We start from the raw sequence: 56,045 nt of genomic DNA on the forward strand, positions 1-56,045 counted from the left end.
AGCCGAAGCTGAATCGAGGTTATTTGGCATTTGACAAGTGCACGCTGTTGAGTTCTCAAGGATCGGATGCTCCCACGACCCAGTCATCACAACCAGGCCCGAAGGGCAACTTCTCTATCTTACTGATCTCGTTCCTGTTGTCAAATCGCGTTTCGGCGACTCGCTCAGCGGAATGAGGCAGTTCCTTCATCCAGAACACTCAGAAGAGTTGATGTGGATTCGGGGGGGGGTGGTTCTCCGCTTGAGGGGGGTGAGGCTCTCGGCCTTTCCGCTTCCCTGTGGGGCGAACAGGTAATAACTTACGTGGATTCCGGGGGTCGGGCAAATCCGGCCCGTCCGCCGGGCGTGTCGTCCCGATTTTCCGCGGAACGGCGGTCACCAGGCCGTCCACGCCGCCCAGAGCCGCGCATAGGGTCCCGGCGTCTCGACGAGGTCGGCGTGCGTTCCCGACTGCACGATCCGCCCGTCCTCCATCACCAGGATGCGGTCGGCCGTCACCGCCTGGGTGAGCCGGTGCGCGATCACGATCCCCGTGCGCGCACCGATCGCCCGGGCCGCCGCATCGTCGAGGATCTCGGCGTCGGCCGACCCCGCCTCCGCCGTCGCCTCATCGAGGATCACGACCGAGGCATCCGACAGCGCCACCCGCACCAGCGCCAGGTGCTGCGCCTGCCCCGGGGTGAGCGGATGCCCCGACTCCCCCACCGGAGTGTCGAGCCCCTCGGGCAGGCGGTGGATCCAGTGCGCGTCCAGTGCGTCGATGACCGCGAGCATCCGCTCCTCGTCGGCATCCGCGAACAGCCCCAGGTCGTCGCGTACCGTGCCCGCGAACACATGGGGCTCCTGGCTCAGCATGATCACGGCATCCTGCAGGTCGCGCGGGTGCCACTCCCCGATCGCGCGGCCATCGTGGCGGACGTCTCCCCCGCTCACGGGGAGCGCACCCGCGAGCACGCGGGCGAGCGTCGTCTTGCCCGCACCGCTCGCCCCGACCACCGCGATCCTCTCGCCCGCCGACGCGCGCAGTGAGACACCGGCGAGGTCGTCACGATCGGGACGATGTCCGAAGCGCAGCCCCTCGACGTCGATCGCGCCGCGACGGGCGGGTCTCTCCTGCGTACGCGGCGCGGGAGAGGGGAGGCCGATCACTCCGAACAGGCGTGCGAGGCTGGCGCCGGCATCCTGCAGGTCGTCGATCCGGTAGAGCAGGCTGCTCATCGGTCCGAAGAGCCCGAGGAAGTAGAGCGCGGCGGCGGTCGCGGCGCCCAGCTCGACCAGACCGCCCGCGACGAGGAAGTACCCCGTCACCAGGACGGCCGCGAGCCCCAGGAACTCGGCCCCGTTGAGGAAGACGTTGAAGTCGTTGCGCACCCGCGTCGCGCGCACCTCGAGCCCGATCGCCTGCTCGCTGGCCTCGGCGATCCCGGCCAGGTGCCTCTCCTCGGTGCGCAGCGCGACGACGGTGTCGACCCCGCGCACCGCCTCGATCGTGCGCTGCCCCCGCTCGGCCACCACCGCGCGGTGCGCGCGATAGATCGGAGCGGACCGGCGCAGGAACCAGCGCAGTGCGAAGAACTGCACCGGGGCGGCGCACAGGGCCGCCAGTGCGAAGCGCGCGTCGAGCGCCCCCATGCCGATCAGGCTCAGCACGATCCCGAAGACTGCGGTCAGGAAGGCGGGCAACGCCTCTTCGACGACCTCGCCCACCGCACGCACGTCGCCCGAGAGCCGCGCGACCAGGTCGCCGGTCCCCGCCGCCTCGATCCGCGACGTCGGTTGGGCGAGAGCCGTGCGGAACGCCGACTCGCGCACCTCCCGGATCGTGCCCTGCCCCAGCCGGGCCAGCAGCACGCGCCCCACCCACGTGAGCACGGCCGCCGACACCACGGATGCCGCGAGCACCAGTCCGAAGGGCAGCAGCCCACTGCCGCCCGCCACGATGTCGTCGACCATGAGCCCGATCACCCACGGGGCGACGAGCGCCGCCCCGACGCCCGCGAACAGGGTCACGAGCGCGAGGAGCACGAGACCCCGTCGATGCCCGAGCGCCGTGAGGAGTCCGCGCGCGGTGTCGCGGCGGCTCGCGACCGGCAGCTTCTCGTCGCTCATGCGTCGTCCCTCTGATCGGGGTCGTCCCGCGGATTGCGGTCGTCCCGCGGATCGGGATCCTCCCGCGGGTCGGGGTGGTCCCTCTGATCTGGGTCGTCCCTCAGATCGTGCACGTGCGCGCACGCCGCGAGCAGCGAGGCGCGGTCGGTGAGCAGCAGGATCGTGCGCCCGTCACGGGCGAGACCCTCGGCGACCTGCGCCTCGGTGATCGGATCGATCGCGGTGGTCGGCTCGTGCAGCACGAGCAGGGGCTGCGGTTGGTGCAGGGCCCGGGCGAGCAGAAGGCGCTGACGCTGACCGCCCGAGAGCCGCAGGCCGCGCTCGCCCACGCGCTCGTCGAGACCGTCGGGCAGCCGGCGCAGCACCTCGTCGAACGCGGATGCCTCGAGGTGCGCGGCGTCGATCGGATCGGCGATGTTCTCGGCCGCCGTGCCGCTGAACACCGCGGCGTCGTGCGGCGGGGCGAACACCCGGGACCGGAGACCCTCGGCATCGAGGCGGGCGGCATCCGTTCCGGTCAGCAGCAGCTCGCCGACCTCGGGCTCGCGCTGTCCGCCGAACAGACGCGCGAGATCGGCGATCCGCGCGGGGTCTGCGCGAATCCCCGTGAGCTCGCCCGCGCGGATCTCGATCGGCCGCCCGTCGACATCGAGGCGCGCGACCACTCCGCCCGCGGGCACTCCACCTGCGGCCGCGGCGACGGCATCCGTCACCGGCATCCGCTCGACGGCATCCGCTCCCGCTTCGGCGGCATCCGCTCCCGCTTCGGCGGCATCCATTTCCGCTTCGGCGGTGAACTCGGCGATGCGCGTCGCCGACCCGTGCTTGCTCGCGATCTGCGCCGGCAGATAGCCGAGCGCCTGCAGAGGTCCGCGGATCGTCTGCGCGAGCCCCATCGCCGTGACGAATCCGCCGACCGTGATCGCGCCCTCCAGCGCGAGCCGACCGCCGAGCATCGCGATGCCGGTGAAGGCGAGACCGCTCACCAGCAGGTTCAGCGCCGTGAGCCCGGCCGTCGCCTTCTCGGCGCGATAGGCGGCTTCGGCCGCGACCGCGCTCTCGGCGACGTAGCGCTCGGCCGCTCGGGGAGCCCCGCCCAGGGCGCCGAGCACGCGCAGGCCGGTCGCGAAGTCGGTGCTCACCGCGTCGAGCCGAGCGGCCTGCTTCTGCGCCGCGTATCCGCGACGGCGCAGGCCCCCGCTCACGGCGTGCACGACGAACGCCTGCACGAGCGTGCCGATCACGACGGCGATCGCGAGCGGCCAGGCGATGACGAGCAGCGTGATGCACGCGACGAGCACCGCCGTCGCCGCGGCCGCCTGCTCGGCGATCACCCAGAAGAACCCGGCCGTCTGCCCGGCATCCGACGAGGAGATCGTCAGCACCTCGCCGGCCGGACGCCGCACGCGACGGCGCAGCGCGAGCCCGAGCACCCCCTGCCGCAGCGCGTGCTCGCCGCGCGCGTAGACGACGGTGGCGGAGCGATCACCCACCTGCCACGCGCAGATCAGTACCGCGAACACGGCGACGAGGAACACCAGCGCCCACCCGAGCGCGACCGGGTCGTGCGGAGCGATGGCCCGGTCGATCACGACGCCCACCGCGACGGGCACCATGACCTCGGCGAGTTGATGCCCGCAGAAACCCGCGATCGACAGCGCCGCGCGCAGCCGACGCCCGCGCCCCCACACCCCCTCGCGGAACGCCCCTCCCACGGTCGTCGGAGCAGGATTCGGCTCGAGGTTCGGCGCAGGGCGGGGCATCGGGACTCCAGGAATCGGGGGCCCTCTTCACGCTAGCGAGGGCGGGTGTCGCCCAGCGGACAAGTGCTGTCGACCACCGGACCGGTTCGCGGGGCCCGGGATTCCCGCCCCGGTCACGGCGTCGATCCGGGCGTGCGTCGCCGCGCGGAGTACTGCCACACTGGTGCGCGGAGAGGGAGTCCCATGAGCGCGCACGACCACGAACCAGAACCGGCACGACCCGCGAAGGCGCGTCGTCCGTGGCGGCGGACGAAGATCGCCGTCGCCTGCGTCGTCGGGGTGGCCGCGGTCGTGGCGATCGTCGGCTCGCTCACCCCGTGGCCGTCGGCCATGATCATCCGCGCCGTGTTCACCAAGGGCGGTGACGAGACAGCGGCGGAGATGGAGAAGCACGTGCCCGACGTCGAGCTCACCGAGCAGCTCGACGTCGCCTACGGGGACCGGGGTGCCGACACGACCCTGGACGTCTTCTCCCCGGCATCCGCCACCGGCCCGTTGCCCACGGTCGTCTGGATCCACGGCGGCGCCTGGATCTCGGGCGCGAAGGAGAACGTCGATCCGTACCTGCGCATCCTCGCCGCCGAGGGCTACACGACGATCGGCGTGAACTACACGATCGGCCCCGAGGGCGTGTACCCGCTCGCGGTGAACCAGCTCAACGAGGCGCTCGCCTACATCGACGAGCATGCCGCCGAGCTGGGCGTCGATCCCACGCGGATCGTGCTCGCCGGGGACTCCGCCGGTGCCCAGCTCGCCAGCCAGATGGCCACGCTCATCACGAGCCCCGACTACGCCGAGATCATGGACATCACGCCGTCGATCGAGGCCTCGCACCTGGTCGCGACCGTGCTCAACTGCGGCGTCTACGATCTGTCGGCGCTCGCGCAGCTCGACGGGATCGCCGGCTGGGGCTTCAAGTCGGCGATGTGGGCGTACTCCGGCACCAAGACCTGGGCCGAGGACTCGACGGGCGCGACGATGTCGACCGTGGACTGGGTGACCGCGGACTTCCCCGCGACCTACATCTCGGGCGGCAACGGTGACGGCCTCACCTGGCTGCAGTCGATCCCGATGGCGAAACGCCTCGACGAGGTGGGGGTCGAGGTCACGACGCTCTTCTGGCCGGCGCCGCACGAACCGGCGCTCCCCCACGAGTACCAGTTCCACCTCGACCTGCCGGATGCCCGGACCGCCCTGCAGAAGACCATCGACTTCCTGGACGCGCACACGAGTCGCTGAGGCGCGCTGTCAGGCCATGGTGTCGAGGATGCCGACGAGGTCTTCGAAGGTCGTGAGCGGGTTGAGGATCGCGAAGCGCGTGTTCGGGCGGCCCTTGTGCGAGCTCGGCACGACGAAGGCGCGCTGCGAGTCGAGCAGGGCGGCCGACCAGCGGTCGTAGTCGGCGCGTTCCCACCCGTCACGCTCGAACACGACGACCGAGAGCTGCGGATCGCGCACGAGCCGGAGCCCGGGGCGTGCCGCTATCTCGTCGGCGATGCGGCGGGTGAGCGTCATCGTCGCCCCGACCGCGTCGCGGTAGGACGTGACGCCGTACGTCGCGAGCGAGAACCAGAGCGGCAGACCGCGGGGGCGCCGGGTGAGTTGGATCGAGTAGTCGGACGGGCTGAAGTCGTCGCCGTCGGTGAGCGCATCGAGGTACTCGGCGTGCTGGGTGTGCGCGCGGCGTCCCGCCTCCGGATCGCGGTAGATCAGGGCGCAGCAGTCGAACGGCGCGAACAGCCACTTGTGCGGATCGACGATCACCGAGTCCGCGCGCTCCACCCCGGCGAAGATGTGCCGCGCCTCGGGCGACAGCATCGCGGTGAGTCCGTACGCGCCGTCGATGTGCAGCCAGAACTCGAACTCGTCCTTCAGAGCAGCGATGCCGGCGATGTCGTCGACGATGCCGAAGTTCGTCGATCCCCCGGTCGCGACGACCGCGCAGATCTCGTCACCGTGTTCGGCGAGGGCGTCGCGCACGGCATCCGCGCGGAGAACGCCGTCGTCGCCCGCCGGCACGAGCAGCACGTCGGCATCCATCACCCGCGCGGCCGATTTGTTCGAGGAGTGCGCCTCGACGCTGCAGACGATCTTCCACCGCGACGGGAGTTGCTTGCCCGCCTCGAGGAGCCGTGCCTTGGCGGCCTCGCGCGCGGCGACCAGCGCCGACAGGTTGCCGATCGTACCGCCCTGCACGAAGACCCCGCCCGCGGTGTCGGGAAGCCCGAACTCCTTCGCCAGGAACGAGAGCACCTCGTTCTCGGCGTGCACGGCGCCCGCTCCCTCGAGCCAGCTGCCGCCGTAGAGACCGGATGCCGACACCACCAGGTCGAACGCGATCGCCGCCATGGTCGGCGCGGTGGGGATGAACGACAGGTACAGCGGATGACTCGTGGTCAGGCACGCCGGCGCGAGGATGTGCTCGAACACGCTGAGCGCCCGGTTGGCCCCCAGTCCCGCGTCGGTGATCGTCGCCCCGACGAGCCGGTTGAGCTCGGCCTCGCTCTGCGGCTTGTCGAGCGGCACGTCGGCCGCCAGCATCCGCCGTCGGGAGTAGTCGAGCACCGCGTCGACGATGGCCGTCGACTCGGCCGAGGCGGCGTGCATGCGCACAGCATCCATGGGGCGTTCCTTACTTCGCGGAGGAGGGAGCGGACGCCGGGGCGTCGAGCGGGTTCGGGGTGAGCGTGTTCAAGGTGAGGGGATTCGGGGTGAGGGGATTCGGTGCATCGTCGCGCGGATCGAGCACGACGGCGAGCGTGCGCCGGGCGAGGGCGGCGCGATCGTGCGGCGCCCACTTCACCAACGAGTGCGCGTTCATGCCGTCGATCATCGCGAGCAGCAGCCAGGCCGCGGTCTCGGTGCGGGTCGCCGAGATCTCGCCCGAGGCGACGGCACGGGCGAGATGCGCCTCGAGGGCGCTCTGCCAGAGGTCCATCTCGGAGCGCACGCGCGCGGCGAGCGCTTCGTTGCGCGCCCCCAGCGCCCACGCCTGCACCCACACGAGGGTCACGTCGTCGCGACGGCCGTCGAGCAGCGTCTCGGTCATGTGCAGCAGGTTGTCGCGCACGGTCGCGCCGGGGTCGAACGACGCCATCACCTCGTCGCGCTCGGCCGCCACGATCTCGCCGAAGACATCGGCGAGGAAGGCGTCCATGCCCGGGCGGTAGTGCGCGACGAGAGCCGGGGTGACACCCACGCGGGCGGCGACGGCACGGAGGGTGAGAGCCTCCAGCCCGCTCTCGCGGGCGAGCCCGACGGCCCCCTCGAGGATCGAGCGGTCGCGCTCTTCGGGAGGGAGGCGCCGGGGGCCGGAGACTCTTGACGTCGTGTTCATCACCGGTTACCGTAGCACCTGTTGATCGCATGTTCAATAACCACTCCACCGCGAGGAGACACCGATGGCCTGGCGCATGCCCGCAGAGACCGCACGCCACGATCGCACCTGGATGGCCTTCCCCGTCGAGGGCCAGACGCTCGGCGAGAGCGCGGCCGAACGCGACGAGGGGTACGCGACGTGGACGGCGGTGGCGCACGCGGTCGCCGAGTTCGAGCCGGTCACGATGCTGGTCGATCCGCGCGAGCTCGCGCGAGCGAGGCGGATGCTGGGAGCGGGTGTCGAGATCGTGGAGGCACCGGTCGACGAGTTCTGGATGCGCGACTCCGGACCGACCTTCGTGATCGACGACGAACGCCCCGAGGCGCTCGGCGCGGTCGACTGGATCTTCAACGGCTGGGGCGACCCGGAGTGGGCCGACTGGGCGGCGGCCGCGCAGCACGCCCGCATCATCGCACGCGGCGTCGACGCCGAGCTCGTGAGCTCGACCCTCGTGAACGAGGGCGGCGGGATCCACGTCGACGGCCAGGGCACCGTGCTGCTCACCGAGACCGTGCAGCTCGACCCGCGCCGCAATCCCTACGCCGACCGGCAGCGCGTCGAGGCCGAGATGCTGCGCACGATCGGGGCGACCAAGGCGGTCTGGCTGCCGCGCGGCCTCACTCGCGACTACGACGACTTCGGCACCAACGGGCATGTCGACATCGTGGCGACGATCGTCTCGCCCGGGCGCCTGCTGCTGCACGCGCAGAACGATCCCGCGCACCCCGACCACGCGGTGACGCGCAAGCTGCGGGCGCACCTCGCCGAGCAGACGGATGCCGCCGGCCGCAGCTTCGAGGTGATCGATCTCCCCGCGCCCTCCACGCTGCGCGACGACGAGGGCTTCGTGGACTGGAGCTATGTCAACCATCTCGTGACGAACGACGGCGTGGTCGCCTGCGGGTTCGGAGACGAACGGGCAGATGCCGTGGCGCGCGAGATCCTCGGCGAGGCGTATCCCGGCCGACGCGTCGTGACCGTCGATGCACGACCGCTGTTCGACCGCGGGGGCGGCATCCACTGCATCACCCAGCAGCAGCCGGCGCTCGGGCAGTCCTCACCCACGGGCGCACTCGCATGATCGATGTCGTCGAGGCGTCGATCGCCGACCTGCGGCGCGCCCTCGACGAGGGAGCGGCGACGGCGGTCGACCTCGTCGACGCCTATCTCGCCCGCATCGACGCCTATGACGGCCCGCGCACGCCCACCGCATTGAACGCGGTCGTCGTGCGCAACCCGGAGGCCCGTGCCGAGGCGGCGGCATCTGACGAGCGTCGGGCGCGCGGCGAGACCCTCGGCCCGCTCGACGGCATCCCCTACACGGCCAAGGACAGCTACCTCGTGCGCGGGCTCACCGCCGCCGCCGGCAGTCCGGCCTTCGCGCGGCTCGTCGCCCAGCGCGACGCGTTCACCATCGAGCGGCTGCGGGCCGGCGGGGCCATCTGCCTCGGACTCACCAACATGCCGCCGATGGCGAACGGCGGCATGCAGCGCGGGGTCTACGGACGCGCCGAGAGTCCGTACAGCGCGCAATGGCTCACCGCGCCCTTCGCCTCCGGATCGTCGAACGGCTCGGGCACCGCGACCGCCGCGAGCTTCGCCGCGTTCGGCCTGGCCGAGGAGACCTGGTCGAGCGGTCGAGGTCCGGCGACGAACAACGCCCTCTGCGCGTACACGCCCTCGCGCGGCGTGATCTCGGTGCGCGGCAACTGGCCCCTCGTGCCCACGATGGACGTCGTCGTGCCGCACGCTCGCACGATGGCCGATCTACTCGAGGTGCTCGACATCATCGTCGCCGACGACGCCGAGACGCGCGGAGACTTCTGGCGCACGCAGCCGTGGGTGGCGATCCCGGCCGCCTCCGCGGTGCGTCCCGCCTCCTATGCGGCGCTCGCCGCGACCGGCACGCCCACCGCGACCGGCACGCCCGCCGCGACCGGCACGCCCCCTTCCGTCCGCGCGAGCACCCTCGCCGGCATCCGGATCGGCATCCCGCGCATGTACATCGACGCCGATCCCGAGGCGGGCACCGCCGCGCACCCCGGGGTCGGCGGGCCGACCGGTCGGCGCATCGACACCCGCCCCTCGATCCTCACTCGCTGGGCGGCAGCGCGCCGCGACCTCGAGGCGGCGGGGGCGACCGTGGTCGAGGTCGACTTCCCCGTGGTGTCGAACTACGAGGGCGACCGCCCCGGCGCCCCGACGATCGCGACGCGCGGGCTCGTCTCACCCGCCTACCTGCACCGCGAGATCGTCGATCTCTCGGCGTGGGCGTGGGAGGACTTCCTGCGGGCCAACGGCGACCCCGCCCTCGACTCACTGACCGGCGTCGACGGATCCACGATCTTCCCGCACCCGGACGGCGCGCTGCCCGACCGCTACACCGGCTTCGACGACGACATTGCCGAGTACCCCGACTGGGTGCGGGCGCATCCCGGCACCGGCCCCGACGACATGCCCGAGCTGCCCGAGGGTCTCCGCGGGCTCGAGGAGACCCGGCGCCGCGATCTCGAGCAGTGGATGGACGGCCTCGGCCTCGACGCCGTCGTCTTCCCCGCCGTCGCCGACCTCGGCGCCGCCGACATGGACGTCGATCCGGCATCCGCCGACCTCGGCTGGCGCAACGGCACCTGGATCGCGAACGGCAACCTCGCCATCCGCCACCTCGGCATCCCGACCGTCACGGTGCCGATGGGGCTCCTCGACGACATCGGCATGCCGATCGGACTCACCTTCACCGGCCGCGCCTACGACGACGCGCGCCTGCTGCGGCTCGCGGCGGCGTTCGAGGCATCCGGAGCACCCGGCGAGCGCCGCACGCCCCCGCCGCGCACGCCCGCACTCTGAACGGCGGACCACCGCAGGAGATAAGCGGGCCCCTCACTCCCAGGTGTGCACCGGCGCCCCGGCCCGGGCGAGCTCGAGGTAGTCGCGGAGCATGCCGTGCAGCGCCTCCGCCCGGGTCTGCCCCGCGCGCTCCCGCGCCGCGACGCTGCCCCGCTGCCAGGTCGCCCCGTTGCGCCCGGTCACGCAGCGCTGCTCGATGATGCCGAGGTACCGATCACGTGCCGCCGGGTCGACACCGTACGCGTCGAGCCCCTCGGCGGCCATCGGCAGCAGTCGCCGCAGCACGAGCTCGCGCGCGCCGACCCAGCCCACCTCGGGCCAGTAGAGTCGCGCCTCGATCCCGTCGCGCGCGCCCGCCCGCAGGTTCTCGGCCGCGGCATCGAAGCTCATCTGCGTCCACAGCGGACGATCGGCCTCGGCGAGCGTGCGCACGAGACCGTAGTAGAAGGCCGTGTCGGCGAGCACGTCCACGACCGTGGGCCCCGCCGGCAGCACGCGGTTCTCGACGCGCAGGTGGGCGGTGCCGTCGACCGTGTCGTAGATGGGTCGGTTCCAGCGGTACACCGTGCCGTTGTGCATGCGCAGCTCTGCGAGGGAGGGCGCGCGGCCGGCGGCGAGTTCCGCGAAGGGGTCCTCGTCGGTGACCGCCGGCAGCAGCGCCGGGAAGTACCGTGAGTTCTCCTCGAAGAGGTCGAAGATCGAGGTGACCCAGCGCTCCCCGAACCACACGCGCGGACGCACGCCCTGATTCTTCAGCTCCTGCGAGCGGGTGTCGGTGGCCTGCTCGAACATCGGGATGCGGGTCTCGTGCCACAGCGCGCGTCCCGCGAAGAACGGGGAGTTGGCGGCGAGCGCGACCTGCACCCCGGCCATGGCCTGCGCCGCGTTCCAGTACGGCGCGAAGGAGTCCGGCTCGACCTGCAGGTGCAACTGCACCGAGGTGCAGGCGGCCTCGGGAAGGATCGTGTCGGTCACGATGTCGAGGCTCTCGCGGGGGCCGCCCGGCAGCGGTACGCCCTCCAGCTTCAGCTCGATGTCCTCCCCGCGCGCGGCGAGCACCTGCTGGCCGAGCAGGCTGTAGCGCGGATCCTCCGAGATCCAGCGCTCGGTGAAGTGGTGCTCGTCGAGGGTGGGCAGCATCCCGATCATCGCGATCGCATTGCCGGTCGCCACCTGCACCCGGGCATCCGCCTCGTCGATGGCGTTGCGCAGCGACGTCTCCAGATCGCGCGTGCGCCCTCCGCCGATCGGGCGCGGCGCGACGTTGACCTCGATGTTGAACCGACCGAGTTCGGTCTGGAACGCGGGGCTGGCGATCGCTTCCAGCGCCGCCTCGTTGGCCATGGCCGGATCCCCCGCGGGATCGACGAGGTTGAGCTCGATCTCGAGGCCGAGCTGAGGCAACGCTCCGTCGAAGCGTCCATCGGCGAGCATCTCGGCGAGCGCGTCGAGGCACTGCTCGGTCTTGGCGCGGAACTTCGTACGGTCCTGGCGCGTGAAACTGCGCGCGTCGATGCGGTCACCCATCCCTCGACGGTAGCGGCCGTACGCGAATCACCCCGACCCCTTGACATTTCATCATTGTGACGAACGGCACATCCGTTATATGTTTACCCCATGAGCGTCGAGAGCCCGAATCCCGAGAGCAGCCCCGCCACGCAGGCCACCACCACCGCCGAGAACACGCGTGCGCTCGAGGGCGGGATCGTGACCGACCTCGAAGGCAAGATGACCTACGGCTCGTACCTCGGGCTCGACCAGCTGCTCACGGCGCAGCGCCCGGTGAGCACCCCCGAGCACCACGACGAGATGCTGTTCATCATCCAGCACCAGACCACCGAGCTGTGGCTCAAGCAGCTGCTGCACGAGCTCTCGTCGGCGCGGGAACTGCTCGCCCGCGACGACCTGCGCGAGGCCCTCAAGCGCATTGCCCGCGTCAAGCGCATCCAGGACGTCATGACCCAGCAGTGGGCGGTGCTCGCGACCCTCACCCCCACCGAGTATGCGCAGTTCCGCGGCGCGTTGGGCAACTCCTCGGGCTTCCAGTCGGTGCAGTACCGTGCGGTCGAGTTCGCCCTCGGCAACAAGAACGAGAAGATGCTCGGCGTCTTCCGCGATCACCCCGCCAACCTCGCACTGCTCACCGCCGAGTGGGAGAAACCCACCCTCTACGACGAGTTCCTGCGCTTCGCCGCCCGCCGTGGGCTGCCGATCCCCGCCGAGATCCTCGACCGCGATGTGCGGGAGCCCTACCGGATGACGCCCGAGCTCGTGCCCGCGATCCGCGAGATCTACCAGGACCCGAGCCGGTACTGGGACCTCTACGAGGCGTGCGAAGACCTCGTCGACCTCGAGGACAACTTCCAGTTCTGGCGCTTCCGCCACCTCAAGACCGTGGCCCGCACGATCGGCATGAAGGTCGGCACCGGCGGCTCCAGCGGCGTCGGATTCCTGCAGCGCGCGCTCGATCTGACCTTCTTCCCCGAGCTCTACGCCGTGCGCACCGAGATCGGCAGCTGATGAGAGCGGCGACCTTCTTCGACGGCGAGGAATGGCGCGAGGGCGTGATCGACGTGCTCGACGGACGGATGCTCGTGCGCGATGCGACCCCGGCCGACCACCTCCCCCGCCTCGACGGCGTCGTGACGGGCGGGTTCACCGACCACCACGTGCACCTGCAGCTCGTCGACACGACGGGCCTCGCCGCCTCGACGCTCGGCCGCGTCATCGACCTCGGGGCGAACGTGACCGAGATCGCACGGCTCGGCGAGACGCTCGCCCCCGTGCGTCTCGACTACGCCGGCGCCTTCCTCACGGCCCCGGGCGGCTACCCCTCCGACCGCGCGTGGGCCCCGGCGGGCTCGGTGCGCGAGATCAACGACGCGGTGCAGGCCGCCGAGGCGGTGGACGAGATGGCGGATGCCGGTGCCCGGTGCCTCAAGGTCGCCAGCAACACGACCGCGGGCCCGGTATTCGGCGACGAGCTCATCCGCACGATCGTCGACCTGGCCGCCACCCACGGCCTCACGGTCACCGCTCACGCGGAGGGACCGGGCGAGGCGCAGCGCCTCGCGCGACTCGGCGTCGCGCGCCTCGCGCATGCTCCCTTCACCGAGGTGCTCGACGACGACGAGATCGCCGCGCAGGCGGCATCCGTCGCGTGGATCTCGACGCTCGCCGTGCACGACGCCGCGACCCGCGCGGTCGCGGTCGGGAACGTGCGACGCTTCCATGCCGCCGGGGGCACGGTGCTCTACGGCACCGACATGGGCAACGGCCCGACACCCGTCGGTCTGAACCCGGGCGAGATCGCGGCGCTCCGCGACGCCGGTCTCGACGACGCCGCCCTGCTGCGGGCGCTGGCACCGCTCGACCCGCGCGACCCCGGCGCGCGACCGCTCGTCATCCCCGGAGCGCCCGGCACCTCCCCCGACCCGCTCCGCGCCCGCCCCCTCCTCCCCGAAGACCTGAAGGTGTGACATGACCGACCTCCACGACTCCGCCGTTCTCGACTCCGCCCTTCTCGAGCACGCCCGCGCCCTCGACGCCGCCGATCCGCTCGCCGCGCACCTCGATGCCTTCGCCGAGGCGCCGGGCGTCGACGCCTACCTCGACGGGAACTCGCTCGGCCGCCCGCTGCGCGACATCCCCGAGCGGCTCGCGGCCTTCGTGCGCGAGGACTGGGGCACGCGCCTCATCCGGTCGTGGGACGAGCAGTGGATGGCACTGCCGATGGAACTCGGCGACCGCATCGGCCGCGTCGCGCTGGGTGCGGCATCCGGTCAGACCGTCGTCGCCGACTCGACCAGCGTGCTCATCTACAAGCTGATGCGCGCCGCGGCCGCCGCCGACCCGACCCGCACCGAGCTCGTGATCGAGGCGGGCAACTTCCCCACCGACCGATTCCTCGCCGAGGGCGTCGCCGCCGAGACCGGCATGACGCTGCGCTGGATCGAGCCCGACCCCGTGCTCGGCGTGAGCGTCGCCGACGTCGTCGCCGTCGTGTCGGAGCGCACCGCGCTCGTCTCGCTCAGCCACGTCGACTACCGCTCCGGCGCGCTGGCCGACATGCCCGCGATCACGGATGCCGTGCACGCCTCGGGCGCGCTCATGATGTGGGACCTCTGCCACTCGGCGGGCGTCGTTCCGATGCACCTCGACGCGTGGGGCGTCGACATGGCGGTCGGCTGCACCTACAAGTACCTGAACGGCGGCCCGGGATCCCCGGCCTTCGCCTATCTCAACCGTGCACACCAGGGCACGCTGCGCCAGCCGATCCAGGGCTGGTGGAGCGCCGCCGACATCTTCGCCATGGGGCCGGAGTACGTGCCCGCCGGCGACATCCGGCAGCTGCTCAGCGGCACGCCGCCGGTCACCTCGATGCTGGCGATGCAGGGGATGCTCGACCTGATCGAGGAGTCCGGCATCGATGCGGTGCGCGCGAAGTCCCGCTCGCTGACCGACCTCGCGGTGCGCGCGTTCGACGAGCAGCTCGCGCCGCTCGGCGTGCGGCTGCTCAGCCCGCGCGACGCCGACCTGCGCGGCGGGCACGTCACGATCGGGCACCCCGACTTCCGGGAGGTCACGCAGAAGCTCTGGGCCGAAGGCGTCATCCCCGACTTCCGGTTCCCCGACGGCATCCGCCTGGGCCTGTCCCCGCTGAGCACCTCGCACGTCGAGACCGTGACCGGCGTGCTGGCGGTGCGCGACGCGCTGCGCGCATGACGGTGACGGCGGAGGGCGCGGGGGCGGCGGCATCCGTCGTCGACGACATCGACGCGCGCCCCGGCAGCACGGCGTCGCTGCTGCGCACGGTCGTGGGCCTGTTCCTGCGCCCGCTCGGCTGGATCTCGACGGCCGATCTCGTCTCGCTCGCCGGTGATCTCGGGATCGAAGCCGCGCAGGCCCGCACCGGCATCGCGCGCCTCAAGCAAAAGGGCCTGCTGCTGGCCGAGCGGCGCGACGCCGTCGGGTACCGCCTGAACCCGGCCGCTCTGGCGATGCTGCAGCGCGGCGATCGGCGCATCTTCGCGATGCGGCAGATGACGGATGCCGATCCCTGGTGCCTCGTGTCGTTCTCGATCCCCGAGACCGAGCGGGCGGTGCGGCATCAGCTGCGCCGGCGCCTGCACTGGATCGGCGCGGGGGTCGTGTCCTCCGCCCTGTGGATCTGCCCCGGGCACCTGCAGGACGAGGTGCGGCAGATCGTCGACGAGGTCGGGGCGCGGGCGTGGGTCACACTCTTCCCCGCCGGGATGCCGGTGACCGATCGCACGCCGGCCGAATCGGCGGCGTCCTGGTGGGATCTCGACGCGCTCGCCGACGAGCACCGCCGGTTCCAGGAGTCGCTCACGACGCTGCCCGCCGAGCCGTTCGCCGCGTACGTCCACCTGCTCGATCGCTGGCGCACGCTCCCCTACCTCGACCCGGGTCTTCCCCCGTCGATGCTGCCCGCCGACTGGCCGGGCACCCGCAGCTTCGCCGAGTTCGCCTGGCTGTCGGACACGCTCGAGGGCCCGGCCATGGCGCACGTGCGCGCGGTCACCGGGGGCTGACGGAGGGTCTCGCACGAGACGGGCTCAGCGCCCCGGCGACTCCGGCGGCGGGGCCGTCGTCCCGCGCACGACCAGTCGGGTCGGCAGGGTCACGTGGAGCTCGTCGAGCTGCTCGCCGGCGAGCAGCGAGAACACCATCTCGGCCGCGACCGAGCCGAGTCGGCGCATCGGCTGCTGGATCGTCGTCAGCGGCTGTGCGCGTCGTGACGCCTCGGGCACGTCGTCGAAGCCGATCACGGAGAGGTCCTCGGGCACACGGATGCCCATCTCGCGGGCGACGTCGATCACGGCGATCGCCGAGAGGTCGTTCGCGGCGAACACGGCCGTCGGGCGATCCGGGCCGGCGAGCAGCACGCGCGCCGAATCCCGGGTGGTCTGCCACTCGTAGAGACCGGGACGGATGAGGTCGGGGTCGACGGGCAGGCCGGCATCGCGAAGCGCGCGTCGATAGCCGGCGTCGCGCAGGCCCGCGGAGCGCAGGTCGGGGCGCCCGCCGAGGAAGCTGATGCGACGGTGACCGAGCTCGAGCAGATGACGCGTCGCGGTCAGTGCGCCGCCGAAGCTGTCGGACTCGACCGTCGGCAGATCGGCGCGGCCGGTATGCGGGTCGACGGCGACCACCGGGATCTCCGTGGCGGCGTTCACGATCGTCGGCGTCACCATGATCGCGGCGTCGATGAGGGTGCCGGAGAGGCGGCTCAGCGATCGGCGCTCCCACCCCTCCCCCGCGCCCTGATGCGACCCGCTGTAGGCGAGCAGGTCGAACGCCGTGTCGTGCACCGCGGCGCCGACGCCCTTGAGGATCTCGGCGCTGAAGGGCTCGAAGTCGGCGAGCAGCACCCCGATCACGCCGGTGCGCCGCGCGCGCATGCTGCTGGCCACGAGGCTCGATTCGTAGCCGAGCTCGCGCACCGCGTCGAGCACACGACGCACCGTGGCGTCGGCGATGCCGTACCGGCCGTTCACGGCCTTCGACACGGTCGAGACCGAGACTCCCGCCGCCTTCGCGACGTCGTGGATCGTGGTCCGCCCGCTCATGAGCGCCCATCGTATCCGCACACGTCGGGCTTTCGGAAACTGTTTTCGAAAACGTTTGACGCCCGTCATCTCCGGCAAGAGACTGCTCTGCGACGCGGTCTCACCCTGCTGCCGCGAGCGTCCGCATCGGTGCGGATGCACACACTCTCGATGAGGAGAACGATCACATGAACAGCAGAAGGCACTCCCTCGCCGCCGCGGCGGCACTGACCGCCGTCGGCGCGCTCGTCCTGAGCGGATGCACCGGCGGCACCCCCGACGGCGGCGACGGCGACGGCTCGTCGATGACCCTGTGGCACAACTCGACCACCGGCCCCGGCGTCGAGTTCTGGGAGAAGACGGTCGCCGACTTCGAGGAGGCCAACCCCGGCGTCTCGATCACCGTCCAGTCGATCCAGAACGAAGATCTCGACGGCAAGCTCCAGACCGCGCTCAACTCCGGCGATGCGCCCGACATCTTCCTGCAGCGCGGAGGCGGCAAGATGGCCGCGATGGTCAAGGCCGGTCAGCTCAAGGACCTCACCGGTTCGCTGTCGGATGCCGTGACCGACGAGATCCCGGCCGCCGCGTTCTCGGCCAGCAGTCTCGACGACAAGATCTACGCGATGCCCGTCGCCGTGCTGCCCGGCGGGCTGTTCTACAGCCAGGACCTCTTCGACGAGGCCGGCATCACCGAGAACCCCACGACGCTGTCCGAGCTCGAGGACGCGACGGCCGCGCTGCGCACCGCCGGCATCGAACCCATCGCGCTCGGCGCGAAGGACGCCTGGCCCGCCGCGCACTGGTACTACTGGATGGCTCTGCGCGAGTGCAGCGCCGACACGCTGGCGAAGGCCGCCGACGAGATGAACTTCGACGACGACTGCTGGGTGCGCGCGGGCGAGGATCTCGAGGCCTTCGCCGCGACCGAGCCGTTCAACTCCGGATTCCTCACGACCACGGCCCAGCAGGGTGCGGGCAGCTCGGCCGGACTCATCGCGAACCACCAGGCCGGCATGGAGCTGATGGGTGCCTGGAACCCCGGTGTCATCGGCTCGCTCACGCCCGACCAGCAGCCGCTCGCCGATCTCGCCTGGTTCCCGTTCCCCGAGATCGAGGGCGGCGAGGGCGAACCCGGTTCGATGATGGGCGGCGTCGACGGGTACTCGTGCTCGGTCGATGCTCCGGACGCCTGCGTCGATTTCCTGAACTACCTCGGGTCGGCCGAGGTGCAGACCGCCTACTACACCGCGTTCAACGCCCCGCCGGTGAACACGGTGGCGCAGGAGGCCGTGACCGAGCCGTACCTGCAGTCGATCCTCGAGGCCTACAACGCCGCGCCGTACGCGTCGCAGTGGCTCGACACCGTCTACGGCCAGAACGTCGGCAACGCCCTCAACGTCGCCGTCGTCGACATGCTCGCGGGTCAGGGATCACCGGAAGACATCGTCAAGGCTGTCCAGGATGCCGCTGCGAAGGCGTGAGGCGGCCGCCCGGCTGGAAGTGATCCTTCTGGCCGGGCCCGCCCTGGTCGTCTTCCTCGCCTTCGTCATCTTCCCCGTGCTGATGGCCGCGTACTACGGCTTCTTCAGCTGGCAGGGGTACGGGGCTCCCACCGACTTCGTGGGTCTGAAGAACTATCTGACGATCCTGCAGGACCCGCTGTTCCACGACGCCCTCGCGCACAACGGCTTCATCCTGGTGATGTCGCTCGTGCTGCAGGGCCCGGCCGCCATCCTGCTCGCGCTGCTGCTCAACCGGCGCATGCGCGGGCAGTCGCTGATCCGGGTGCTCATCTTCATCCCCTACGTGATCTCCGAGGTCGTCGTCGGCACCGGGTGGAGCCTGATGCTCCAGACCAGCGGCGCCTTCAACGCCCTGCTCGAGAACGCGGGTCTGGGGTGGCTGGCGGCGGACTGGCTGTCGAATCCCGACATCGCGATCTGGACGCTGATGGTCATCATCACCTGGAAGTACGTCGGGTTCGCCGTGATCCTGTTCCTCGCGGGCCTCCAGGGGATTCCCGAGGAGCTGCACGAGGCGGCCGCGATCGACGGGGCCTCGTACTGGCAGATCCAGTGGCGCATCACGCTGCCGCTGCTCGCCCCGACGCTGCGCATCTGGGCCTTCCTGTCGATCATCGGCTCGCTGCAGCTGTTCGATCTCGTCTACATCATCTGGGGGCAGTACATCGCCTCGACCGCCGGCACCTCGACCATGGCCACGTACATGGTCGGCGAGGGCCGCAATGCCGGCAACTTCGGCTACGGCAACGCCGTCGCCGTCGTGCTGTTCCTGATCTCGCTCGTGGTCGCCCTCATCTATCAGCGCGCCGTGCTCAGGCGCGACACCGAGGGCGCCCTCACCGGGCCCGCCTCCGCGAAGAGGAAGAGGAAGAACCGATGACCGCCACCTCGCTGCTCGTGACGCAGCGTCCCGGGCGCACCGGGCGCTCCGCCCGTCCCCGCCTGCCCTGGGCGCACCCGACCGTGTACTTCGTGGCGCTGATCGTCGTCGGGCTCATGCTCGCCCCGATCGCGTACATCGTCATCGGCGGCTTCCGTACGAACGCGCAGATCACGACCGACCCCTCCGGTCTCCCGCAGCCGTGGGTGTTCTCGAACTACCTCGACGTCATCACCGGAGGGATCTTCTGGCGCCAGGTGCTGAACTCGACGATCGTCGCGGTCGCCACCACCGCCGGGGTGGTCGCGCTGGGACTCATGGCCGCCTACGTGCTGGCCCGCTACCGGTTCGCCGGTCGCGGCGTGCTCTACGCCTTCTTCGCGGCGGGGCTCATGTTCCCGCTGACGGTCGCGATCACGCCGTTGTACATCGTGGTGCGCAACCTCGGCCTGATGAACTCCCTCGGGGGCGTGATCCTCCCGCAGATCGCCTTCGCCCTGCCCACCACGATCATCATCCTCGTGCCGTTCCTCCGGGCGATCCCCGACGAGATCCAGGAGGCCGCCTTCATCGACGGCTGCAGCCGCATCGGCTTCTTCTGGCGAATGGTGCTGCCGCTGTCTCTGCCGGGGGTCATCACCACCGGCATCCTGGCGTTCATCGGCAGTTGGAACGGCTACCTGCTGCCGCTGTTCATCCTCAACGACGCCTCGGCGTTCACCCTCCCGCTCGGCGTGCAGTCGTTCTCGTCGCAGTATTCGGTCGACACGGCCAAAGTGCTCGCGTTCACGTCGCTGTCGATGATCCCCGCGCTCATCTTCTTCAGCCTGTTCGAGCGGCGCATCGTGGGCGGGCTGACCGGTGCCGTCAAGGGCTGAACGCGCCATCGGCGCCCCATCGCACTCCGTACGGAAAGAGATCATCGTGTCACACGACACCACCGCGCACTCGACGCCCACCGCGTCGACGCAGACCCCGCGCCCGCCCCTCTCGCCGCGCGTCGCCGCGCTCCTCGCCGAGATGACCCTCGACGAGAAGCAGGCACAGCTGGTCGGGTTCTGGGTCGACCAGGGAGACGAGGTCGTCGCCCCGATGGCCGGCGAGAAGAAGACCTCGACGCGCTACGAAGAGGCCACCGCTCACGGCATCGGCCACCTCACGCGCGTCTACGGGACCCGCCCCGTCGACCCCGGCGAGCGCGCCGCATGGCTGTGGTCGGAGCAGGCCCGCCTGCAGCGCGAGACCCGCCTCGGCATTCCCGCGCTCGTGCACGAGGAGTGCCTGACCGGCCTCGCGGCATGGCAGGCGGCGACGTATCCGACGCCGCTCGCCTGGGGAGCGTCGTTCGACCCGGCGCTCGTGGAGCGGGTGGGCGCGGCGATCGGCTCGTCGATGCGCACGCTCGGCATCCACCAGGGGCTGGCCCCGGTGCTCGACGTCGTGCGCGATCCGCGGTGGGGACGCGTCGACGAGTGCATCGCCGAGGACCCCCTGGTCGTCGGCGTGATCGGCACCGCCTACGTGCGCGGCATGCAGTCGCAGGGCGTGCACGCGACGCTCAAGCACTTCGTGGGGTACTCGGCGTCGCGCGCCGGGCGCAACCACGCTCCGGTGCACGCCGGTGGGCGCGAGATCGAGGATGTGCTGCTGCCGCCGTTCGAGATGGCCGTGCGCGAGGGCGGAGTGCGCAGCGTCATGAACTCGTACACCGACATCGACGGCATCCCGGTGGCGGCCGACGCGCACTACCTCGACGACATCCTGCGCGAGCGGTGGGGTTTCGACGGTGTGGTGGTGTCGGACTACTTCGCCGTCGACTTCCTGCGCTCGATGCACCGCATCGCCGCCGACTCGTCCGAGGCCGCGGCTCTGGCCCTCACCGCCGGCATCGACGTCGAGCTCCCCTCGCCCGACGCGTACACCACGCTCGCGGCGCAGGTGCGCCAGGGCACGCTCGCCGAAGAGCTGCTCGATCGAGCGGTCGGTCGTGTGCTCGCGCAGAAGGAGAAGCTCGGGCTGCTGGACGCCGACTTCACCGCCGCTCCGCCGACGGCCGTCGATCTCGACTCCCCCGCGCACCGCGCTCTCGCCCGCGAGCTCGCGGAGGAGTCGATCGTGCTGCTGAGCAACGACGGCATCCTGCCCCTGGTCGCGGACCCCACCAGGCGCATCGCCGTGATCGGCCCCAATGCCGACAGCACCGAGGCGCTGATGGGCTGCTACTCCTTCGTCAACCACGTGCTCGCCCACCACCCCTCGACGCCCGCCGGCATCGCCCTGCCGACGGTGCTCGAGGCCTTACGCGCCGAGCTGCCGGACGCGACCGTGACGCACGCGGTCGGCTGCGCCGCCGAAGGCGACGACCGCAGCGGGATCGCGGATGCCGTCGCCACCGCGCGAGCCGCGGATCTCGCCGTGGTCGTCGTGGGCGACCGCGCGGGGCTGTTCGGCCGCGGAACGGTCGGCGAGGGCAACGACGTCGACACCCTCGATCTGCCGGGCGTGCAGCGGGAACTCGTCGAGGCGATCGTCGAGACCGGCACGCCCGTGGTGCTCGTCGCCATGACGGGTCGCCCCTACGCCCTGGACTGGGCGCTGCCGCCGCGTGCGACGCCGGGCGGAGCATCCGCGGGTCTCGGCGCCGTGAACTCCCCCGCGGCGGCCCGCGTCTCGGAGGAGGCTCCGGCCGCGCGCCAGCCGGCTGCGGTGCTGCAGACGTTCTTCCCCGGTGAGGAGGGCGCCCCCGCTCTCGCACGCCTGCTCACGGGACGCGTCGACCCGTCGGGGCGTCTGCCCGTCTCGCTGCCGCGTTCCGCCGGCGCGCAGCCGTACTCGTACCTGCACCCCGTGCTCGGCGGACGCACCGACATCACGAGCGTCGACCCCACACCCGTTCGCCCCTTCGGGTTCGGACTCGGCTACACGTCGTTCACGCGCACGGCGATCGAGGCCGATGCGACGGTCGTCGCCGGAGCCTCGTTCCGCGTCGCGGTCGAGGTGAACAACGTCGGAGGGCGTGACGGCGTCGACGTCGTGCAGCTCTACGCGCACGACGAGGTCGCGAGCGTCGTGCGCCCCGTGGCTCAGCTGATCGGATTCGAGCGGATCGGGCTGGCCGCCGGTGAGAGCAGGCGCGTCACGTTCGACGTGCCCACCGAGCGCCTCGCCTTCACCGGGCGCGACGGCGTGCGCCGGGTCGAGCCCGGGCGGATCCGTCTCTGGGTCGGCGAGGCGTGCGACCACGAGGAGGCCGTGACGACCATCGAGATCGTCACGGCCCCCTGAGCGGGGGTGCCCTTCGACAGGCTCAGGGACCCAGCTCGGACAGTGAATCGCTGAGCCTGTCGAAGCGTCCCCGCACGAGACTCCCTCAGGCGTCGAGGCCGGCGAGGAAGGCGCGCACGTGCTCGCCCAGCTTCACGATGCGCAGATCGCGGGCGAGCTCGCGGTCGAAGCCCTCGTAGGCGAGCGGGGGCAGCCGGCGCACGTTCTCGGAGCATCCGAAGTTCGCGCACACCAGGGTGCCGATCGTGTCGCCCTTGCGACCGGCCGGCCCGGCCTTGCGCGCGGTGAACAGCTGCACGTCGTTGCGGAGCGTGACGTCCTCGCACCACGAGCACTGGGCGCGGGCGATCACGCGCTGCTCGGCCTGCTGCAGCAGGGCGCCGGTGAACTCGCCGTCCACCTCGGTGATCACGTAGGCGCGACGCGGCGCCTTGGGGTCGACCCAGCCGAGATAGTCGATCCGGTCGAAATCGATGTCGGCGAAACCGGCGGGCAGGTTCAGGTCGGAGACCTCTTTGCGGGAGGCGTTGCGGAAGGAGGCGCGGATGGCGCGCTCGTCGATGGGACGCATGGGAGTGGGTGCTTTCGTCTGATGCTCGCCACGGGAGGACGAGTCGAGAGGTGGAGGTGGAGGGAACGATGAAGCACCGGAGACGGCATCCGCCTCCGGCTGATCGTCAGCCTCTGCCCGCGGCGCTGTGCGCGCCTGCGGCTCCTGCCTGCGCCACCCGGGCGCTCCTCGAGAACATCACCCGGCGAGCCTACACCCGCCCCGGCGGCGTGGGCCGGGAACGCGGGGGAACGCGACGAAGGCCCGCCCCGTCGTGACGGGGCGGGCCTTCGAACGTGCGCGGGTCAGGCCGTGAGCGTGGGGATCTCGTAGCGGCGCGGGGTGCCGAAGCGGTGCGCCGAGACCGACACGGCCTGCTCCCGCAGGTACGGGAGCATCTCGATGCGACCGGCGGTGAGGACCGGCTGGCCGTAGACCGCGACGGCCGGGGAGCCGCCGGTACGGGCCGCGGTGTCGGCCGTGCTGCCGCCGACGAGACGGATGCGTCCGCCGGTCTGCGCGAGGCGAGCGGCGCGGGCGGTCCAGGCGGTGCCGTTCTCGACCGCGATCGTGACGCCGGCGGCGCGCAACCACGACGACACGGATGCCGGGAGGTCGGCCGCCGCGCTCACCGTGAGCGCTGCTCCCGTGCGGAGTCCGGCCGCGAGGGCGCGGATCACGTGCACGGTCGTCGCGTCCTCGATGCGCACCGTGACGGGCACGGCGTCGTAGCGCAGGGCGTTCTGCTCGGTCTCGAGGCCGGTCGCGTCGACCACGGCGCCGAACTCCGCGGCCCATGCGGCCACGTCGGTCGACAGCGCGCCGGCGAGCCAGGCCGCATCCTCGCCCGAGAGGTCACCGGCGGCGACGAGCGCGGCCTTCGACAGGGCATCGGTGGGGGCATCCGCGGCGATCGGGGCGTCGACCCAGTCGGACAGGCCGATGAGGTAGCTCGGGCCACCCGCCTTGGTGCCGGCGCCGACGGCGGCCTTCTTCCAGCCGCCGAAGGGCTGACGCTGCACGATGGCGCCGGTGGTGCCGCGGTTGACGTAGAGGTTTCCGGCCTGCACGGTCGCGAGCCACTGGGCGACCTCGTCCTCGTCGAGCGAGTGCAGACCCGAGGTGAGGCCGTAGTCGATCGCGTTGACGAGGGCGGTGGCCTCCTCGAGCGTCTTCGCCGTCATGATGCCGAGCACCGGTCCGAAGTACTCCGTGAGGTGGAACGGGCTGCCGGCCGCGACACCCGAACGGATGCCGGGGCGCCAGTACTGCCCCTCGTCGTCGAGCTTCTGGGGCTTCATCACCCAGTTCTCCCCGGGCTCGAGCGTGGTGAGGGCGTGGAGCAGCTTGCCCTCGGCGGGTGCGATGAGCGGTCCGATGCGGCTGGAGCCGTCGCTGGGGGCGCCGACCTTGTAGGAGCCGACGGCGTCGACGAGCTGGCGGCGGAACCGCTCGCTCTCGGCGACCGTGCCCACGAGGATCACGAGCGAGGCGGCCGAGCACTTCTGGCCCGCGTGACCGAACGCCGAGTAGGCGACGTCCTTCGCGGCGAGGTCGAGGTCGGCGCTGGGGGTGACGATGATCGCGTTCTTGCCGCTGGTCTCGGCGAGCAGGGGCAGGTCGGGGCGGAAGCTGCGGAACAGCTCGGCCGTCTCGTATCCGCCGGTGAGGATGACGCGCTCGACGGCGGGGTGGCTGATCAGCTGCGTGCCGAGTTCGCGCTCCTCGAGCTGCACGTACTGCAGCACCTCGCGGGGCACTCCGGCCTCCCACAGCGCCTCGACCATGACCGCGCCGGATCGGGCGGCCTGGGCGGCGGGCTTGATCACGACCGGGGAGCCGGCCGCGAGGGCGGCGAGCGTCGATCCGGCGGGGATCGCGACGGGGAAGTTCCACGGCGGGGTGACCACGGTCAGCCCGACGGGACGGTGCTCCGCGCCCGCGATGTTCTCGGCGCGCTTCGCGCTCTCGGCGTAGTAGTGCGCGAAGTCGATGGCCTCCGACACCTCGGGGTCGCCCTGCTCGAGCACCTTGCCGGCCTCCGAGCCCATGACCTCGAGCAGATCGGCGCGACGGGCTTCGAGCACATCGCCCGCACGGTGCAGGATCTCGGCACGACCGGCGGCGCCGAGCGCACGCCAGGCTTCGCCTGCGGCGACGGCCTCGGCGATCACGGTGTCGAGGGCTGCGGCATCCGACAGCGTGTGCGTGCGCACGGTCCTGTCGCCGAGCGTCGAGGACTCCATGCGCGAGCGGATGCCGTCGCCCCACGCGCGGTTCGCGGCGAGGCTGGGATCGGTGTCGGGGGTGTTCTCGAAGCCGTCGCGCGGGGCGGCGGGCGCTGCCTGCGTGCGGTCCTGCACGCGGTTCGAGCCGGGGACCTCGGTCGGCATCGACGCGATCGAGGCGAGGAAGCGGTCGCGCTCACGGGCGAAGAGCGCGGGCTGCTCGTCGAGGTCGAACACGGCCGACATGAAGTTGTCGGTCGACGCGCCCTCTTCCAGGCGGCGGATCAGGTACGCGATCGCGACGTCGAACTCGGCCGGGTGCACGACCGGCGTGTAGAGCAGCAGCGAGCCGACGGTGCGGCGCACGACGGTGGCCTGCGCGGATGCCATGCCGAGAAGCATCTCGAACTCGATCCCGTCGGTGGCGCCGCGCCGGTTCGCGAGCAGCCAGGCGAGGGCGATGTCGAAGAGGTTGTGACCGGCGATGCCGATGCGCACGTTGCCGATGCGGTCGGGGTGCAGGGCGTAGTCAAGCACGGCCTTGTACGAGGCATCCGATGCCTCCTTGCTGTGCCAGGTGGCGAGCGGCCAGTCGTGCGACTCGGCGTCGACGCGCTCCATGGGCAGGTTCGCGCCCTTGACGACGCGCACCTTGATCGGCGCACCGCCGGAGGCCGTGCGGGCCGCCGACCACTCCTGCAGGCGGATCATCGCACCGAGGGCGTCGGGCAGGTAGGCCTGCAGCACGATGCCGGCCTCGAGCGAGCGGAACTCCTCGCGCTCGAGGATCGTCGTGAAGACCGCGATCGTGAGGTCGAGGTCCTTGAACTCCTCCATGTCGAGGTTGATGAACTTGCCGCGCTTCACGGCGATGCGGTACAGCGGGGCGAGGGCGTCGACGGCGTGCGCGACCGCGTCGTCGAAGGCCCAGGGGCTGTGCGGGGCGACGGTGGAGGAGACCTTGATCGAGACGTAGTCGACGTCGCTGCGCTCGAGCAGGCGACGGGTGCCGTCGAGGCGGCGCGCGGCCTCCTCCTCGCCGAGGATCGCCTCGCCGAGCAGGTTGACGTTGAGGTGCACGCCGTCGGTCGACTTGATGCGCGTGATGGCCTTGCCGAGCTTCGCGTCGGTGGCGTCGACGATGAGGTGGCGCACCATGCCGCGCAGCACCCGGCGGCTGATCGGCACGACGATGCCGGGGAACGCGGGGGCGAGTGCACCGCCGAGCTTGATGAGCCCGCGCAGCGCGCCGGGCAGGAACGCCGGGGTGAGCGGCACGAGGTCGCGGAGGTTGGCGGCCGCGACCCTGAGGTCTTCGGGGCGCACGACGCCGTCGACGAAGCCGACCGTGAAGTCGAGGCCGTTCGGGTCGCTCAGCACACCGGCGAGGCGCTTGGCGGCGGTGTCGGCCGGCACCTCGCGGCTCTCGACGAGCCAGCGCTGGACGAGTGCGACCGCGTCGTCGGCGAGGGCGGCGAGCTCTGCGCTGCCGGTCGGGGCGGTCTCGGCCGGGGCCGTCTTGGCCGGGGCCGTCTCGGGAGTGGTCTGCGTCATCGGGGGTCCTCTTCGTCTGAGCTCGTACGCCGAGCACGCGCGCGGGTGGGTGCGACTCTCAGTGTGGGGCGCGGCATCCGTTATGAAAAGCGAACGTTTACGATGGGTACTGTTCGATGTCTTCGATTCTTTCGGGAGGTCTCCGTGTTCGAGCTGCGCCGCCTGCGCCTGCTGCACGAGTTGCACCTGCGCGGCACGATCGCCGATGTCGCCGCCGCCCTGTCGTTCAGCCCCTCGACGGTCTCGCAGCAGCTCGCGCAGCTCGAGCGCGAGGCCGGGGTCGCTCTGCTCGAACCCGACGGCCGGCGGGTGCGCCTCACCGCGCGTGGCCGCCTGCTCGCCGCGCACGCCGCGCGCGCGCTCGAACTCGACGAGGCCGCCCGCGCCGAACTGTCGGAGGAGGCGCCGGCGCAGGTGCGCATCGCCGTCATGCCCACGGCCGCGGAGGCTCTCGTGCCTCCGGCGCTCTCGCTGCTGGCCGAACGGATGCCGGGGCTCCGCCTCGAGATGGTGGAGCTGCCGCCCGAGATCGCGCTCTTCGAGTTGCAGGCCCGGGCGTTCGACCTGGTCGTCGCCGAGCAGTACCCCGGCCACACGCGGGAGATCGCCGAGGGAATCGACCGCACCTTGCTCGGCGTCGATCCGATCCGACTGGCCGTGCCCCGCGGGGATGCCGCGCACGGGCTGGAGGACCTGCGCGATCGGGCGTGGGTGCTCGAGCCTCAGGGCGCCGCGGTGCGGCGATGGGCCGTGCAGCAGTGCCGGGCCGCGGGGTTCGAGCCCGACGTGCGCTTCGAGGCCACGGATCTCGTGTCGCACGCCCGGCTCGTCGCCGCCGGCCATGCCGTCGCGATGCTGCCCGATCTCGTGTGGACCGGAGGGCGGACAACCGTGAGCCTGCGGGAGCTGCCCGGGTCGCCCGTGCGCGAGATCTTCGCCGCCACCCGCGCGTCGTCGCGCGACGATGCGGCGATCACGGCGGTGCGCGACGCGCTGGCCGATGCGCTGGCCGCCCACGAACCGCGCTGACGGCGGGGGCTGACGGCGGGGGCTGCGCCCGGTTGCTGGGCCCGGTTGCTGGGCCCGGTTGCTGGGCGGGCGCGGCGGGGGCGGGCGTTGGCGGGCGCTGGGCTGGCGGGCACTGGGCTGGCGGGCACTCGGCTGGCGGGCACTCGGCTGGCGGGCGGGCTTGGCTCCCACGACGCGAGCGAGCAGCGAGATGGAGCGCCGTGCTCGACGCCGGGCCCGTGCACTTTTCGAGGCGACCCGTGCCGTTCACGCTCCGGTTCCTGAGCGAGCGCAGCGAGATGAAGGGCCTCGTCCCATCACCCGGTTCCTGAGCGAGCGTAGCGAGACGAAGGGCCGCACCTCATCACTCGGTTCCTGAGCGAGCGCAGCGAGACGAAGGGCCGCGGCTCATCACCCGGTTCCTGAGCGAGCGCAGCGAGACGAAGGGCCGCGGCCCTGTCGCTGCTGGGTCCCTGAGCTTGCCGAAGGGCCCCGCCCCGCCCCTGTCGCTGCTGGGTCCCTGAGCTTGTCGAAGGGCCCCACCCATGTGCACTCGTTCTACACCGCTGCCGTGTTGTTCCGAGTTCTCCACCGATCACATCGATACTTGCGTTGGCCTGGGGTTTTCGTTTCGGAATGTCGGTGGTCCCTGGTGGACTGAGACGCATGAACAGCACCACCGAACTCCTGGATCGGGTCGCCGCCGACCTGGCCGCGGTGCTGCGCGCGGACGCGCTGGCGGGGTTGTCGGATGCGGAGAAGATGCAGGTGCTCCGCGCCGCGGGTGAGGTCGCCCGTCTCGTCGACGCCGTCGTGGTGGAGACGGTCGGATCGGTCGATCAACGCCCGGCGGGATCGGGAGAATTGGCGTTCTGTGGCCTGTTCGGATGCCGGACGATGAACGAGCTCGTCCAACGCGTGCTCCGCACCGACGCGGCGGGGGCGGCACGGGTCGTGAAAGCCGGGACGATCGTCCGGCGAGAGCTCGACTTCTCCTCCGGAGCGATGCTTCCCGCCCGATGGCCCGCCCTGCGGGAAGCGCTGCTGGACGGGGCCGTCGGGGTCGCGGGGCTGCTCGCCGCGACCGGCCCCGTGGAGCAGGCGGGGCCGCGGATCGGTGCGGCGGACCGGTTGCATGCGGATGCCGAATTGGCGGAGTACGCCCGGGGACTCGTTGCCGTCGAGGGCGACGGGGCCTCGGACGGCGACCGTGGTGCCGATGCCGAGCGTCGGGTCGAAGCGGGCCCGCCGGCCACCCCGGAAGACTTGAAGTTGTTGTCGCGGGTGATTGTGACCTACCTCGATCCCGACGGCGCGGAACCCGCCGAAGAGCGGGCAATGCGCGCCCGGGGGATCGTGCTCGGGCGGGTGAAGGACGGGGTGATCCCGATCCGCGGGTCCCTGCTGCCGGAGACGGCGGGGCAGTTGCAGCGCATCTGGGACGCGTACCTGAACCCGAAAGTCGACGGACCACCTGTCCCGGCGGCCCCGATGCCTGATGAAGGGATGGCGGGTGGAGTGAGGTTCGTTCCGACCGTTGACGACGCGCCGCCACGTGAAACGAACGACTTCCTCGATGGCGATGTGCTCCCGTCGGGTGATCGCGGTGGGATGGTCGACGGCCGGTCCCGGGCACAGAAGCAGCACGATGCCCTCGCCGCCGTACTCGGGATCGCCGCCCGCCACAGCGACATGCCCTCCCTCGGTGGTGCCGCCCCGACCCTGGTCGTGTCGGTGACCGCGGAGGACTACGCGTCCGGGCGGGGATGGGCGCATGTCGACGGCATCGACACGCCGGTCTCGCTGATCACCGCCCGGCACACCGCGTGCGGTAGCAGCATCCAACGCGTCACCTCCGACCCCGCCGGGCGCATCATCGGCATCGATTCGACCGACCGGGTGTTCACCGTCCACCAACGCCGGGCGATCACGCTCCGTGATCGCGAGTGCCTCATCCCCGGCTGCCACGTCCCCGCCGCCTGGTGCGAGATCCACCACGTCACAGAACACTCCCGCGGCGGACCCACCCACACCGACAACGGCGTCGCCCTCTGCTGGCACCACCACCGCACCCTCGACACCTCCGGCTGGACCATCCGCATGCACAACGGCACACCCCACGTCCGCGGACCCGCCTGGTGGGACCCCCACCAACGCTGGAGAACACCCCGACCCGCACCCCGACCGGCACCACGGACCGCACCGCGGACTGCAACTACCACTGCCACTGCAACGGCCACCGCCACCGCGGCGAGACAGCGAACTCGAACACCGATGCGCGCATGAACGAGCGCGCGACCTGTCACGCGCCCGACCGGTTGTCAATCCCGTGGTCGCTTCGCGCGGGCGGTGCGAGGGTGGCCACTCCAACGATCCCCACAAGGAGAGGAAGACGCCATGAGCGCGGGAGACGACATCAAGAACAACGCCGAGAAGCTGGCCGGAAAGGCCAAGGAGGGCGCGGGCAAGCTCACCGACAACGAGCGCCTCGAAGCCGAAGGTCGCGCAGACCAGACGAAGGCCTCTGCCAAGCAGGCGGGCGAGAACGTCAAGGACGCCGCGCAGAAGGCCGGCGAGAACGTCAAGGACGCGTTCGACCGCTGAGACCGACGAACCCCGCTCCTCGGAGCGGGGTTCCGGCCCTCCGGCGCGACGTCCGGACACAGAGGAGGCCCGCCACTCGGGCGGGCCTCCTCTTTCTGGTCTAGCTGCGGCGACTGCCGGTGATCGATCGGATGAGCCATGCGATCACGGCGATAGCGAGGAGCACGAGGCCCACCCACAGGAGGAACTGCAGAGACTGCACGAGTCCTCCGGTGATCGCGAGAATCACGGCGATGACGATGACGATGATGAGGAGGATGTTCATCGTTCTTCCCTTCTGTTCGAGGCGGGCGCCCCGAATTGCTGTAACCCTCACGCTAGGGGTCGACGCCCGCCGGGGCAGAGGGGGTTGACGCGGACACCTCCGGAATGCCAAGGGAATCCGAAATGCCAAGGGAATCCGAAATGCCCAGGGAAGCAGAGGAGAGGACGACATCATGCCCGGACGACGCAACAGTTCACTGAAGGATCCGGAGCTCTACGAAGAGCTCCGCGACGACGGCGCCTCGAAGGAGAAGGCCGCCCGCATCTCGAACGCGGCCGCCCGTGACGGCCGCAAAGCCGTCGGCAGACGCGGCGGCGAGAGCGGCGATTACGAGGACTGGACGGTGCCGGAGCTGCGCGCCCGAGCGAAGGAGCTCGGAATCACCGGCTACAGCGGCAAGCGCAAGGCCGAGCTCATCTCGATGCTGCGGAACCACTAGGCGGACTCGGTGACGCGCTTCGGCATCGAGGAGGAGTTCCTGCTGGTCGACCGGAGCACGCTCGTGCCGCTAGCCATGGCCGACGGCACCCGGGAACGGCTCGCACCCGAGGGCGGCGGACGGATCCTGCCCGAGTTCCTCACCTCCCAGTTCGAGTGCGTCACCGATCCCCTCTCGTCGATGACGGATGCTGCGGCGCAACTGCGGAACCTGCGCGCTGCACTCGCAGCGCACGCCGCCCCGCTGGACGCCGTGATCGCCGCATCCGGCACGCCGTTCAACACCACGGGACGCGCGACGATCTCCGCGTCGCCGCACTACGACCGCGTCTCGGCGCAGCTCGGCGCGATCGCGCGCGGCCACGAGGTGAACGGGCTGCACGTGCACGTCGAGGTCGCGGATGCCGAGGAGCGCGTGCGGGCGCTCAACCGTCTGCGCGGCTGGTTGCCGGTGCTGCTCGCCCTCACCGGCAACAGCCCCTTCGCCGAGGGGGCGGCGACCGGTTTCGCGAGCTGGCGCAGCATCCTGATCCGTCGCCTGCCCGCGACGTGGACGCCGCCCTGGTTCCACGACCTCACCGACTACGAGGGTCAGGTGGATCGGCTGATCGCGCTCTCCGCGATCCCCGAACGGTCGTCACTGTCGTGGGCGGCACGGCTCTCGGACCGCTTCCCCACGGTCGAGTCGCGCGTGTGCGACGCGCAGCTCTCGATCGACGACACGCTCTTCGCGGCGGCCCTCACCCGCGCGATCGTGGTGGCCGACGACGGCCCGGCGTCGGCGGCCCCGGTCGAGCAGATCGACGCCGGGCTCTGGGTGGCCGCGCGGCACGGCATGGCGGCGACGATCACCGATCCCACGACGGGCGAGACGACGGATGCCTGGGCCGCGACGCACCGGCTGCTCGAGGTCGTCCGGCACGCGCTCGAGCAGCTCGGCGACGCGGAGTTCGTCACCGCCCACATCGACCGCCTCCGGAGGGAGGGAACGGGCGCCGAGCGCCAGCTCCGCGCCCACGCGCACGACGGCCTGCGCGGCCTCCGACGGCTGCACCTCGCGGGGAGCGACACCGGAGAGTTCACCGGAGACTTCGCCGCGGAGCCCGCCACGGAGCCCGCCGCAGGATCCACCGAGGACTCCGCCACAAGATCCGCCGAAGAGGAGTGAGTTCCCGGCATCCGCCCTCCACGTCCGTGGCCGGGAGTAGCCTTCGCCTGTGGCATCCTTCTCCGGCGTCCAGCGCCTGGTCATCTCGATCGCGGTCCTCGCGTCGTTCGTGACGTTCCTCGACGGCACCGTCGTGAACGTCGCGCTGCCCGCGATCAGCCGCGAGCTGGGCGGCGGCATCACGACCCAGCAGTGGGTGGTCGATGCGTACCTCATCACGTTGAGCGCGCTGATCCTGCTGGCGGGGTCGGTCTCCGACGCGTACGGCCGCGTGCTGGTGATGCGCGTGGGGCTCATCGCCTTCGGAATCGCCTCGATCGCGGTCGCCGCGGCCCCTGACCCGCTGGTGCTCATCATCGCCCGCGCGGCGCAGGGCGCGGCGGGCGCGCTGCTGGTTCCGAGTTCTCTCGCCCTGATCACCGCGACCATGCGCTCCGATGTGCAGGCGCGCGCGATCGGGGTGTGGACGGCGTTCACGACAGCCGCTCAGCTGGTCGGCCCGCTCATGGGCGGACTCTTCGTCGACTACCTGTCGTGGCGCTTCGTGTTCCTCATCAACGTGCTGCCGATCGCCCTGAACCTGATCCTGCTGTCGCGGCTGAAGCTGGCCGAGAAGCCGAGCGGTCGCCGCGTCGACTGGGTCAGCGGGGCGCTGTGCGCGATCGGCCTCGGCGCCGTGGTGTTCGCGCTCATCGAGCAGCCCAACTACGGCTGGGGCTCCCCCGCCATCTGGATGCCGGGCATCGCGGGGGCCGCCCTGTTCGCGTGGTTCCTGCTGCGGCAGCGGGGCTCGGCCTCACCGCTCATGCCGCCGTGGCTCTTCCGCGTGCGCGACTTCGGCTGGGGCAACCTCGCCACCTTTTTCGTCTACGCCGCGCTCTCGCTCAACGGATTCGTCGTGGGCGTCTACCTGCAGCAGGGCGCGGGGCTCAGCGCCACCGCCGCCGGTCTCGCGAGCCTTCCCATGACGATCCTGATGATCCTCGTCAGTTCGCGGGCGGGCGCCTGGGCCGGGCGATTCGGTCCGCGTATCTTCATGACGGTCGGCCCCGCGATCATGGCCGTCGGCGCCCTCATGCTGCTGCTCGTCGCCGAGGACTTCGACTACTGGTGGCAGGTGCTGCCGGCCATGATCGTGACGGGTCTCGGCCTCGCACTCACGGTCGCCCCGCTGACCGCCGCGATCCTCGGCGCGATCGATCAGGAGCACTCCGGTATCGCCTCGGCCGTCAACAACGCCGTCTCGCGCGTCGCCGGCCTCCTCGTCGTCGCGATGCTGTCGACGATCGTCGGCGGCATGCTCGACCTCGACGGGTTCCACAGCGCAGCCTGGGTCACCGCCGCGCTGCTCGTGCTCGGCGCGATCGTGTCGTGGATCGGCATCCGTCGCAATCCCGCCGAGGTCGAAGACGCCGTGACCCCGACATCCGCCCCGTCCCCGGCAGCACCCGCGGCCTGAATCAGGCCCTGCCTGCGTGACTCAGGCTGCCCCCGCCTGCGCAGGATCTCGGAGATCTGCACCCATTTCGCACGAACGCGGCCGATTCCCTGCGGGATTGCGTGAATCTCCGAGACGACGCCACGGCCTCTCCCGCACGTCGGGATCGACAGGTCGGCCCGGAGAACCGGGGCGGCGACCCGTCGATCCCGCGAGCGGGGCGACGCTCAGGCGCGGCGACGGCGGCGCAGTGCAGCTGCGCCCGCCATCGCGGCACCGGCGGCGAGCAACCCGCCGGCCAGGAAGAGGGCGGCGGCCGGCACGTCCCCGCCGGTCGTCGCCAGATCGTCCTGGGCGCCTGCATCGGATGCCCCGCCCGACCCCGTTCCGAAGCCGGAGCCCGAGCCGTTTCCGGGGGTGCCCGGATCCACAGGGTCGACCGGATCCACCGGATCCACCGGGTCCACCGGGTCCACCGGATCCACCGGATCGACCGGGTCCACGGCGTCCGCGACCGCGACCGGCGCGCTCTCGACGGCCGCCGCGTCCAGTGCGGTCACCACCCAGGTCTCGCCCGCCGCGCGAGCCGCGGCATCCGCATCGCCGGCACCCGCACCACCGGCATCCGCACCGGCATCCGCACCACCGGCACCCGTGGGCAGCGGATACGCGAACTCCGCCGCACCCCCGGCCCACACGGTGTCGACCAGCGTCCCCGGAGCGGCCACGATCTCCTCGGCCGTCCCCGTGCCGCGATAGATCGCGTACTGCCGGGCCTCCGCCGCATCACCGGCCGCCCAGACGAGGGCGCCATCGTCGACCGCCACATCCGCGGGCGACGCGACCGCGCCGTCGGACAGCCACGGCTTCGCGGGCACGATCGTCGGGTGCGCGAACGCCTCGCCCTTCAACAGCTCGATCGCGGTGTTCTTCGCCTGGTTCCGGGGCTGCTGGTCGGCGGGCAGCGCGGCGATGTCACTCGGCTTCATGTCGTTGTAGCTGAACAGCACGCTGCCGTCGATGCCCTCGAGCTTCTGGTTGAAGCGGATCTGGTTCGGAACCTCTTCGGGGTTCATCCACGCGGCCTCCCAGCCGCCGTTGTTGACGTGCTTGTACAGCGCGTGCCCGACGTAGATCTGGGTGCGGCTCTCGGCCGCGGCATCGCTCCACCACTGCGCGAGCTCCCCGTAAGGGGCTGCCGCCTGGTCGAAGCTCCAGTAGATCTGCGGGGTGAGGTAGTCGATGAGCTCGTCCTGCACCCAGCCGCGGGTGTCGGCGAAGACGGCGTTGCTGTAGGTCTGCGACGACCCGACCGGGGTGTTCGACCCGGCAGGGTCGAGGGCCTTGTGCTCCCAGATGCCGAAGGGGCTGATGCCCAGCTGCACGGCGGTGCCGGCATCCGCGTTGTGCGCGTCGATCGCGCCCGCCACCTGCGTGACGAGACCGGTGATGTTGTCGCGACGCCAGGCCTCGATCCCGTCCTGCGTGTCGGGGTAGCCGGCCGTGAGCCCGAATTCCTCGAAGGTCGCGCGATCCTCGCCCTGGGCGCCGAAGAAGACGTTCACGCCGTCGACGGTGATCCGGTACGGGTAGAAGTAGTCATCGAAGTGGATCGCGTCGACGTCGTAGTTCTCGACGATCTCGGCGACGGATGCCGCGACGTACGCGGGCACCTCGGGCTGCCCCGGGTCGAGGAAGAGCTTCTCCTCGAAGGACAGCACCCAGTCGGGATGCTGCACGGCGAAGTTGTCGTCGGCGAGGATGCCGGCGCCGTTGAGCGCGGCGATGTACTCCGGGATCGTGAGGGCCTTCACCTCGTCGGCGGTGAGGCCGAGGGCCGTGAGGATCGCGGGCGCGGTCATCTTGGTGTTGGTGACCCGGTAGGGGTTGAGCCACGCGTGGAACTCCATGCCGCGGGCGTGGGTCGCGTCGACCATCTTCTGCAACGGGTCGTAGCCGGGGTCGGTGCCCTGCGGGCCCCCGAGGAACTCCGACCACGGGTTGAGCTCCGAGGGGTAGTACGCGTCGAGCAGCGGACGCACCTGGAAGATCACGGCGTTCATGTTCCACGACGCGAAGTCGTCGAGCACGGTGGCGTACTTCGCGTCGAAGTCGGCGGCGTCCGCGGGCTTGCCGAAGTTGAGGTTGCCGATCGTGCCCACCCAGGCGCTCGAGAAGCGCCGATTCTCGGGCTGGAGCGCGGTGGGGATGCCGACCTGTTCCCCGGAGCCCGGGAAGGTCTCCACCGGATCCGTGCCGTAGCCGTAGGCGCCCGAGGCGTCCTTCACGAACTTGTACAGAGGCTCCTCGTCGGGGGCGGCGGCGACGGCCGCGGCCGGGAGGGCGAGCATCAGCAGGGCGGCGGTCGCGGCGGCGGTGGATCTTCTCAACATCGAGTCCTCGTTCACTTCGGCGTTCACGGTGATAACCATTTCCACTCTCAGCATTGTTAGTGGAACTAACTAACAGCGTGCCACAGCATCCGCCCGATCACCACCCCCGCTCACGCAGAAGGGGCCCGCAGCCGATGGCCGCGAGCCCCTTCGAGACGAGCGATCAGCTGACAGGGCTGAGCGTCTTCGCGATGTGCGTGTGCACGGCGGTGAGCCACGAGAGGAGGAACTCGGTCGTCGACTCGTCGGTGACCTCGCCATCATCGGTGATCAGTCCCTCGCGCATGTGCACGTAGGCCTCCGGCTGCGCGAGTTCCGGCGACGCCAGGAAGGAGAGGATCGAGCGCAGGTGCTGCTGCGCGACGGCGGTACCGATCGCACCGACCGAGGCGCCGATCACGGCGGACGGCTTGCCCGCGAAGCTGTTCTGGCCCCACGGGCGGCTCGCGGTGTCGAGCGCGTTCTTCAGCACGCCCGGCACCGAGCGGTTGTACTCGGGGGTGATGACGATGATCGCATCGGAGGCCTCGATCGCCTCCTTGAACGACGCGGCCTCGGCCGGGATCGCACCGTCGTTGTCGGCCGAGTAGAAGGGCAGGTCGACGAGCGGGATCTCGGTGAGGTTCAGGCCCGCCTGCGGGGCGAGCTTCACGAGCGCCTTCGACAGGCGGCGGTTGATCGAGGTCGAGGAGATGCTGCCGACGAGGAAGCCGACGTCGTACGTGGTGGTCATGAGGGGTCCTTCCCAATTACATGCAATTGCATGAATATGAAACCACGTCCGCGGCATCCGCATTCCCGAATCGTCCGAGCAGGATCGCCCAGTAGATTTGCTCTCATGCGCGCCCGCCCCACCTCCGCTCTCATGATCGCTGTGCTGACGGTCGCCGCGCTCGCGGGGTGCGCCACCACGGACGCCCCGGCATCCGGATCCTCCAGCGCGCCACCCGCCGGCGCCGCGCCCGACTACCAGCTGGGCGGCGCCTACGCACCGGCATCCGGGGTCGGGATCGTCGGGCGCGATCGCGCGGCCGAGCCCGCCGACGGCGTGTACTCGATCTGCTACGTCAACGGATTCCAGACGCAGCCCGGCGAACTCGACCTCTGGGACGACGACCTGCTGCTGCAGCGCGACGGCGCGCCGGTCTTCGACCCGGACTGGCCCGATGAGGCTCTCGTCGACACCTCGACGCCCGCGCAGCGCGAGCGCATCGCCGCCCTGGTCACCCCGTGGATCGAGGGATGCGCGGACGCCGGGTTCGACGCGGTCGAATTCGACAACCTCGACTCGTACACCCGGTCCGACGGTGCCCTCACGCTCGAGGGGAACCTCGCCCTCGCGACACTGCTCGTCGACGCCGCGCACGGTGCCGGTCTCGCCGCCGGCCAGAAGAACGCCGCCGAGGATGCCGTGGTGCTGCACGACGAGGCGGGATTCGACTTCGCCGTGACCGAGGAGTGCGCCGCCTACGAGGAGTGCTCGGCGTACACCGATGTCTACGGCGAGGCCGTGATCGACATCGAGTACAGCGACGAGCTGCCCCGCACCTTCGCCGAGATGTGCGCCGACGACGAGTCGCCCGCCTCGATGGTGCTGCGCGACCGGAACCTCGTGACCCCCGGCGACGAGGCGTACGTGTTCGAGACCTGCGCCGGCTGATCTCTTCGGTGCGGGCTGATCTCTTCGACGCCGGCTGACCTCTTCGGTGCGGGCCGCGCCGATACGGTGGGGGCATGCCCACGGATGCACGCGTGATCGCGATCCTCGAAGAACTGCCCGACCTCGCGGACGCGGGCGAACAGGACGGACGCCGGTGGTTCGCCCGGTGGAACGAGGGCGCGGTTCGGCTGCTCGACGATCAGCTGAGCGAGGTGAACGGCCGGGCTCTCGCGCTCACCGACGAGGTGCGTGTGCGCGCGGCATCCGCCCTCGATCGCCTGGTGCTCACCGCCGGCGGCGACACCGTCCTCGTCGGCGACGACACCGTCACGGTCACGGGCCTCTCGATTGACGCGGCCGCGTTCGTCGGCGATCTCGTCGTCGCCACCGCGCCGGGTGACGACGGCGGGCATCGGGTGCTGCTGCTCGACCACGCGACGGGGGCGCTACTCGATGAGCAGGCCGTCGACGCCGACGATGCGATGGCCGTCGTGCACCGGCATCCGATCGATCCGGTCGCCGTGATCGAGCTCGCGATGGGGCAGGACGGATGCCTCGCCCTCCGCGTCGATGTCGATGTCGATGCCTCCAGTCCGGCGGGGGCGCAACTGCGGCTGACCGAGATCCTCTCAGGACACGACCCGGTGATCGCCGGGTTCCGCGCCGCCGGGGACCGGCTGCTGATGGCTCCCTACCCGAGCGATCCCGAGACCGCCCGGGTGTTCGCGTGGCCGTCACTCGACGAGGTCGGTCAGGTGTCGGCCGCCGACATCGATGCGGAGTACGGTTTCGGACTCGCCGCCTGCTGGGTCGACGACGACCGGGCGGCGCTCGTCGCACCGGAGGACGCGCTCGTGCTCACCGGTTCGGCGCTCGACTCCGCCGTGCGGGTCGACCTGTCGCAGATGCTCGGCGACGACGCGGAGATCGAATCGCTCACCCCTCTCGCCCCCGGCCGCATCGCCGCGGGTGTCTGGGCCCCGGACGGGCGATCGACACGGGTGATCGAGTTCGCGGCACCGCGCGACTGAGGCGAGCGACACCCTTTCGTCCGCCTGTCAACGGGCGGGTGCCGATCGAGACGATGCGCGAGGCTGGGCATCCGCCCGGATCGACCGGCGGCCCGTCGACGAGAGGACAACCCATGAGCGACCCGAAAGCGTACCCCGACGACAGCGGCCCCTACGACGCCGCCGCGGATGCCGCCGCCGAACCCGCCGACGACGGCAAGGTCTTCACGGCCGACGAGGGCTCCGATCACGGCGCCCCGCACGACGGGGAGCAGGATCCGCTCGATCAGAGCGACAGCCTCGAGCGCTGAGACGCGCATCTCGCTGAACCCCGCGCCGCGCTACGCCCCGCACCTCGTCGAAACCCACCGAGCGCGACGAGACCCACCGAGCACCTCGGTGGGTCTCGATGCGTCCGAGCGGCACCGCGAGGGTGCCGAGGGTCAGATACGGTCGTCCTCGACGACCGTCGTCGTGCCACGGGTGCGACCGCGACGGGAGACCATGACGATGATTCCGATGATGGCCGTGATCGCTCCGGCGGCCATGAGGATGTAGCCGACGAGGTCGAGGTTCACCCAGTCCAGCTGCACGTTCAGTGCGAACGCGAGGATCGCGCCGATCACGAAGAGGACGATTCCGGTTCCGATGCTCATGAGAGTGCTCCTTCCGGCATCCGACGATGCCGTCGCACTTCATGCTCCCGGAATACCCCGGGCTCCGGAAAGGGCTTGACTTCGGCGCAGGCGTCGGGGCGCCCCGCGACGACGGCGCCGCATTCACGGAGACCGCGGTTCACCCGTCTCCGCGCCCGAGCATCCGGAAGTGCCGTTCCAGCATGGTCCGCGCGCGAGCACCCGCATCGGAGTCCGTGCTCCACAGCAGACGCAGCGCGAGCCCGTCGAGCAGCGCGTGGAGACGGTCGCCCTCGAAGGCGGCGTCGACCGACGCGGGCACCTCGCCCACGCGTACGAGTTCTGCGATGGCGGCGTCGCACACCCGCCGCACGCCGCCGCTGAGCTCGCGCACCGAGGGAGCCAGCGAGCCGTCGGTCAGCGCCAGGCTGCCCAGCTGGAGCTGCACCATCAGCTCGGTGCGCCGCACCTCGTCGAGAGGGAGGAGTTCCTCGAGCATCGCGATCACGAAGCGCCCACCGTCGCCGTCGAGGCGCCGCAGGCGATCGGCGACAGCGGAGCGGATCCCGTCCAGGCAGAACGACCGCAGGGCCGCCTGCGTCGGGAAGGCGCGGCGGAGGGATGCCGTCGCGAGCCCCGCCTCCTCGGCGACCTTCCGCACCGAGAGCGCGACGAGGCCGTCCCGCGCGAGCACGCGCATCGCCGCCTCGCCGATCTCACGGTCGCGCTGCGCGTGGTCGATCAGCTTGGGCATGTCCTCACCGTACCGGGGCGGCCTCCGCGGGCGCCTTCTTCGGCCAGAGCGTGTAACTGACGGCCCAGATCACGTCGACCGCCAGGACGATGCCGAGGATCCGGAAGAACCCGAGCAACTCGGCCGTGCGGTCGGGAGCCGCCACGATGGCGATGAGTCCCCCGAGGATCGCGGCCGCGATGGCGACCGCGAGCGCGGTGCGCGCCACGTCCTTCCAGCAGGCCACCGTGTACGCCGCCCCCGTGAGCGGAGCACGGCGCGGCGCCCCGCGGAACCGCGTCGCGAACTTCGCGTCCAGCCACGCGATCATCCGATGCCCGTAGGCGATCGAGATACCGATGTAGAGGGCGGCGAGACCGTGGTGCCAGGATGCCGTCGCCCCGCCGAGGAGGTCGACCGTGACGAGCGTCAGGAGCACGAGATCGATGAGCGGTGCGGCGACGAGGAATCCGACGCCGAGCCTCGGCCGGCGAAGCGGGTACCGCGCGACGAGGCCGGCGACGATCGCGACCCAGAACGCGATCTCGCAGGCGATGATGGCGACGAGGATCATCGGCGCGGACCCGGGGTGCGTGTATTCATGGCGTTAAGTTAGCACAGTCGTACTAAAACGTCGGCAGGCAGGTGCCGGTGCCGCATCGACGCCTGACGCCTAGGCTCGGCGGGGCGCGGCGGTGGAGGCCCGCACGATGAGCTGCGAGCTGAGCGTCGCGGCCTCTCCGACCACGGCGCCCGCGATCGCCTGCAGCAGCAGGTCGACACCGAGAGCGCCGCTGCGCTCGATCGGCATCTGCACGGTGGTGAGGCCCGGGGTCACGGCGCCGGCGAGATCGATGTCGTCGATGCCGACCAGGCTCACGTCGTCGGGGCAGGTGAGTCCGAGGTCGAGGAGCCCCGCCTCGAGGCCGATCGCGACGAGGTCGTTGTAGGCGACGACGGCGGTCGCTCCGCTGGCCGCGGCGAGCGCGGCGGCGGCGCGGCCTCCCTGGATCGACGCCTCGTGGTGGCTGAGCCGGGTGAGACGGATGCCGTGGCGATCGCACGCGCGCTCGATGGTGTCGTATCGACGGGCGTCCGCCCACGAACCGCGGGGACCGGAGGCGTAGGCGATGTGCTCGTGCCCGAGCGCGAAGAGGTGCTCGATCGCCTGCGCGGGGCCGTGCTCGGCGTCCATGAGCACGCTGGGGATGCCGTCGATCTGTCGGTTGACGACGACCGAGGGGGTGCCGCCGATGAGGGCCGTGACGTCGGCATCGGGCAGGCGCGGAGAGCAGAGCAGGATGCCGTCGAGCTTGCGGGCCTGCTCGATCTGCTCGCGCTCGCGGCGCAGGTCCTCGTCGGCATCGAACAGCACGATGCGATGGCGCCCGTGCCACGCCTGGCCCTGGATGGCCTTCAGGAGCTTGCCGTAGACGGGGTTGGCGACGTCGGGCACGATCACGCCGAAGGTGCGGGTGGCGGTGCCCGCCTGGGGGTTCGCGTAGCCCAGGTCGGCGGCGGCTTCGAGCACGCGCTCGCGGGTGGTGGGGGCGAGGCGGTCGGGTTCTCCGAAGGCGCGTGATGCCGTGGCGATCGATACGCCTGCGCGCTTCGCCACGTCCGTCAATGTCGCTGCCACGTCCACCCCTCCGGTTGCCGCAATCCTATGGCACGTTCCCCACCATGAAACGGGCTTGACAAGTTTGTACAACTCATACACACTGCTTTACATGACGATCAACGCCGATCTCCGGATCCTGAGCCGCGCCACCCCCGCGGCCACCGCTCCGCTGGTCACCCCCACCGGCACCGGCATCCTGCACCTGGGTCTCGGCAGCTTCCACCGGGCGCACCAGGCGATGTACACCGCCGCCGCCATCGCCCAGGACGGCGGGGACTGGGGCATCATCGGCGCCGCCTCCCGCTCGCGCACCGTCGTCGACGCGATGCACGCGCAGGACCTCCTCTACTCGGTCGCCACCATCTCCCCCGCCGGCACCAGCCTCGCGATCCCCGGCGTGCACACCGACGCCTTCGTCGCCGGCGACGAGCCCGAGCGCGTGGTCGCCCACATCGCCGACGCCGGCATCCGCATCGTCACGCTCACCGTCACCGAGAACGGCTACAGCTACTCCCCCGCCACCGAGCACCTCGACCTCGACGACGAGACCGTGCGCGCCGACCTGCAGGGCGGCGCGCCGCGGTCGACGATCGGCCAGCTCGCCCGCGGACTCCAGGCCCGTGCCCGCGCCGGCGCCGAGCCGATCTCGATCCTCAGCTGCGACAACCTCGCCGCGAACGGCAAGCACACCGAGAAGCTCGTGCGCGAGTTCCTGCAGGCTCTGCCCGGCGGCGAAGCATCCGACGTCCTCGACTACCTCGACCGTGCCGTCACCTTCCCCTCGAGCATGGTCGACCGCATCGTGCCGTCGACCACCGCCCGACTGCGCGACGAGGTCACCGGCCTCCTCGGCGCGGTCGACGCCATCCCGGTGCCGGGCGAGCCGTTCACGATGTGGGCCATCGAAGACGCGTTCGCCGGCGGACGCCCGGCCTGGGAGGCCGGCGGCGCCGTCTTCACCTCGGAGGTCGCCCGCTACGAGCAGATGAAGGTGCGCCTCCTCAACGGCACGCACTCGCTCATCGCCTACCTCGGCGCGCTTCGCGGGGTCGGCACGATCCCCGAGGCGATCGGCATCGACCGGATCGCGGATGCCGCGCGCGGCGTCATGCGCAACGAATACGAGCCGTCGGTCGACGTGCCCACCGGTGTCGACATCCGCGCCTACGAGGCCGAGCTGTTCGAGCGCTGGGGCAACAGCGCCCTCGGGCACCAGACCCGCCAGGTGGGATCGGACGGCTCGGTGAAGCTGCGCCAGCGCATCCCGGAGCCCGCGCTCCTCGCGCTCGGACAGGGGCGGATGCCGCACCTCATCGCCCTCACGGTCGCCGGCTACCTGTCGTGCCACGCCCCGCTCGGCGGTTTCGACCCCGGCGTGCACGCGGCCGCGATGACCGACCCCGCCCGCGAGCGCCTCGCCGTGCTGGCGTCGGGCGCACGCGACGGCGTCGACCTCGCGCGCCGCGTGATCATCGACCACCGTCTGTTCGGCAGCGAGCTCGCCCACCAGGACGCCTTCGCCGCACGCGTCGGCGAACTGGTCGACACGATCCGCCGCAGCGGCGTCGACGCTGCGATCGCCGACGCCCTCTCCGCCACGGAAGAGGGCATGCTCGAGAACGACCCGACCGATCCGAACGCCACGAACGCCACGAAGGAGGCCCGCCGATGAAGTCGCTCGTCATCCACGGCAAGGAAGACATCCGCTGGGACGACCGGGAGATCCCGGAGCCCGGTGCGGGCGAGGTGCGACTGCGCGTCGGCTTCGTGGGCATCTGCGGATCCGACCTGCACTACTACTTCCACGGCGCCAACGGCGAGTACACGATCCGCGAGCCCCTGGTGCCCGGCCACGAGCTCTCCGGCGTCGTCGACCTCGACTCCTCCGGTCGCCTCGCTCCGGGCACTCCGGTGACGGTGCACCCGGCCCGCTACGGAGCATCCGTCCCCGGCCTCGAGGACCGCCCGCACCTGCGCCCCGGCGGCGACTACCTCGGCAGCGCCGCGGCGAACCCGCACCGTCAGGGCGGGGCGTCCGAGTACCTGATCGTCGAGGAGCACATGATCCGCGTGCTGCCCGACGGCCTGCCGCTCGAGCGCGCCGCACTCGCCGAGCCCCTGGCCGTCGCGCTGCACGCCGTGGGTCTCGCGGGCGATGTCAGCGGCAAGCGCGTGCTCGTGATCGGCGCCGGGCCCATCGGGCTGCTGGTGGTCGCCGCGGCCGTGCACGCCGGTGCCGGCGTCGTCGGCGCGAGCGACGTGCGCACCGAGCCCCTCGACCGCGCGCAGGCGCTCGGCGCGACCGAGGTCGCCCTCGTCGGCCGCGACACGATCGAGAACGAGTCGTACGACATCGTCTTCGAGTGCTCGGGCGTGGGCGTCGCCCTCACCCAGGCCGTGCGCGCCACCCGTCGCACCGGAACGATCGTGCAGGTCGGCATGCTCCCGAACTCCGACATCGGCGTGAACCTCGCGCCGCTGCTCGCCAAGGAGCTCACGATCCGCGGCGCGTTCCGATTCTCGACCGAGATCGACGACGCGGTGCGCATGCTCGCGGAGTCGGATGCTCTCGACCCCGTGATCTCGCACGTGCTCCCGGCATCCGATGCCGTGAACGCGTTCACGATCGCGCGCGACTCCTCCGCCTCCGCGAAGGTGCTGCTCGCCCTCTAGCGCTCTCTCCCGTTACCCGCGGCCCCGCCGCATCCGACACCCCCCTTTCTGGTCCGAAGGAGTACCTCCCATGTCAGACGCCACCACGACGGCCCCGGCCGCCGATCCCACCGCGAAGAGGTCGGTGCGCGACCTCGTCCGCGCCGCCATCTCGGGGTGGCTCGGCACCGCGCTCGAGTTCATGGACTACCAGCTGTACTCGCTGGCAGCCGCGCTCGTCTTCGCCGATCTGTTCTTCTCGTCCGAGAACCCCGCCGTCGCGGTCGTCGCCGCGATGGCCACCTACGGCGTCGGCTACGTCGCCCGCCCCGTCGGCGCGTTCTTCTTCGCCCGCCTCGGCGACAAGACCGGCCGCACCAAGGTGCTCTTCTACACGATCCTGCTCATGGGTCTCGCGACGACGCTCATCGGTTTCCTGCCGACGTACTCGCAGGTGGGCGTGCTCGCACCGATCCTGCTCGTGCTCCTGCGCATCGCCCAGGGCTTCGGTGCGGGAGCCGAGATCTCCGGCGCCGGCGTCATGCTCGCCGAGTACGCCCCGGCCAAGCGCCGCGGCATCATCGCCTCGCTCGTCGCCCTCGGCACGAACTGCGGCACGCTGCTCGCGTCGGGCATCTGGGCGATCCTGCTCGTCGCCTACAGCGAGGACGAGGTCATCGACTGGGCCTGGCGCATCCCGTTCATCGCCAGCGCCGTCATCATGCTGTTCGCCATCTGGGTGCGCTTCAACCTCAAGGAGACCCCGGTCTTCGAGGAGCGCGACGACGTCGTCGACGGCAAGGCCCTGTCCCGCGAGGAGACGATCCAGCTCGCCACCGAGACCGGAGACATCCGCACGCTCGAGGCGATGCAGCGCAAGCCGTGGAAGGCCTTCTCGATCGCCCTGCTGCTGCGCTTCGGTCAGGCCGGCAACTCCGGCATGATCCAGACGTACCTCATCAGCTACATCACCGTCGTGCTGCTGCTCGACCGCTCGATCGGCGTCAACGCCGTGATCGTCTCGTCGCTCGTCGCCTTCATCACGGTGCCGCTGTCGGGCTGGCTCGGTGACCGCTTCGGCCGCAAGCGCATGTACATGGTGTGGGCGATCATCGCCCTGATCGTCATCGTTCCGACGATGCTCATGATCAGCAGCAAGGACACCACGCAGGTCTTCATCGGCTACGTGGTGCTGCACAACCTCGCGGTGATGAGCTTCGCCTCGCTCGAGAACCTCACGCTCCCCGAGCTGTTCGGAGCCCGTAACCGCTACACCTACACCGCGATGGCTCGTGAGATCGCGGCGATCATCGCGACCGGCGCCGGCCCCGTCATCGCCGCCGCGTGGGTCTCGGCCGTCACCGGTTCGTTCATCCCGATCATCATCATGCTCGTGTTCTTCACGCTCTGCGCGCTCGTCGCGTCGATCTGGATGCCCGAGGTCGCCGGTCGCGATCTGACCGATCCGCGCGACGCGATCTGATCGCACCACGCACCACGACCCGGGGTGCGGCCGAGACCTTCGGCCGCACCCCGCACCACACCCATCACGCCCCCGCACGACACCCCGCTTCACCAGGAGAACCGAGAACGCCATGACCATCGAGCTCGTCGACGTCAACATCACCAGCCCCGGACGCAACTTCGTCACGCTCAAGATCACGACCTCCGACGGCATCACCGGCCTCGGTGACGCGACCCTCAACGGGCGTGAGCTCGCGGTCGCCTCGTACCTCGCCGACCACGTCGCCTCGATGCTCGTCGGCCGCGACGAGGATCGCATCGAGGACACCTGGCAGTACCTCTACCGCGGCCCGTACTGGCGCCGCGGCCCGGTCACGATGGCGGCGATCGCCGCGGTCGACATGGCCCTGTGGGACATCAAGGCCAAGAAGGCCGGCATGCCCCTGTACCAGCTGCTCGGCGGAGCCAGCCGCGAGGGCGTGCGCGTCTACGCCCACGCCTCCGGCACCGACTACGCCGCCCTCAAGAACGCGATCACCGGTTACGAGGAGCTCGGCTACACGGCCGTGCGCGTGCAGACCGGTGTGCCCGGTCTCGGCCAGATCTACGGCGTCTCGTCGTCGGGCCCGGGCGTGCGCTACGACTACGAGCCCGCCAAGCGCTCGGGCGACCGCCCCAGCGAAGAGCGGTGGGACACCCGCAACTACCTGAACCACATGCCCGGCGTCTTCGCCAGCATCCGCGAGGACTTCGGCTCCGACCTGCGCATCCTGCACGACGGGCACCACCGCATGACCCCGATCGAGGCGGCGCGCTTCGCGAAGGACATCGAGCCCTACGACCTGTTCTGGCTCGAGGACTGCACCCCCGGCGAGGACCAGACGGCGCTGCGCCTGGTGCGCCAGCACTCCACGACGCCGCTCGCGATCGGCGAGGTCTTCAACTCGGTTTACGACTACCAGACGCTCATCACCGAGCGTCTGATCGACTACGTGCGCTCGGCCGTCACCCACACCGGCGGCATCACCGCCATGAAGAAGCTCCTCGACTTCGCGGCGATCTACGGCATCAAGTCCGGCATCCACGGCCCGACCGACATCTCGCCGGTCGGCATGGCCGCAGCGCTGCACCTCGACCTGGCGATCCACAACTTCGGGATCCAGGAGTACATGCCGCACAACGCCCAGACGCTCGAGGTGTTCCAGACCTCGTTCACCTTCGACAAGGGCTTCCTGCACCCGGGCGACAACCCCGGCCTGGGCGTCGAGCTCGACGAGGATGCCGCGGCGGGCCACGAGTACACCAAGGCGTACCTGCCGGTGAACCGTCTGCTCGACGGCACCGTCCACGACTGGTGACGCGTTCATGACGGGTGACGATCGCGGGATGATCACGCCCGGCGGGGTGATCACTCTCGGCGAGAGCATGGCGCTGATGCGCACCACCGAGATCGGCTCCCTCCGGCACGCGAGCGCGATGGCGCTCGGTGTGGGAGGGGCCGAGAGCAACGTGGCCATCGGGATGCGCCGACTCGGGGCATCCGTCTCGTGGCTCGGCCGGGTCGGCGACGACTCGCTCGGCGAGCGGGTGCTGCGCGAGATCCGCGCCGAGGGCGTCGACGTGCACGGCATCGTCGATGCGGATGCCCCGACCGGGCTCATGGTGAAGGAACGGCCGTTCGCGGCATCCACCGCCGTGCACTACTACCGCGCGGGCTCGGCCGGATCTCGGCTGCGGCCCGACGACCTCCCCGCGGAGTGGATCGAGCGCGCGGCGATCCTGCACGTCACCGGCATCACGCCGCTGCTGTCGACCTCGGCGCGCGAGACGCTGCTGGTCGCTGTCGACCGCGCGACGGCCGCCGGGGTGACGGTGAGCGTCGACATCAACTACCGCTCGGCGCTGGCCCCGGTCGCCGTCGCCGGGCCCATCCTGCGGGAGCTCGCGGAGCGCGCCGATCTCGTGTTCGGCGGTGCCGAGGAGTTCGCGGTGCTGTACCCCGGGGCATCCGCGACCGACGCGGCGGCGCTGCTGCACGCCGCGGGCGTCGGTCAGGTCGTGGTGAAGCAGGGCCCCGACGGGGCGACCGTCATCACGCCCGACGGCGTCACCGCCGCTCCCGGCTTCGCGATCGACGTGGTCGACACGGTCGGCGCGGGTGACGCGTTCGTGGCGGGCTACCTCAGCGCGCGACTCGAGGGGCAGGGCATCGCCGACAGCCTCCGGCGCGCCAACGCCTGCGGTGCGATCGCCTGCCTCGTGCCGGGCGACTGGGAGGCCGCTCCCACGATGCGCGACCTCGCGCGATTCCTCGACGGCGGGGGCGACCCGGTACGTCGCTGAGCGGCCCCCGCCCGCGAGCGTCTCTCAGTTCTGCGGCGTCTCGGGCGTCTCGGGCGTCTCGAGCGTCTCGAGCATCTCGTCGACGAGGCTGATGCCGCCCGAGGAGTTCGCCGACATCATCAGCTGCTCGATCCACTTCAGGTTCAGCTGCGGCGCCTCGGGGTCGTCGAACGTGAAGCGCAGCGGAATCGAGGGGTGCAGCCAGATCGTCGACCGCCCGTTCTCGTCGCCGTCGCTGTGCCGCCACGACAGCGTGAAGCTCTCGTTGCGGCGCAGCTTCGTGGCGATCGCCACCTTGAGGTGCGCGAGCGCGCGGTCCTCGATGCGGATCGGGGAATCGGAGCCGCCGTAGTGCAATGAACCCATGGTCGAAACCATAGTCGCGGTCGCACGACGTCGGCCGGAGCGACGGCTACCAACGGCATCCGAGTCGCGCAACCCCCTCAGGATCGGCCGGGATCGGGTCTACCGTCGAGCGCATGGACGAGCCGAGGACGAACACGAGAGCACGCATCGACATCGATGGCCGCGAGTTCCTCCTGGACGGCGACCGCGACCTGTTGGAACTCATGGGGCGTATCGAAGCCGCCGCCCGATCGGAGCCCACGTTCGTCGACATCTCCGACCGCAACGGGCTGGTGAGCGTGCTCGTCTCGCCGGGCGCTCGCGTCGTCATCTCGGTCGAGCACGTGAGCTCGGTCGCGCTCGTGGAGGAGGCTCCCGTGCACCCGATCGCCGACTGGGATCTCTGAGATCAGTTGATGATCTCGGCGCGCTCGTCGCCCTGCAGCGCCGCGAGCTTGCGCCGCCACTCGGCGAGCGCCTCGGGCGCCGACCGCACCCAGTCGTCGACTTCGCGCACGACCCGCAGCGGGGCGGCGCTTCGATAGGAGCGGGTGGGGTTGCCCGGGAACTTCTTGTCGGTGACGTTGGGGTCGTTCTCGAACTCCCCGGTCGGCTCGACCTCGTACACACGGGGAGCACGGTCGCCGGGAGCGAGCTCGGCTGCAAGACCCGCGCCGTTCGGCATCGCCGTGAAGTAGATGTGGTTCATGACGATCTCGGGGCGATAATTCGAGGGGAACCCCGCGGTCAGCAGATCGCCCGGCCGCAGATCGGCCTTCGTGCCGTGGAAGAACGGTCCGTCGTCGAGTGCGTCGCTCACGCCGACAGCCTATGCCGGAGCTCTCGCCCACCGATCGCGACGACCGTCAGCGCCCGACGGCGACGATGACGACTCCGATCGCGACGGCCGCGCCGACGACGACCGCGCCGAGGGGGAGGACGTGCGAGAACCTCTCGCCGCGCCCGACCGAGCCCGGATAACGACGCGTCGCCTCGGATGGGGTGAGCGGATCCACGATCGTGACGGGAGCCCATCCGCACCTCGCGAGGTCTGCGACGACGGCCGCATCACGCGGGGTGAACGTCGCGACCACCGCACCCTCCCTCCGCAGGACGACCCGTGGGTTCGGCGCCGTCGCCACGCGTGACGGCAGGATCAGGTCGGCCAGCACCACGACCTCGTCCACGTCCGTGATCTCCACGACCCTGCGACGACCCCACACCCGCCGGATCACGAGGCCGTGCGCATCGACCGTCGCCTCGACGAAGCGCACGGTGAGGACGGCACCGACGACCCACAGCACGGCGGCGATGCCGCCGATCGCCAGAAGGATGCCCAGCCCACCGGCATCCGATCCCGTGCTCCGCCACGCCACACCTGCCCCGACGAGCGCGGCGACGCACACCGCCCCCGTGATCGCGAGGAAGACACGACCAGCCAGCACCGACACGGGCACCGTCCTCTCTGCGGACGACCCGATCGCCGAGGCATCCGTCCTCACCAGCATGACGGATGCCCCGCACTCAACGCTGCGGCAGCTCGACCGTCTCGTTCTCGCCCTCGTAGGGCTCGCCGGTGATCTTGGACTTCACGAAGCTGAACAGCGAGGCGATCTTCCCGCCCGGGCTGTCCCAGTACTCGGCGGATTCGGCAGTGAACTTCAGCAGGCCCACCTCGGGGTCGTCCGGCCCGTTCGTGAACCAGGCTTCGACCGTGGGGCTCCAGAGCTCGCGCACCTTCGCCGGGTCGTCGACCAGCTCCGCGGTGCCCGAGAGCGACACCCACGAGTCGTTCGAGCTGAGCGAGACGCCCACCCGTTCGTCGGCCTGCGCGTCGAGCACGAGCGTGGCGCTCTTCGACACGAGGAACCACAGGTCGCCGTCGAACTCGGCCTCCTGCACGGTGAGCGGATGCGAGACGAGTCGCCCCTCGGCGTTGCGCGTGGTGAACATCGCGAAGCGGAAGTCCTTGAGGAGCTCGGCGACCCGCTGGACGGGTGTGGTGTCGGTCATGAGAGTGTCCCTTCTGCGCCACGATTCGCGCGACGTCACCGTCATCCTGCGACGACCGGATGCCGGCGCCGAGGGGGTTGCGATTCCCACCGTGAGGGCTTAGCGCGACGCGCGATGGTTGCGCAATCACCGCGCGTCGCTTCTGCCAGACTGGGACGGTCGAGGGGAACGACGAGGGAGAGATCGATCCGATGACCGCAGGAGCCGCCGAAGAGCTCGAACAGTCGCTCGCCTCCGCACGGGAAGGCGGCGACTGGACCGGGGTGATCGGCATCCTGGGCTCTCGCTGGAGCGACCTCTATCAGGACCATCCGCAGCTGCTGATCCGCACGATCGAGTCCCTGCCCCCGGCCGTTCTCGAGGCGCATCCGCGCCTGCGCTTCGCCGAGGAGCACCTGCGCCGACGGTCGAACCGACTTCCCGAGCGGCGGGCCTACCCCGACATCCTCTCGGACGACCCGGATGCACCGCCGCTCGACCGGCTCGCGGCCCTCACCGGCCGCATCGCGACCGCGCGCGGCGACGGACGCCTGGCCGACGCCGCCGCGTCCGCCGACCAGGCCGTGGAGACCCTGCGCGCCGTCCCCGTCGAGATGGTGCCCACCTTCGCGAACGCCCTTCCCGAGCTCCACTACCACTGGGCCGTGACATACTTCCTCGCCAGTCGGTTCGACGATGCGCTCGAGCAGTTCGCGCGCAGCTACGACTGGGCCGAGTCGGTCGACAACCGTCTCGTGCGCACCACGTCCGGGGGCGCCAGCGCCCTCATCCACGCGCTGCACGGTCGCGGGCGCGACGCGGCTCGCTGGCTCGGCCGGCTTCCGGAGGTTCCGGCCGATGCCTGGTGGGCCGCGGATGCCCCGGCCGCCGGCCGCATGGCCGATGCCGTGCTGCACATGGACCGCCTCGAGATGGACGCCGCGCGCGGCATCCTCGACGGGATCGACATCACGCTGTCGCTCGATTTCTGGGGCCCGTACTTCGCGCTGCGCGCCTACAGCACCCCGCCGGATCGGCGCGACGAGGCCCAGGTGCTGCTGTCTGAGTTCGACTCCTTCGTCTCGGGCCTCGCCCCGGAGTACGCCCAGGTTCCCGTGAACGCCGAGTACACGGCCATGGTGCGCTATCTGCTGCTTCTGCTGCTGCACCAGCCCGACCGCGCGGCCCGAGAACTCGGGAGCACCGCGCCCGATGCCGATGCTAGCGTCGTGGCGCAGACCGGTACTGCTCTGCTCGCGCGCCGTCTGCTGCAGCGCGAACAGCCCGCCGCCGCACGCCGCCTGATCGCTCCTCTCCTGCAGGCGTCGAGCGCTCGACCTCGCGTGATCATCCCGGCCCTCGTCATCGCCGCCGAGACGGGCTCGCCCTCGCAGCGCGACGACCTGTTGCAGCGCGCCGCGGCGCTCGCCACCTGGAACGGCCTCTACTCCGCCTTCCCTTCGGCGTCGACCGCCGCACGCCGGACGCTCGCCGACCTGATCGAGGAGCGCGGCGAGCCCGGGATCGCCGACCTCCTGCGCGGGCTGTCGGAGACGACGGCCGTCGCCGGGACCGAGGCCCTCACCCGCCGTGAAGCCGCGGTCGTGGCGTCGGCCCTGGCCGGGCTCTCGAACACCGAGATCGCCGCGAAGCAGCACGTGAGCGTCAACACGGTCAAGTCGCAGCTGCGCGGCGCGTTCCGCAAGCTCGAGGTCTCGAGCCGTCAGGAGCTGATCGAGCTGTTCCAGCTCGGACGCTGAGCCGGGGCGGACGCTGAGCCGGGACGGACGCTGAGCCGGGGCGGACGCTGAGCCGGGGCAGACGCTGAGCCGGGACTCAGGTGCACGGGATAGCGTCGACGGGTACGACCACCGCGATCCCCGACACCTGAGGACACGATGAGCCGCATCGCCCCCGCCCTGGAAGCATCCGCCCCCGCCTACGACGGTTTCGTCGGGTGGGTGCTGAGCCTCATCGAATCGCTCGGGGAGGTGGGCGTCGGCATCGCGATCCTCATCGAGACGTTCGTGCCGCCGATCCCCTCGGAGGCGATCCTGCCGGTCGCCGGGTTCCTCGCCTACGAGGGCCGGATGAGCGCGTGGGGCGCGTGGGCGGCGGCCACTCTCGGCGTGCTCGTCGGCGCACTGATCTGGTACGCGATCGGCGCCGCGGTCGGGCGCGACCGCACGCGTCGGATCGTCGGGCGCATCCCCCTGCTCGACTACGAGGACTTCGATAAGGCCGAGGCGTTCTTCGCCCGCTGGGGCGGCGGGGCGGTGCTCTTCGGACGCTGCGTACCGCTCGTGCGGTCGTTCATCTCGATCCCCGCGGGCATCGAGCGCATGCCGCTGTGGAAGTTCACGCTCTACACGCTGATCGGCTCGGGCATCTGGAACGCGATCTGGATCGGTCTCGGCTTCGCGTTCGGCCCGGCCATCAAGCCGGTGCTCGAGGAGTGGAGCGGGCTCATCTCGAACATCGCGGTCGGGGCGATCGCGCTGCTGGTGCTGATCTTCATCGCCGTGCGCATCCGGCGGCGGCTGCGCGAGGGCTCGACGCGACGGATGCCGCAGCCCGACGCCGAGTGAGCCCTCCCCGAGCGACCCCTCCCGCGTGAGCCCTCCCCGAGCGACCCCTCCCCGAGTGCATCGATCGGTGCGAAATGTCGGTCATGGCGCCTCTTCGCCGACGTTTCGCACCGATCGATGCACGACGGGTCAGGCCTCGGCGGCGCGCGCGGCGCGCTTCGCGTCCTGGAACACCCGGATCGCCTCGTAGCGCTCCGCCGAGCGCGCCTGGCGCTTGGCGGCCTGCTCCTGACGGTTCTTCGGCGGCGCCGAGGTGACGAGTCCGTCGAGCAGACTCCGCACCGACCGCTCGATCTCGGCGATCGCCCGGTCGAACACCTCCTGGTTGGCTCGCGACGGAGCGTTCGTCCCCGAGATCTTGCGCACGAACTGCAGAGCGGCGTCGTGGCATTCGTCGTCGGATGCCGGGGGCTCGAGGTTGTTCAGGGGGATGATGTTGCGGCACATGCCAGCCAGGCTAGATCGCTGAGCGGCGGAGTCAAGGGGTGGCGGCGCGGCCACGGCATCCCGCGGATCCGACGCGCCCACCCGTTCGCACGGGTCCGCCCCTCCGAACGGGTGGTCAGCCGCGCGCGAGCGCCGCGAGCTCGACCCGCGACGTGGCCCCGGACTTGCGCAGCAGGTTCGAGACGTGGAACTTCACGGTGTTCTCGCTGACGCTGAGCGTGTGCGCGATCTCCCGGTTGCGTCGACCGGCGGCGATCAGCCGCAGAACGTCGCGCTCGCGAGGACTGGCGTCGATCGCGGCGGGCAGGTCGCCGGCATCCGCGGGTGGGTCGAGGGGCAGGCGGATGCCGACCTCCGACCCCCAGCCCGGCGTGGCCGACACCGAGAAGTCCCCGGCGAGGGCCGACACCTGCTCCCCGATCGAGCGCAGCGTGTCGTCGTGGGTGGTGAGGTCGCCGCGGCCGTCGTCGCGGATGCCGATGAGCAGGTTGAGGCCGTCGCAGTCCCACTGGATGCGCACGCGCCGGGTGTCGCCGCGGTCGACGATCGCCAGCACGGTGCTGCGCACGATGGCTCGTGCGGAGTGCGCGATGTCGCCGGGGAGAGCACGCCCGTTGGCGGGCGGTTCGACGAACTGCACGTCGAGCTCGCTGTACCGCACGAGTGGGCGCAGGTCTCCGCGCAGCCGTTCGAACGCCCCGGTGACCGGCTCGAGGCCCGCCCCCTGCTCGTCGTTCAGGGTGCGCAGCCCCACGAGGGCACCGGCGGCGACGTCGACCGCGATCGTGCGCGCCGCCCGGTCGTCGAGGCGGGTCGAGCGCAGCGTCGCGAGAAGGGACTCGAGCGTGAGCGCGTACCGGTCGCGCTGCTCGGCGAGCGCGCGGGAGTGGTCGGCGGTCAGGCGGCGCGACGTGGTCTGCGCGGTGCGGTCGGTGCGGTCGGTGGCGCTCATGGGCACCCACTCTATCCCGCCCCCTCCTTTCGGGTAGGGGGAACGGTCCCGAGGCAGGAGCGCCCCACGGTCGGATGCTGGCGAGGCTGGGTACATGCCCCTCACCGCCACCATCTCCCCGGGAGCGGCGATCTCCCTCGTCGCCAACGAGCTCCTGCACGCCGCCGAGCGCACAAGCGTCGCGAACGCACGACAGCTCGACGACCTCGCCGCCCTCCTCACCGACGCCGACCGCGTCTTCGTGATGGGCGCGGGCCGCTCGGGACTCGCGCTGCGCATGACGGCGATGCGCCTCATGCACCTGGGCCTCGAGGTGCACGTGGTGGGCGACACCACCACTCCCGCCATCGCGGCGGGCGACGTGCTGCTCACCGCGAGCGGCTCGGGCACCACGGAATCCATCGTGCGCGCGGCCACCCGCGCCTCCGAGATCGGCGCACGCGTCGGCGTGATCACCACCGCCGAGTCGTCGCCCCTCTCCGACCTCGCCGACGTGCGCGTGCGGGTGCCCGCGGCTCAGAAGCTCGACCGCAGCGCCGAGGCATCCGCTCAGTACGCGGGCGGCCTGTTCGAGCAGATCGTCGTCGTGATCGGCGACGGGCTCTTCCACGCGCTCTGGCAGCGCCAGGGATCGAGCGCCGACGAGCTGTGGCCGCGGCACGCGAACCTCGAGTGACCCGCACCGCCCCTCACCCCTCGAACCATCCCCAGAAGAACGGAACACCCATGAAGCTGCAGTTCGCCATCGACACCCTCAGCACCGAGAAGGCCCTGGAGCTGGCCGCGGCCGCCGCGGCGCACGTCGACATCCTCGAGCTCGGCACGCCCCTCATCAAGAGCGAGGGCCTGTCGGCGATCACCGCGCTCAAGGAGGCGCACCCCGACAAGGTGATCTTCGCCGACCTCAAGACGATGGATGCCGGTGAGCTCGAGGCCGACATCGCTTTCGGCGCGGGCGCCGACCTCGTGACCGTGCTCGGCGCCGCCGACGACAGCACCATCGCCGGTGCCGTCAAGGCCGCGAAGAAGCACGGCAAGGGCATCGTCGTCGACCTGATCGGCGTCGCCGACAAGGCCGCCCGCGCCCAGCAGGTCATCGGCCTCGGCGCGGAGTTCGTCGAGATGCACGCCGGCCTCGACGAGCAGGCGCAGGAGGGCTACTCCCTCGACAGCCTCCTCACCGACGGCGCGGCATCCGGCGTCGCGTTCTCGGTCGCGGGTGGCGTGAATGCGTCGAGCATCGCCGCGGTGCAGGCATCCGGCGCGCAGGTCGCCGTCGCCGGCAGCGCGATCTACAGCGCCGACAACGTCGGCGACGCGGCGGCAGCGCTGCGCGCGGCGATCGTCTGACGGTCTCCCCACCCCTCGCGCGCCCTCTTGCGAGCGCATCGATCGGTGCGAAATGTCGACTTCCAGTCCCCAGAATCGACGTTTCGCACCGATCGATGCATTTCCGGATGCCGTCGGGTCAAGAAACAGCGAGCGGATGCCGTCGGGCCTCGAAACAGCGAGCGGATGCCGCCGGGCCTCGACGTGCGCGCGTCAGGCCTCCGAGCGCGACTCCTCGAGCGACGGGTAGTCGGTGTAGCCCTCCGC

At 71.0% G+C, this 56,045-nt stretch carries 52 protein-coding genes (1 of these 52 running past the window's edge); 30 read left to right on the forward strand and 22 right to left on the reverse strand.

Going from position 1 to position 56,045, the window contains the following annotated elements:
* Positions 1 to 375 precede the first annotated feature (375 nt).
* Both KV396_RS03285 and KV396_RS03290 read right to left on the reverse strand, forming a co-directional pair.
* Positions 376 to 2,109: an ABC transporter ATP-binding protein gene (locus KV396_RS03285; protein WP_247956807.1), complete on the reverse strand. Its 1,734-nt coding sequence runs from the start codon at positions 2,107 to 2,109 to the stop codon at positions 376 to 378.
* Positions 2,106 to 3,872 (reverse strand): ABC transporter transmembrane domain-containing protein, encoded by a 1,767-nt coding sequence (locus KV396_RS03290; protein WP_247956808.1) that lies wholly within the window; start codon positions 3,870 to 3,872, stop codon positions 2,106 to 2,108. The genes KV396_RS03285 and KV396_RS03290 overlap by 4 nt, the downstream gene beginning before the upstream one ends.
* Before the next feature lie 183 nt (positions 3,873 to 4,055).
* On the opposite strand from KV396_RS03290, the gene KV396_RS03295 reads away from it, so the two are divergent.
* Positions 4,056 to 5,111 (forward strand): alpha/beta hydrolase, encoded by a 1,056-nt coding sequence (locus KV396_RS03295; protein WP_247956809.1) that lies wholly within the window; start codon positions 4,056 to 4,058, stop codon positions 5,109 to 5,111.
* A gap of 9 nt (positions 5,112 to 5,120) precedes the next feature.
* Here KV396_RS03295 and KV396_RS03300 read toward each other — a convergent pair whose 3' ends face one another.
* Together KV396_RS03300 and KV396_RS03305 are read right to left on the reverse strand one after the other, a co-directional pair.
* Positions 5,121 to 6,494, reverse strand: coding sequence for a pyridoxal phosphate-dependent decarboxylase family protein (locus KV396_RS03300; protein WP_247956810.1), 1,374 nt, complete (start codon positions 6,492 to 6,494; stop codon positions 5,121 to 5,123).
* Positions 6,495 to 6,504: 10 nt separating this feature from the next.
* Positions 6,505 to 7,209, reverse strand: a complete 705-nt coding sequence (locus KV396_RS03305) for a TetR/AcrR family transcriptional regulator (RefSeq protein ID WP_247633954.1) — start codon at positions 7,207 to 7,209, stop codon at positions 6,505 to 6,507.
* A gap of 64 nt (positions 7,210 to 7,273) precedes the next feature.
* On the opposite strand from KV396_RS03305, the gene KV396_RS03310 reads away from it, so the two are divergent.
* On the forward strand, positions 7,274 to 8,332 hold the full coding sequence (locus KV396_RS03310; RefSeq protein WP_247956811.1) for an agmatine deiminase family protein: 1,059 nt from the start codon (positions 7,274 to 7,276) through the stop codon (positions 8,330 to 8,332).
* On the forward strand, positions 8,329 to 10,098 hold the full coding sequence (locus KV396_RS03315) for an amidase (protein WP_247956812.1): 1,770 nt from the start codon (positions 8,329 to 8,331) through the stop codon (positions 10,096 to 10,098). The genes KV396_RS03310 and KV396_RS03315 overlap by 4 nt, the downstream gene beginning before the upstream one ends.
* A 33-nt stretch (positions 10,099 to 10,131) precedes the next feature.
* On the opposite strand, the gene KV396_RS03320 is transcribed toward KV396_RS03315, so the two are convergent.
* A complete protein-coding gene (locus KV396_RS03320; protein ID WP_247956813.1) occupies positions 10,132 to 11,625 on the reverse strand; it encodes a glutamate-cysteine ligase family protein in 1,494 nt (497 codons plus the stop codon).
* Between the two features lie 90 nt (positions 11,626 to 11,715).
* Here KV396_RS03320 and KV396_RS03325 point away from each other — a divergent pair, with 90 nt between their 5' ends.
* From KV396_RS03325 to KV396_RS03340, 4 genes are read left to right on the forward strand one after another with little or no spacing between them, the layout of a single operon-like run.
* The gene (locus KV396_RS03325; RefSeq protein WP_247956814.1) at positions 11,716 to 12,618 is read left to right on the forward strand and encodes a tryptophan 2,3-dioxygenase; all 903 of its coding nucleotides are present in this window, start codon (positions 11,716 to 11,718) and stop codon (positions 12,616 to 12,618) included.
* Positions 12,618 to 13,577, forward strand: a complete 960-nt coding sequence (locus KV396_RS03330; RefSeq protein WP_247956815.1) for an amidohydrolase family protein — start codon at positions 12,618 to 12,620, stop codon at positions 13,575 to 13,577. The genes KV396_RS03325 and KV396_RS03330 overlap by 1 nt, the downstream gene beginning before the upstream one ends.
* A 1-nt stretch (position 13,578) precedes the next feature.
* Positions 13,579 to 14,823, forward strand: coding sequence for a kynureninase (locus KV396_RS03335; RefSeq protein ID WP_247956816.1), 1,245 nt, complete (start codon positions 13,579 to 13,581; stop codon positions 14,821 to 14,823).
* A complete protein-coding gene (locus KV396_RS03340; protein ID WP_247624660.1) occupies positions 14,820 to 15,653 on the forward strand; it encodes a PaaX family transcriptional regulator in 834 nt (277 codons plus the stop codon). The genes KV396_RS03335 and KV396_RS03340 overlap by 4 nt, the downstream gene beginning before the upstream one ends.
* A 24-nt stretch (positions 15,654 to 15,677) precedes the next feature.
* Here KV396_RS03340 and KV396_RS03345 read toward each other — a convergent pair whose 3' ends face one another.
* Positions 15,678 to 16,691, reverse strand: a complete 1,014-nt coding sequence (locus KV396_RS03345; protein ID WP_247624659.1) for a LacI family DNA-binding transcriptional regulator — start codon at positions 16,689 to 16,691, stop codon at positions 15,678 to 15,680.
* A 167-nt stretch (positions 16,692 to 16,858) separates the two neighbouring features.
* On the opposite strand from KV396_RS03345, the gene KV396_RS03350 reads away from it, so the two are divergent.
* The 4 genes from KV396_RS03350 to KV396_RS03365 all read left to right on the forward strand — a co-directional run bounded on the left by KV396_RS03350 (position 16,859) and on the right by KV396_RS03365 (position 22,361).
* Complete coding sequence (locus tag KV396_RS03350; RefSeq protein ID WP_247624658.1) at positions 16,859 to 18,154, forward strand: extracellular solute-binding protein; 1,296 nt, start codon at positions 16,859 to 16,861, stop codon at positions 18,152 to 18,154.
* Entirely contained in the window at positions 18,135 to 19,076 is a 942-nt protein-coding gene (locus tag KV396_RS03355; RefSeq protein WP_247956817.1) for a carbohydrate ABC transporter permease, read from the forward strand. The genes KV396_RS03350 and KV396_RS03355 overlap by 20 nt, the downstream gene beginning before the upstream one ends.
* A complete protein-coding gene (locus KV396_RS03360; protein ID WP_247624656.1) occupies positions 19,073 to 19,954 on the forward strand; it encodes a carbohydrate ABC transporter permease in 882 nt (293 codons plus the stop codon). Before KV396_RS03355 ends, KV396_RS03360 begins: the two co-directional genes overlap by 4 nt.
* 142 nt (positions 19,955 to 20,096) lie before the next feature.
* Entirely contained in the window at positions 20,097 to 22,361 is a 2,265-nt protein-coding gene (locus KV396_RS03365; protein WP_247634024.1) for a beta-xylosidase/alpha-l-arabinosidase, read from the forward strand.
* An 85-nt stretch (positions 22,362 to 22,446) separates the two neighbouring features.
* Here KV396_RS03365 and KV396_RS03370 read toward each other — a convergent pair whose 3' ends face one another.
* Together KV396_RS03370 and KV396_RS03375 are read right to left on the reverse strand one after the other, a co-directional pair.
* Positions 22,447 to 22,932: an FBP domain-containing protein gene (locus KV396_RS03370; protein WP_247624655.1), complete on the reverse strand. Its 486-nt coding sequence runs from the start codon at positions 22,930 to 22,932 to the stop codon at positions 22,447 to 22,449.
* Between the two features lie 284 nt (positions 22,933 to 23,216).
* The gene (locus KV396_RS03375; protein WP_247956818.1) at positions 23,217 to 26,693 is read right to left on the reverse strand and encodes a bifunctional proline dehydrogenase/L-glutamate gamma-semialdehyde dehydrogenase; all 3,477 of its coding nucleotides are present in this window, start codon (positions 26,691 to 26,693) and stop codon (positions 23,217 to 23,219) included.
* 144 nt (positions 26,694 to 26,837) lie between these two features.
* Between KV396_RS03375 and KV396_RS03380 the strand changes: the two genes are divergently transcribed.
* The 3 genes from KV396_RS03380 (at position 26,838) to KV396_RS03390 (ending at position 30,305) form a co-directional block, all read left to right on the forward strand.
* The gene (locus KV396_RS03380; protein WP_247624653.1) at positions 26,838 to 27,722 is read left to right on the forward strand and encodes a LysR family transcriptional regulator; all 885 of its coding nucleotides are present in this window, start codon (positions 26,838 to 26,840) and stop codon (positions 27,720 to 27,722) included.
* A gap of 645 nt (positions 27,723 to 28,367) precedes the next feature.
* Entirely contained in the window at positions 28,368 to 29,987 is a 1,620-nt protein-coding gene (locus KV396_RS03385) for an HNH endonuclease signature motif containing protein (protein WP_247956819.1), read from the forward strand.
* Positions 29,988 to 30,098: 111 nt separating this feature from the next.
* Complete coding sequence (locus KV396_RS03390; protein ID WP_247624651.1) at positions 30,099 to 30,305, forward strand: CsbD family protein; 207 nt, start codon at positions 30,099 to 30,101, stop codon at positions 30,303 to 30,305.
* Positions 30,306 to 30,405: 100 nt separating this feature from the next.
* On the opposite strand, the gene KV396_RS03395 is transcribed toward KV396_RS03390, so the two are convergent.
* Positions 30,406 to 30,570, reverse strand: coding sequence for a hypothetical protein (locus KV396_RS03395; protein ID WP_247624650.1), 165 nt, complete (start codon positions 30,568 to 30,570; stop codon positions 30,406 to 30,408).
* A 172-nt stretch (positions 30,571 to 30,742) separates the two neighbouring features.
* Here KV396_RS03395 and KV396_RS03400 point away from each other — a divergent pair, with 172 nt between their 5' ends.
* From KV396_RS03400 to KV396_RS03410, 3 genes are read left to right on the forward strand one after another with little or no spacing between them, the layout of a single operon-like run.
* Positions 30,743 to 31,009 carry a DUF7218 family protein gene (locus KV396_RS03400; protein WP_247633941.1) on the forward strand — a complete coding sequence of 89 codons (267 nt, stop codon included), beginning with the start codon at positions 30,743 to 30,745 and terminating at the stop codon, positions 31,007 to 31,009.
* Positions 31,010 to 31,018: 9 nt separating this feature from the next.
* Positions 31,019 to 32,176 carry a carboxylate-amine ligase gene (locus KV396_RS03405; RefSeq protein ID WP_247956820.1) on the forward strand — a complete coding sequence of 386 codons (1,158 nt, stop codon included), beginning with the start codon at positions 31,019 to 31,021 and terminating at the stop codon, positions 32,174 to 32,176.
* Positions 32,177 to 32,225: 49 nt separating this feature from the next.
* Entirely contained in the window at positions 32,226 to 33,635 is a 1,410-nt protein-coding gene (locus KV396_RS03410; RefSeq protein ID WP_247956821.1) for an MFS transporter, read from the forward strand.
* Positions 33,636 to 33,841: 206 nt separating this feature from the next.
* On the opposite strand, the gene KV396_RS03415 is transcribed toward KV396_RS03410, so the two are convergent.
* Positions 33,842 to 36,046, reverse strand: a complete 2,205-nt coding sequence (locus KV396_RS03415; RefSeq protein WP_247956822.1) for a glycoside hydrolase family 10 protein — start codon at positions 36,044 to 36,046, stop codon at positions 33,842 to 33,844.
* A 124-nt stretch (positions 36,047 to 36,170) separates the two neighbouring features.
* Entirely contained in the window at positions 36,171 to 36,740 is a 570-nt protein-coding gene (locus KV396_RS03420; protein ID WP_247956823.1) for an NADPH-dependent FMN reductase, read from the reverse strand.
* A 105-nt stretch (positions 36,741 to 36,845) separates the two neighbouring features.
* Here KV396_RS03420 and KV396_RS03425 point away from each other — a divergent pair, with 105 nt between their 5' ends.
* From KV396_RS03425 to KV396_RS03435, 3 genes are all read left to right on the forward strand, one after another.
* Positions 36,846 to 37,667 (forward strand): endo alpha-1,4 polygalactosaminidase, encoded by an 822-nt coding sequence (locus KV396_RS03425; protein ID WP_247956824.1) that lies wholly within the window; start codon positions 36,846 to 36,848, stop codon positions 37,665 to 37,667.
* A 74-nt stretch (positions 37,668 to 37,741) separates the two neighbouring features.
* On the forward strand, positions 37,742 to 38,698 hold the full coding sequence (locus tag KV396_RS03430; RefSeq protein WP_247956825.1) for a hypothetical protein: 957 nt from the start codon (positions 37,742 to 37,744) through the stop codon (positions 38,696 to 38,698).
* A gap of 113 nt (positions 38,699 to 38,811) precedes the next feature.
* Positions 38,812 to 38,988, forward strand: a complete 177-nt coding sequence (locus KV396_RS03435) for a hypothetical protein (RefSeq protein ID WP_247956826.1) — start codon at positions 38,812 to 38,814, stop codon at positions 38,986 to 38,988.
* 132 nt (positions 38,989 to 39,120) lie between these two features.
* On the opposite strand, the gene KV396_RS03440 is transcribed toward KV396_RS03435, so the two are convergent.
* The 4 genes from KV396_RS03440 to KV396_RS03455 form a co-directional block, all read right to left on the reverse strand.
* The gene (locus tag KV396_RS03440) at positions 39,121 to 39,333 is read right to left on the reverse strand and encodes a DUF6458 family protein (protein ID WP_247624641.1); all 213 of its coding nucleotides are present in this window, start codon (positions 39,331 to 39,333) and stop codon (positions 39,121 to 39,123) included.
* A 139-nt stretch (positions 39,334 to 39,472) separates the two neighbouring features.
* A complete protein-coding gene (locus KV396_RS03445; protein ID WP_247956827.1) occupies positions 39,473 to 40,066 on the reverse strand; it encodes a TetR/AcrR family transcriptional regulator in 594 nt (197 codons plus the stop codon).
* 4 nt (positions 40,067 to 40,070) lie between these two features.
* Positions 40,071 to 40,619 (reverse strand): hypothetical protein, encoded by a 549-nt coding sequence (locus KV396_RS03450; RefSeq protein WP_247956828.1) that lies wholly within the window; start codon positions 40,617 to 40,619, stop codon positions 40,071 to 40,073.
* A 99-nt stretch (positions 40,620 to 40,718) separates the two neighbouring features.
* On the reverse strand, positions 40,719 to 41,663 hold the full coding sequence (locus KV396_RS03455; RefSeq protein WP_247633932.1) for a LacI family DNA-binding transcriptional regulator: 945 nt from the start codon (positions 41,661 to 41,663) through the stop codon (positions 40,719 to 40,721).
* A 112-nt stretch (positions 41,664 to 41,775) separates the two neighbouring features.
* On the opposite strand from KV396_RS03455, the gene KV396_RS03460 reads away from it, so the two are divergent.
* The 5 genes from KV396_RS03460 to KV396_RS03480 all read left to right on the forward strand — a co-directional run bounded on the left by KV396_RS03460 (position 41,776) and on the right by KV396_RS03480 (position 48,125).
* Entirely contained in the window at positions 41,776 to 43,338 is a 1,563-nt protein-coding gene (locus tag KV396_RS03460; protein WP_247956829.1) for a mannitol dehydrogenase family protein, read from the forward strand.
* Entirely contained in the window at positions 43,335 to 44,339 is a 1,005-nt protein-coding gene (locus KV396_RS03465; RefSeq protein WP_247956830.1) for an L-idonate 5-dehydrogenase, read from the forward strand. Before KV396_RS03460 ends, KV396_RS03465 begins: the two co-directional genes overlap by 4 nt.
* Before the next feature lie 70 nt (positions 44,340 to 44,409).
* Complete coding sequence (locus KV396_RS03470; RefSeq protein ID WP_247624635.1) at positions 44,410 to 45,801, forward strand: MFS transporter; 1,392 nt, start codon at positions 44,410 to 44,412, stop codon at positions 45,799 to 45,801.
* Between the two features lie 112 nt (positions 45,802 to 45,913).
* On the forward strand, positions 45,914 to 47,140 hold the full coding sequence (gene manD, locus KV396_RS03475) for a D-mannonate dehydratase ManD (protein WP_247624634.1): 1,227 nt from the start codon (positions 45,914 to 45,916) through the stop codon (positions 47,138 to 47,140).
* Between the two features lie 28 nt (positions 47,141 to 47,168).
* A complete protein-coding gene (locus tag KV396_RS03480) occupies positions 47,169 to 48,125 on the forward strand; it encodes a sugar kinase (protein ID WP_247956831.1) in 957 nt (318 codons plus the stop codon).
* A 24-nt stretch (positions 48,126 to 48,149) separates the two neighbouring features.
* Here the strand turns inward: KV396_RS03480 and KV396_RS03485 are convergent, their stop codons facing one another.
* Complete coding sequence (locus KV396_RS03485) at positions 48,150 to 48,491, reverse strand: DUF7882 family protein (RefSeq protein ID WP_247956832.1); 342 nt, start codon at positions 48,489 to 48,491, stop codon at positions 48,150 to 48,152.
* A 113-nt stretch (positions 48,492 to 48,604) separates the two neighbouring features.
* Between KV396_RS03485 and KV396_RS03490 the strand changes: the two genes are divergently transcribed.
* Positions 48,605 to 48,877 carry a hypothetical protein gene (locus KV396_RS03490; protein WP_247624631.1) on the forward strand — a complete coding sequence of 91 codons (273 nt, stop codon included), beginning with the start codon at positions 48,605 to 48,607 and terminating at the stop codon, positions 48,875 to 48,877.
* A gap of 2 nt (positions 48,878 to 48,879) precedes the next feature.
* Here KV396_RS03490 and arr read toward each other — a convergent pair whose 3' ends face one another.
* The 3 genes from arr to KV396_RS03505 are packed head-to-tail and all read right to left on the reverse strand — an operon-like array spanning position 48,880 to position 50,483.
* Positions 48,880 to 49,290, reverse strand: a complete 411-nt coding sequence (arr, locus tag KV396_RS03495) for an NAD(+)--rifampin ADP-ribosyltransferase (protein WP_247956833.1) — start codon at positions 49,288 to 49,290, stop codon at positions 48,880 to 48,882.
* 46 nt (positions 49,291 to 49,336) lie between these two features.
* Complete coding sequence (locus tag KV396_RS03500) at positions 49,337 to 49,978, reverse strand: hypothetical protein (protein WP_247956834.1); 642 nt, start codon at positions 49,976 to 49,978, stop codon at positions 49,337 to 49,339.
* A gap of 16 nt (positions 49,979 to 49,994) precedes the next feature.
* Complete coding sequence (locus tag KV396_RS03505; RefSeq protein ID WP_247624628.1) at positions 49,995 to 50,483, reverse strand: pyridoxamine 5'-phosphate oxidase family protein; 489 nt, start codon at positions 50,481 to 50,483, stop codon at positions 49,995 to 49,997.
* A 191-nt stretch (positions 50,484 to 50,674) separates the two neighbouring features.
* Here KV396_RS03505 and KV396_RS03510 point away from each other — a divergent pair, with 191 nt between their 5' ends.
* Together KV396_RS03510 and KV396_RS03515 are read left to right on the forward strand one after the other, a co-directional pair.
* Positions 50,675 to 52,222: a helix-turn-helix transcriptional regulator gene (locus KV396_RS03510; RefSeq protein WP_247956835.1), complete on the forward strand. Its 1,548-nt coding sequence runs from the start codon at positions 50,675 to 50,677 to the stop codon at positions 52,220 to 52,222.
* A 138-nt stretch (positions 52,223 to 52,360) separates the two neighbouring features.
* Positions 52,361 to 53,050, forward strand: coding sequence for a DedA family protein (locus KV396_RS03515; RefSeq protein WP_247956836.1), 690 nt, complete (start codon positions 52,361 to 52,363; stop codon positions 53,048 to 53,050).
* Positions 53,051 to 53,179: 129 nt separating this feature from the next.
* Here the strand turns inward: KV396_RS03515 and KV396_RS03520 are convergent, their stop codons facing one another.
* On the reverse strand, positions 53,180 to 53,497 hold the full coding sequence (locus tag KV396_RS03520) for a DUF2277 domain-containing protein (RefSeq protein ID WP_247624625.1): 318 nt from the start codon (positions 53,495 to 53,497) through the stop codon (positions 53,180 to 53,182).
* A 115-nt stretch (positions 53,498 to 53,612) separates the two neighbouring features.
* The gene (locus KV396_RS16790) at positions 53,613 to 54,449 is read right to left on the reverse strand and encodes a helix-turn-helix transcriptional regulator (RefSeq protein ID WP_282185370.1); all 837 of its coding nucleotides are present in this window, start codon (positions 54,447 to 54,449) and stop codon (positions 53,613 to 53,615) included.
* 94 nt (positions 54,450 to 54,543) lie between these two features.
* On the opposite strand from KV396_RS16790, the gene hxlB reads away from it, so the two are divergent.
* Both hxlB and hxlA read left to right on the forward strand, forming a co-directional pair.
* Positions 54,544 to 55,125 carry a 6-phospho-3-hexuloisomerase gene (hxlB, locus tag KV396_RS03530; RefSeq protein WP_247624624.1) on the forward strand — a complete coding sequence of 194 codons (582 nt, stop codon included), beginning with the start codon at positions 54,544 to 54,546 and terminating at the stop codon, positions 55,123 to 55,125.
* A gap of 50 nt (positions 55,126 to 55,175) precedes the next feature.
* The gene (hxlA, locus tag KV396_RS03535) at positions 55,176 to 55,799 is read left to right on the forward strand and encodes a 3-hexulose-6-phosphate synthase (RefSeq protein WP_247624623.1); all 624 of its coding nucleotides are present in this window, start codon (positions 55,176 to 55,178) and stop codon (positions 55,797 to 55,799) included.
* Positions 55,800 to 55,991: 192 nt separating this feature from the next.
* Here hxlA and KV396_RS03540 read toward each other — a convergent pair whose 3' ends face one another.
* On the reverse strand, positions 55,992 to 56,045 hold the end of the coding sequence (locus KV396_RS03540; protein WP_247956837.1) for an alkene reductase. The gene runs 1,035 nt beyond the window's last position; the window shows 54 of its 1,089 coding nt (coding positions 1,036-1,089); its start codon lies beyond the right edge, outside the window; its stop codon occupies positions 55,992 to 55,994.

This window comes from Microbacterium galbinum, assembly GCF_023101185.1.
In the GTDB taxonomy this organism is placed as follows: Bacteria; Actinomycetota; Actinomycetes; order Actinomycetales; family Microbacteriaceae; genus Microbacterium; species Microbacterium galbinum.

Bases quoted from the DNA above. Each gene is read 5' to 3' on its own strand.
- KV396_RS03285 (WP_247956807.1), bottom strand. From the start codon at position 2,109: ATGAGCGACGAGAAGCTGCCGGTCGCGAGCCGCCGCGACACCGCGCGC.
- KV396_RS03290 (WP_247956808.1), bottom strand. From the start codon at position 3,872: ATGCCCCGCCCTGCGCCGAACCTCGAGCCGAATCCTGCTCCGACGACC.
- KV396_RS03295 (WP_247956809.1), top strand. From the start codon at position 4,056: ATGAGCGCGCACGACCACGAACCAGAACCGGCACGACCCGCGAAGGCG.
- KV396_RS03300 (WP_247956810.1), bottom strand. From the start codon at position 6,494: ATGGATGCTGTGCGCATGCACGCCGCCTCGGCCGAGTCGACGGCCATC.
- KV396_RS03305 (WP_247633954.1), bottom strand. From the start codon at position 7,209: ATGAACACGACGTCAAGAGTCTCCGGCCCCCGGCGCCTCCCTCCCGAA.
- KV396_RS03310 (WP_247956811.1), top strand. From the start codon at position 7,274: ATGGCCTGGCGCATGCCCGCAGAGACCGCACGCCACGATCGCACCTGG.
- KV396_RS03315 (WP_247956812.1), top strand. From the start codon at position 8,329: ATGATCGATGTCGTCGAGGCGTCGATCGCCGACCTGCGGCGCGCCCTC.
- KV396_RS03320 (WP_247956813.1), bottom strand. From the start codon at position 11,625: ATGGGTGACCGCATCGACGCGCGCAGTTTCACGCGCCAGGACCGTACG.
- KV396_RS03325 (WP_247956814.1), top strand. From the start codon at position 11,716: ATGAGCGTCGAGAGCCCGAATCCCGAGAGCAGCCCCGCCACGCAGGCC.
- KV396_RS03330 (WP_247956815.1), top strand. From the start codon at position 12,618: ATGAGAGCGGCGACCTTCTTCGACGGCGAGGAATGGCGCGAGGGCGTG.
- KV396_RS03335 (WP_247956816.1), top strand. From the start codon at position 13,579: ATGACCGACCTCCACGACTCCGCCGTTCTCGACTCCGCCCTTCTCGAG.
- KV396_RS03340 (WP_247624660.1), top strand. From the start codon at position 14,820: ATGACGGTGACGGCGGAGGGCGCGGGGGCGGCGGCATCCGTCGTCGAC.
- KV396_RS03345 (WP_247624659.1), bottom strand. From the start codon at position 16,691: ATGAGCGGGCGGACCACGATCCACGACGTCGCGAAGGCGGCGGGAGTC.
- KV396_RS03350 (WP_247624658.1), top strand. From the start codon at position 16,859: ATGAACAGCAGAAGGCACTCCCTCGCCGCCGCGGCGGCACTGACCGCC.
- KV396_RS03355 (WP_247956817.1), top strand. From the start codon at position 18,135: ATGCCGCTGCGAAGGCGTGAGGCGGCCGCCCGGCTGGAAGTGATCCTT.
- KV396_RS03360 (WP_247624656.1), top strand. From the start codon at position 19,073: ATGACCGCCACCTCGCTGCTCGTGACGCAGCGTCCCGGGCGCACCGGG.
- KV396_RS03365 (WP_247634024.1), top strand. From the start codon at position 20,097: ATGACCCTCGACGAGAAGCAGGCACAGCTGGTCGGGTTCTGGGTCGAC.
- KV396_RS03370 (WP_247624655.1), bottom strand. From the start codon at position 22,932: ATGCGTCCCATCGACGAGCGCGCCATCCGCGCCTCCTTCCGCAACGCC.
- KV396_RS03375 (WP_247956818.1), bottom strand. From the start codon at position 26,693: ATGACGCAGACCACTCCCGAGACGGCCCCGGCCAAGACGGCCCCGGCC.
- KV396_RS03385 (WP_247956819.1), top strand. From the start codon at position 28,368: ATGAACAGCACCACCGAACTCCTGGATCGGGTCGCCGCCGACCTGGCC.
- KV396_RS03390 (WP_247624651.1), top strand. From the start codon at position 30,099: ATGAGCGCGGGAGACGACATCAAGAACAACGCCGAGAAGCTGGCCGGA.
- KV396_RS03395 (WP_247624650.1), bottom strand. From the start codon at position 30,570: ATGAACATCCTCCTCATCATCGTCATCGTCATCGCCGTGATTCTCGCG.
- KV396_RS03400 (WP_247633941.1), top strand. From the start codon at position 30,743: ATGCCCGGACGACGCAACAGTTCACTGAAGGATCCGGAGCTCTACGAA.
- KV396_RS03415 (WP_247956822.1), bottom strand. From the start codon at position 36,046: ATGGTTATCACCGTGAACGCCGAAGTGAACGAGGACTCGATGTTGAGA.
- KV396_RS03420 (WP_247956823.1), bottom strand. From the start codon at position 36,740: ATGACCACCACGTACGACGTCGGCTTCCTCGTCGGCAGCATCTCCTCG.
- KV396_RS03425 (WP_247956824.1), top strand. From the start codon at position 36,846: ATGCGCGCCCGCCCCACCTCCGCTCTCATGATCGCTGTGCTGACGGTC.
- KV396_RS03430 (WP_247956825.1), top strand. From the start codon at position 37,742: ATGCCCACGGATGCACGCGTGATCGCGATCCTCGAAGAACTGCCCGAC.
- KV396_RS03435 (WP_247956826.1), top strand. From the start codon at position 38,812: ATGAGCGACCCGAAAGCGTACCCCGACGACAGCGGCCCCTACGACGCC.
- KV396_RS03440 (WP_247624641.1), bottom strand. From the start codon at position 39,333: ATGAGCATCGGAACCGGAATCGTCCTCTTCGTGATCGGCGCGATCCTC.
- KV396_RS03445 (WP_247956827.1), bottom strand. From the start codon at position 40,066: ATGCCCAAGCTGATCGACCACGCGCAGCGCGACCGTGAGATCGGCGAG.
- KV396_RS03450 (WP_247956828.1), bottom strand. From the start codon at position 40,619: ATGATCCTCGTCGCCATCATCGCCTGCGAGATCGCGTTCTGGGTCGCG.
- KV396_RS03460 (WP_247956829.1), top strand. From the start codon at position 41,776: ATGACGATCAACGCCGATCTCCGGATCCTGAGCCGCGCCACCCCCGCG.
- KV396_RS03465 (WP_247956830.1), top strand. From the start codon at position 43,335: ATGAAGTCGCTCGTCATCCACGGCAAGGAAGACATCCGCTGGGACGAC.
- KV396_RS03470 (WP_247624635.1), top strand. From the start codon at position 44,410: ATGTCAGACGCCACCACGACGGCCCCGGCCGCCGATCCCACCGCGAAG.
- manD (WP_247624634.1), top strand. From the start codon at position 45,914: ATGACCATCGAGCTCGTCGACGTCAACATCACCAGCCCCGGACGCAAC.
- KV396_RS03480 (WP_247956831.1), top strand. From the start codon at position 47,169: ATGATCACGCCCGGCGGGGTGATCACTCTCGGCGAGAGCATGGCGCTG.
- KV396_RS03485 (WP_247956832.1), bottom strand. From the start codon at position 48,491: ATGGGTTCATTGCACTACGGCGGCTCCGATTCCCCGATCCGCATCGAG.
- KV396_RS03490 (WP_247624631.1), top strand. From the start codon at position 48,605: ATGGACGAGCCGAGGACGAACACGAGAGCACGCATCGACATCGATGGC.
- KV396_RS03500 (WP_247956834.1), bottom strand. From the start codon at position 49,978: ATGCTGGTGAGGACGGATGCCTCGGCGATCGGGTCGTCCGCAGAGAGG.
- KV396_RS03505 (WP_247624628.1), bottom strand. From the start codon at position 50,483: ATGACCGACACCACACCCGTCCAGCGGGTCGCCGAGCTCCTCAAGGAC.
- KV396_RS03510 (WP_247956835.1), top strand. From the start codon at position 50,675: ATGACCGCAGGAGCCGCCGAAGAGCTCGAACAGTCGCTCGCCTCCGCA.
- KV396_RS03515 (WP_247956836.1), top strand. From the start codon at position 52,361: ATGAGCCGCATCGCCCCCGCCCTGGAAGCATCCGCCCCCGCCTACGAC.
- KV396_RS03520 (WP_247624625.1), bottom strand. From the start codon at position 53,497: ATGTGCCGCAACATCATCCCCCTGAACAACCTCGAGCCCCCGGCATCC.
- KV396_RS16790 (WP_282185370.1), bottom strand. From the start codon at position 54,449: ATGAGCGCCACCGACCGCACCGACCGCACCGCGCAGACCACGTCGCGC.
- hxlB (WP_247624624.1), top strand. From the start codon at position 54,544: ATGCCCCTCACCGCCACCATCTCCCCGGGAGCGGCGATCTCCCTCGTC.
- hxlA (WP_247624623.1), top strand. From the start codon at position 55,176: ATGAAGCTGCAGTTCGCCATCGACACCCTCAGCACCGAGAAGGCCCTG.